General features: G+C 66.3%; 54 protein-coding genes and 4 tRNA genes (1 of these 58 running past the window's edge). 23 read left to right on the plus strand and 35 right to left on the minus strand.

Annotated features, from left to right (window positions below):
• The 4 genes from A5711_RS17110 to A5711_RS17125 all read left to right on the plus strand — a co-directional run.
• Nucleotides 1–1468: helix-turn-helix transcriptional regulator (locus A5711_RS17110; RefSeq protein WP_231987501.1), on the plus strand; the 1468-nt coding region annotated here is incomplete at its 5' end.
• An 86-nt stretch (nt 1469–1554) separates the two neighbouring features.
• Complete coding sequence (locus A5711_RS17115) at nt 1555–2322, plus strand: SDR family oxidoreductase (protein ID WP_067948533.1); 768 nt, start codon at nt 1555–1557, stop codon at nt 2320–2322.
• 206 nt (nt 2323–2528) lie between these two features.
• A complete protein-coding gene (locus tag A5711_RS17120; protein WP_067948661.1) occupies nt 2529–3251 on the plus strand; it encodes an SDR family NAD(P)-dependent oxidoreductase in 723 nt (240 codons plus the stop codon).
• A 109-nt stretch (nt 3252–3360) separates the two neighbouring features.
• Entirely contained in the window at nt 3361–4998 is a 1638-nt protein-coding gene (locus A5711_RS17125) for a multicopper oxidase family protein (protein ID WP_067948535.1), read from the plus strand.
• Between the two features lie 2 nt (nt 4999–5000).
• Here the strand turns inward: A5711_RS17125 and A5711_RS17130 are convergent, their stop codons facing one another.
• The 8 genes from A5711_RS17130 to A5711_RS17165 are packed head-to-tail and all read right to left on the minus strand — an operon-like array spanning nt 5001 to nt 14133.
• Nucleotides 5001–5819: an alpha/beta fold hydrolase gene (locus A5711_RS17130; RefSeq protein ID WP_067948662.1), complete on the minus strand. Its 819-nt coding sequence runs from the start codon at nt 5817–5819 to the stop codon at nt 5001–5003.
• Complete coding sequence (locus tag A5711_RS17135) at nt 5819–6808, minus strand: cyclase family protein (RefSeq protein WP_067948537.1); 990 nt, start codon at nt 6806–6808, stop codon at nt 5819–5821. The genes A5711_RS17130 and A5711_RS17135 overlap by 1 nt, the downstream gene beginning before the upstream one ends.
• Complete coding sequence (locus A5711_RS17140) at nt 6796–7623, minus strand: coniferyl-alcohol dehydrogenase (RefSeq protein ID WP_067948539.1); 828 nt, start codon at nt 7621–7623, stop codon at nt 6796–6798. Before A5711_RS17140 ends, A5711_RS17135 begins: the two co-directional genes overlap by 13 nt.
• Before the next feature lie 20 nt (nt 7624–7643).
• Nucleotides 7644–8948, minus strand: a complete 1305-nt coding sequence (locus tag A5711_RS17145) for an LLM class flavin-dependent oxidoreductase (RefSeq protein WP_067948540.1) — start codon at nt 8946–8948, stop codon at nt 7644–7646.
• A gap of 2 nt (nt 8949–8950) precedes the next feature.
• On the minus strand, nt 8951–10690 hold the full coding sequence (locus A5711_RS17150; RefSeq protein WP_067948542.1) for an FAD-binding protein: 1740 nt from the start codon (nt 10688–10690) through the stop codon (nt 8951–8953).
• Nucleotides 10687–11604, minus strand: coding sequence for a 3-carboxyethylcatechol 2,3-dioxygenase (locus tag A5711_RS17155; protein ID WP_067948544.1), 918 nt, complete (start codon nt 11602–11604; stop codon nt 10687–10689). Before A5711_RS17155 ends, A5711_RS17150 begins: the two co-directional genes overlap by 4 nt.
• Nucleotides 11552–13270 (minus strand): bifunctional 3-(3-hydroxy-phenyl)propionate/3-hydroxycinnamic acid hydroxylase, encoded by a 1719-nt coding sequence (locus A5711_RS17160; protein WP_067948546.1) that lies wholly within the window; start codon nt 13268–13270, stop codon nt 11552–11554. The genes A5711_RS17155 and A5711_RS17160 overlap by 53 nt, the downstream gene beginning before the upstream one ends.
• Nucleotides 13270–14133 (minus strand): alpha/beta fold hydrolase, encoded by an 864-nt coding sequence (locus A5711_RS17165; protein ID WP_067948548.1) that lies wholly within the window; start codon nt 14131–14133, stop codon nt 13270–13272. Before A5711_RS17165 ends, A5711_RS17160 begins: the two co-directional genes overlap by 1 nt.
• A 127-nt stretch (nt 14134–14260) precedes the next feature.
• Between A5711_RS17165 and A5711_RS17170 the strand changes: the two genes are divergently transcribed.
• Both A5711_RS17170 and A5711_RS17175 read left to right on the plus strand, forming a co-directional pair.
• Nucleotides 14261–14938, plus strand: coding sequence for an IclR family transcriptional regulator (locus A5711_RS17170; RefSeq protein ID WP_067948550.1), 678 nt, complete (start codon nt 14261–14263; stop codon nt 14936–14938).
• Between the two features lie 14 nt (nt 14939–14952).
• Nucleotides 14953–16569: an FAD-dependent oxidoreductase gene (locus tag A5711_RS17175; RefSeq protein WP_067948552.1), complete on the plus strand. Its 1617-nt coding sequence runs from the start codon at nt 14953–14955 to the stop codon at nt 16567–16569.
• Between the two features lie 7 nt (nt 16570–16576).
• On the opposite strand, the gene A5711_RS17180 is transcribed toward A5711_RS17175, so the two are convergent.
• On the minus strand, nt 16577–17797 hold the full coding sequence (locus tag A5711_RS17180) for a sensor histidine kinase (RefSeq protein ID WP_067948664.1): 1221 nt from the start codon (nt 17795–17797) through the stop codon (nt 16577–16579).
• A 113-nt stretch (nt 17798–17910) separates the two neighbouring features.
• On the opposite strand from A5711_RS17180, the gene A5711_RS17185 reads away from it, so the two are divergent.
• On the plus strand, nt 17911–18564 hold the full coding sequence (locus tag A5711_RS17185; protein WP_067948553.1) for a response regulator transcription factor: 654 nt from the start codon (nt 17911–17913) through the stop codon (nt 18562–18564).
• Here the strand turns inward: A5711_RS17185 and A5711_RS17190 are convergent.
• The 3 genes from A5711_RS17190 to A5711_RS17200 all read right to left on the minus strand — a co-directional run bounded on the left by A5711_RS17190 (nt 18557) and on the right by A5711_RS17200 (nt 21647).
• The gene (locus tag A5711_RS17190; protein ID WP_067948555.1) at nt 18557–19471 is read right to left on the minus strand and encodes a thiamine pyrophosphate-dependent enzyme; all 915 of its coding nucleotides are present in this window, start codon (nt 19469–19471) and stop codon (nt 18557–18559) included. The two genes, A5711_RS17185 and A5711_RS17190, sit on opposite strands and share 8 nt — an antisense overlap.
• A 157-nt stretch (nt 19472–19628) precedes the next feature.
• On the minus strand, nt 19629–20507 hold the full coding sequence (meaB, locus tag A5711_RS17195; RefSeq protein ID WP_067948557.1) for a methylmalonyl Co-A mutase-associated GTPase MeaB: 879 nt from the start codon (nt 20505–20507) through the stop codon (nt 19629–19631).
• Nucleotides 20508–21647 (minus strand): thiolase family protein, encoded by a 1140-nt coding sequence (locus A5711_RS17200; protein ID WP_067948666.1) that lies wholly within the window; start codon nt 21645–21647, stop codon nt 20508–20510.
• 197 nt (nt 21648–21844) lie between these two features.
• Here A5711_RS17200 and A5711_RS17205 point away from each other — a divergent pair, with 197 nt between their 5' ends.
• Nucleotides 21845–22714, plus strand: coding sequence for a proline iminopeptidase-family hydrolase (locus A5711_RS17205; protein ID WP_067948558.1), 870 nt, complete (start codon nt 21845–21847; stop codon nt 22712–22714).
• A 6-nt stretch (nt 22715–22720) separates the two neighbouring features.
• Here the strand turns inward: A5711_RS17205 and A5711_RS17210 are convergent, their stop codons facing one another.
• The 4 genes from A5711_RS17210 to A5711_RS17225 form a co-directional block, all read right to left on the minus strand.
• Entirely contained in the window at nt 22721–23488 is a 768-nt protein-coding gene (locus tag A5711_RS17210) for an enoyl-CoA hydratase/isomerase family protein (RefSeq protein WP_067948560.1), read from the minus strand.
• Between the two features lie 111 nt (nt 23489–23599).
• Nucleotides 23600–24688, minus strand: coding sequence for an acyl-CoA dehydrogenase family protein (locus tag A5711_RS17215; RefSeq protein WP_067948562.1), 1089 nt, complete (start codon nt 24686–24688; stop codon nt 23600–23602).
• Nucleotides 24675–25580 (minus strand): acyl-CoA dehydrogenase family protein, encoded by a 906-nt coding sequence (locus tag A5711_RS17220; protein WP_067948565.1) that lies wholly within the window; start codon nt 25578–25580, stop codon nt 24675–24677. The genes A5711_RS17215 and A5711_RS17220 overlap by 14 nt, the downstream gene beginning before the upstream one ends.
• Nucleotides 25558–26961, minus strand: coding sequence for a class I adenylate-forming enzyme family protein (locus tag A5711_RS17225; protein ID WP_067948567.1), 1404 nt, complete (start codon nt 26959–26961; stop codon nt 25558–25560). The genes A5711_RS17220 and A5711_RS17225 overlap by 23 nt, the downstream gene beginning before the upstream one ends.
• Nucleotides 26962–27084: 123 nt before the next feature.
• Here A5711_RS17225 and A5711_RS17230 point away from each other — a divergent pair, with 123 nt between their 5' ends.
• From A5711_RS17230 to A5711_RS17240, 3 genes are read left to right on the plus strand one after another with little or no spacing between them, the layout of a single operon-like run.
• The gene (locus tag A5711_RS17230; RefSeq protein ID WP_067948669.1) at nt 27085–27420 is read left to right on the plus strand and encodes a 2Fe-2S iron-sulfur cluster-binding protein; all 336 of its coding nucleotides are present in this window, start codon (nt 27085–27087) and stop codon (nt 27418–27420) included.
• Nucleotides 27421–27441: 21 nt separating this feature from the next.
• Nucleotides 27442–27756, plus strand: a complete 315-nt coding sequence (locus A5711_RS17235) for a DUF4286 family protein (RefSeq protein ID WP_067948570.1) — start codon at nt 27442–27444, stop codon at nt 27754–27756.
• A 5-nt stretch (nt 27757–27761) separates the two neighbouring features.
• Entirely contained in the window at nt 27762–29027 is a 1266-nt protein-coding gene (locus tag A5711_RS17240; RefSeq protein WP_067948572.1) for an amidohydrolase family protein, read from the plus strand.
• A gap of 90 nt (nt 29028–29117) precedes the next feature.
• Here the strand turns inward: A5711_RS17240 and A5711_RS17245 are convergent, their stop codons facing one another.
• A complete protein-coding gene (locus A5711_RS17245; protein ID WP_067948574.1) occupies nt 29118–30011 on the minus strand; it encodes an SDR family oxidoreductase in 894 nt (297 codons plus the stop codon).
• A gap of 165 nt (nt 30012–30176) precedes the next feature.
• Between A5711_RS17245 and A5711_RS17250 the strand changes: the two genes are divergently transcribed.
• On the plus strand, nt 30177–31082 hold the full coding sequence (locus A5711_RS17250) for a LysR family transcriptional regulator (RefSeq protein WP_067948576.1): 906 nt from the start codon (nt 30177–30179) through the stop codon (nt 31080–31082).
• Between the two features lie 70 nt (nt 31083–31152).
• Here the strand turns inward: A5711_RS17250 and A5711_RS17255 are convergent, their stop codons facing one another.
• The 7 genes from A5711_RS17255 to A5711_RS17285 form a co-directional block, all read right to left on the minus strand.
• Nucleotides 31153–32187: a CaiB/BaiF CoA-transferase family protein gene (locus A5711_RS17255; RefSeq protein ID WP_082975761.1), complete on the minus strand. Its 1035-nt coding sequence runs from the start codon at nt 32185–32187 to the stop codon at nt 31153–31155.
• Nucleotides 32184–33140, minus strand: a complete 957-nt coding sequence (locus A5711_RS17260; RefSeq protein ID WP_067948579.1) for an LLM class F420-dependent oxidoreductase — start codon at nt 33138–33140, stop codon at nt 32184–32186. The genes A5711_RS17255 and A5711_RS17260 overlap by 4 nt, the downstream gene beginning before the upstream one ends.
• Nucleotides 33125–33550 carry a cobalamin-dependent protein gene (locus tag A5711_RS17265; protein WP_067948580.1) on the minus strand — a complete coding sequence of 142 codons (426 nt, stop codon included), beginning with the start codon at nt 33548–33550 and terminating at the stop codon, nt 33125–33127. Before A5711_RS17265 ends, A5711_RS17260 begins: the two co-directional genes overlap by 16 nt.
• A complete protein-coding gene (locus A5711_RS17270; RefSeq protein ID WP_067948582.1) occupies nt 33550–35127 on the minus strand; it encodes a methylmalonyl-CoA mutase family protein in 1578 nt (525 codons plus the stop codon). The genes A5711_RS17265 and A5711_RS17270 overlap by 1 nt, the downstream gene beginning before the upstream one ends.
• Before the next feature lie 85 nt (nt 35128–35212).
• A complete protein-coding gene (locus tag A5711_RS17275) occupies nt 35213–36025 on the minus strand; it encodes a methyltransferase domain-containing protein (protein ID WP_067948584.1) in 813 nt (270 codons plus the stop codon).
• Nucleotides 36026–36080: 55 nt separating this feature from the next.
• The gene (locus A5711_RS17280) at nt 36081–36767 is read right to left on the minus strand and encodes a M15 family metallopeptidase (RefSeq protein ID WP_067948586.1); all 687 of its coding nucleotides are present in this window, start codon (nt 36765–36767) and stop codon (nt 36081–36083) included.
• Nucleotides 36768–36809: 42 nt separating this feature from the next.
• Nucleotides 36810–37394 (minus strand): TetR family transcriptional regulator, encoded by a 585-nt coding sequence (locus A5711_RS17285; RefSeq protein ID WP_369806099.1) that lies wholly within the window; start codon nt 37392–37394, stop codon nt 36810–36812.
• A 76-nt stretch (nt 37395–37470) separates the two neighbouring features.
• On the opposite strand from A5711_RS17285, the gene A5711_RS17290 reads away from it, so the two are divergent.
• Nucleotides 37471–39177 carry a CocE/NonD family hydrolase gene (locus A5711_RS17290; RefSeq protein ID WP_067948590.1) on the plus strand — a complete coding sequence of 569 codons (1707 nt, stop codon included), beginning with the start codon at nt 37471–37473 and terminating at the stop codon, nt 39175–39177.
• 185 nt (nt 39178–39362) lie between these two features.
• On the opposite strand, the gene A5711_RS17295 is transcribed toward A5711_RS17290, so the two are convergent.
• Both A5711_RS17295 and A5711_RS17300 read right to left on the minus strand, forming a co-directional pair.
• A complete protein-coding gene (locus A5711_RS17295; RefSeq protein ID WP_067948592.1) occupies nt 39363–41909 on the minus strand; it encodes an excinuclease ABC subunit UvrA in 2547 nt (848 codons plus the stop codon).
• Between the two features lie 498 nt (nt 41910–42407).
• Nucleotides 42408–43091, minus strand: a complete 684-nt coding sequence (locus tag A5711_RS17300; RefSeq protein WP_067948594.1) for a TetR/AcrR family transcriptional regulator — start codon at nt 43089–43091, stop codon at nt 42408–42410.
• Nucleotides 43092–43390: 299 nt separating this feature from the next.
• Here A5711_RS17300 and A5711_RS17305 point away from each other — a divergent pair, with 299 nt between their 5' ends.
• Nucleotides 43391–44590 (plus strand): cytochrome P450, encoded by a 1200-nt coding sequence (locus A5711_RS17305; protein ID WP_067948596.1) that lies wholly within the window; start codon nt 43391–43393, stop codon nt 44588–44590.
• A gap of 66 nt (nt 44591–44656) precedes the next feature.
• On the opposite strand, the gene A5711_RS17310 is transcribed toward A5711_RS17305, so the two are convergent.
• From A5711_RS17310 to A5711_RS17320, 3 genes are all read right to left on the minus strand, one after another.
• Nucleotides 44657–44733 (minus strand) — tRNA-Phe (locus A5711_RS17310).
• Between the two features lie 26 nt (nt 44734–44759).
• Nucleotides 44760–44836, minus strand: a tRNA-Asp gene (locus A5711_RS17315).
• Between the two features lie 29 nt (nt 44837–44865).
• A tRNA-Glu gene (locus A5711_RS17320) sits at nt 44866–44938 on the minus strand.
• A gap of 124 nt (nt 44939–45062) precedes the next feature.
• Between A5711_RS17320 and A5711_RS17325 the strand changes: the two genes are divergently transcribed.
• A tRNA-Lys gene (locus A5711_RS17325) sits at nt 45063–45135 on the plus strand.
• A 32-nt stretch (nt 45136–45167) separates the two neighbouring features.
• Here A5711_RS17325 and A5711_RS17330 read toward each other — a convergent pair.
• On the minus strand, nt 45168–46067 hold the full coding sequence (locus A5711_RS17330; RefSeq protein WP_067948598.1) for a class I SAM-dependent methyltransferase: 900 nt from the start codon (nt 46065–46067) through the stop codon (nt 45168–45170).
• Nucleotides 46068–46156: 89 nt separating this feature from the next.
• Between A5711_RS17330 and A5711_RS17335 the strand changes: the two genes are divergently transcribed.
• The 3 genes from A5711_RS17335 to A5711_RS17345 are packed head-to-tail and all read left to right on the plus strand — an operon-like array spanning nt 46157 to nt 47363.
• Nucleotides 46157–46657: a nucleoside deaminase gene (locus tag A5711_RS17335; RefSeq protein ID WP_067948600.1), complete on the plus strand. Its 501-nt coding sequence runs from the start codon at nt 46157–46159 to the stop codon at nt 46655–46657.
• Nucleotides 46658–46712: 55 nt separating this feature from the next.
• Nucleotides 46713–47120 (plus strand): metalloregulator ArsR/SmtB family transcription factor, encoded by a 408-nt coding sequence (locus A5711_RS17340; protein WP_082953309.1) that lies wholly within the window; start codon nt 46713–46715, stop codon nt 47118–47120.
• Nucleotides 47121–47162: 42 nt separating this feature from the next.
• Nucleotides 47163–47363 (plus strand): zinc transporter Slc39a7, encoded by a 201-nt coding sequence (locus tag A5711_RS17345; RefSeq protein WP_067948601.1) that lies wholly within the window; start codon nt 47163–47165, stop codon nt 47361–47363.
• A gap of 6 nt (nt 47364–47369) precedes the next feature.
• Here A5711_RS17345 and A5711_RS17350 read toward each other — a convergent pair whose 3' ends face one another.
• Nucleotides 47370–48404, minus strand: a complete 1035-nt coding sequence (locus A5711_RS17350) for an oxygenase MpaB family protein (protein ID WP_067948603.1) — start codon at nt 48402–48404, stop codon at nt 47370–47372.
• A 67-nt stretch (nt 48405–48471) separates the two neighbouring features.
• Here A5711_RS17350 and A5711_RS17355 point away from each other — a divergent pair, with 67 nt between their 5' ends.
• The 5 genes from A5711_RS17355 to phoU all read left to right on the plus strand — a co-directional run bounded on the left by A5711_RS17355 (nt 48472) and on the right by phoU (nt 54410).
• Complete coding sequence (locus A5711_RS17355) at nt 48472–49077, plus strand: TetR/AcrR family transcriptional regulator (RefSeq protein ID WP_067948605.1); 606 nt, start codon at nt 48472–48474, stop codon at nt 49075–49077.
• 183 nt (nt 49078–49260) lie between these two features.
• The gene (locus A5711_RS17360) at nt 49261–50283 is read left to right on the plus strand and encodes an acyl-ACP desaturase (protein WP_067948607.1); all 1023 of its coding nucleotides are present in this window, start codon (nt 49261–49263) and stop codon (nt 50281–50283) included.
• A gap of 7 nt (nt 50284–50290) precedes the next feature.
• Nucleotides 50291–51424 (plus strand): tRNA dihydrouridine synthase DusB, encoded by a 1134-nt coding sequence (dusB, locus tag A5711_RS17365; protein WP_067948609.1) that lies wholly within the window; start codon nt 50291–50293, stop codon nt 51422–51424.
• 222 nt (nt 51425–51646) lie between these two features.
• A complete protein-coding gene (locus A5711_RS17370) occupies nt 51647–53683 on the plus strand; it encodes an LCP family protein (protein WP_067948611.1) in 2037 nt (678 codons plus the stop codon).
• A 58-nt stretch (nt 53684–53741) separates the two neighbouring features.
• Nucleotides 53742–54410, plus strand: coding sequence for a phosphate signaling complex protein PhoU (phoU, locus tag A5711_RS17375; protein ID WP_067948613.1), 669 nt, complete (start codon nt 53742–53744; stop codon nt 54408–54410).
• 10 nt (nt 54411–54420) lie between these two features.
• Here phoU and pstB read toward each other — a convergent pair whose 3' ends face one another.
• The 4 genes in view from pstB to pstS are tightly spaced (at most 48 nt apart) and all read right to left on the minus strand, a layout consistent with a single transcriptional unit that may run on beyond the window.
• Nucleotides 54421–55197 (minus strand): phosphate ABC transporter ATP-binding protein PstB, encoded by a 777-nt coding sequence (gene pstB, locus A5711_RS17380; protein WP_046186002.1) that lies wholly within the window; start codon nt 55195–55197, stop codon nt 54421–54423.
• Between the two features lie 13 nt (nt 55198–55210).
• Nucleotides 55211–56125 (minus strand): phosphate ABC transporter permease PstA, encoded by a 915-nt coding sequence (pstA, locus tag A5711_RS17385; RefSeq protein ID WP_067948674.1) that lies wholly within the window; start codon nt 56123–56125, stop codon nt 55211–55213.
• On the minus strand, nt 56122–57156 hold the full coding sequence (pstC, locus tag A5711_RS17390) for a phosphate ABC transporter permease subunit PstC (protein WP_369829945.1): 1035 nt from the start codon (nt 57154–57156) through the stop codon (nt 56122–56124). The genes pstA and pstC overlap by 4 nt, the downstream gene beginning before the upstream one ends.
• Before the next feature lie 48 nt (nt 57157–57204).
• A protein-coding gene (gene pstS / locus A5711_RS17395) for a phosphate ABC transporter substrate-binding protein PstS (protein WP_067948617.1) crosses the window boundary here: on the minus strand, nt 57205–57671 show its 3' portion. It continues 664 nt past the right edge of the window; only the last 467 of its 1131 coding nucleotides appear in the window; the start codon falls outside the window, past its right edge — the gene reads right to left on this strand; its stop codon occupies nt 57205–57207.

Below are 57671 nucleotides of genomic sequence, written 5' to 3' on the forward strand. Positions count from 1 at the left end.
GCATCACGTCAGAACCTCCGCCTTGCGCTTCCGCGCAAATCCGGTCAATTGCCTCGCGGAGCGCTGGAACGCCGGCGGAGTGGCCGTCGGTGGCCCTGATGGCAATGCCGTCGAGCAGGAGATCTACGGGCCGAGCGGGCTCCGGCCGCGGCGGCGCCGCGCGAGCCACCGCCGCCGTCATCCCAATGCCGCCGTGCGGGCACAGCCGTCCGCCGAACATCGCCGCCCCCACGGCTTCCAAGTACGTTTCGCGCGCCTGCGCGTCATCGAGCGCCTCCAGCCTCTTCGCGGCATCCAGAAGCCCGACGGCAGAGTCGGATACGGTCGGCGCGCCGGCGTTCCAGCGCTCCGCGAGGCAATTGACCGGATTTGCGCGGAAGCGCAAGGCGGAGGTTCTGACGTGATGCGGTGGTTCTGGCAGGCCTTTCCCATCGTCCAGGAATCCGCGGCCCACGAGCTTTGGGACGACGACGCGTGGCACCAGCTGGCGACCCAGGCTGTCCGACTGGCCCGGGACGCGGGTGCGCTGGCCGTGCTGCCGCTTGCCCTGGCCTACCGCGCCGGCGTACACGTGCAGGCGGGTGAGTTCACTACGGCCGCAGCGCTTATCGAAGAGGCCGAAGGTATTGCCACGGCAACAGGCTATGCCCCAATGAAGTATCACTCCCTGACATTGCCGGCCTGGCGTGGTGCCGAGGCCGACGCGTTGAAGCTCATGGAGGCTGCGCTTGCAGACGGGACGACCCGGGGCGAGGGGCGGTTGATCGGGTTGACCGGATATGCGACGGCTGTGCTGTACAACGGCCTCGGTCGCTACGGGGACGCATTTACGGCCGTGCGCCAGGCGTGCGAGCACGAGGATCTGGGCCTATTCGGCTGGTGCCTGGTCGAACTGATCGAGGCGGGCGTTCGCTGCGGTGAGCGCAACGCGGCGCAAGACGCCCTGCGAGAGCTCCACGACCGCACGCACAGCAGCGAAAGTGATTGGGCGGCAGGGATGTTGGCTCGGTCGCGAGCATTGCTGGACGATGACCGGGCGTCCGAAGCGGACTACCGCGAGGCGATCGAGAGGCTTGAGCGCACCAGGATTACCGTGCATCTCGCCCGAGCTCGCTTGGTCTACGGGGAGTGGCTGCGCCGTTGCAATCGTCGTGTCGACGCGCGCGCCGAGTTGCACGCCGCACACGAGATGTTCGCACGAATGGGAGCCGACGGGTTCGCCGAGCGCGCCCGCCGGGAGCTTATGGCGACGGGCGAGAAGGTGAGCAAACGGTCGGCCGCATCAGGAGGCGAGTTGACGGCTCAGGAAGCGCAGATCGCCCGGCTGGCCGGCGAGGGCATGACAAATCCCGAGATCGCCGCCCAACTCTTCATCAGCACTCACACCGTTGAGTGGCACCTGCGGAAGGTGTTCGCCAAGCTCGGAATCAGCTCGCGTCGGCAGCTCCGGGGAGCGACCACGCACTGACTACGGACTTCCAAGGGTTCGAGTGGCCCGCGTCGACGCAATGCTGAATTCGTCAGTTCATCGCACAAATCGGGAGGGCGCGGATTATGAAGGTCTTGGTTATCGGCGGCAGCGGGCTCATCGGTTCGCAGGTCGTCGCCAATCTGACGGAGCTCGGACATGAGGCGGTCTCGGCCTCGCCGCGCTCGGGTGTCGACAGTGTGACCGGCGAAGGCCTCGCCGAGGCAGTCGCGGGTGTTGACGCGGTAGTCGACGTGTCCAACTCGCCCTCCTTCGACGACGACCCCGTGATGCGCTTCTTCACCACATCGACGAAAAACCTTCTTGCCGCGGAGCGCGAGGCCGGCGTGCAGCACCACGTCGCGCTCTCGATCGTGGGCGCCGACCGCGCGCCGGACAGTGGCTACATGCGAGCCAAGGTCGCGCAGGAGAAGTTGATCGAGGAATCGGGACAGCCGTATTCGATTGTGCGGGCGACTCAGTTCTTCGAATTTGTCGAGGCCATCGCCGATTCGGCAACCGAAGGTGACACGGTCCGCCTGCCGGTCGCAGCGTTCCAGCCCATTGCCGCCAAGGACGTCGCCGCGGCCGTTACCCGGGCGACACTCGGCGATCCGACCAACGGCATCACCAATATCGCCGGCCCCGAGAAGCGCGGCATGGACGAATTCGTCAGGGCCGCCCTGGCCGCATCCAACGACCAGCGTCAGGTCGTGGGAGACCCCACGGCCAGCTACTTCGGCACCGGGCTCGACGAACACACCATCGTTCCGCTCGACAGCGAGGATCCGACGATCTACCCGACCCGTTTCAGCGACTGGATGGCCGCTCGGGCGCCCAGCGGTGCGCATTAGCCCACCGCGTGTTGGCCGACCGGGGCATCGGCGCGACGACGGCGATACATGCCGCGGGCACCCGGTTGCTTCGCGCGAATGGTGCTGCGCCCGTGCGGCGCCGACCCCGATCGGGACCAAGCAGGTTGATCTATCACCCAGATCGGTGCACGGCTCATCCCCAATCCGCAGGCCGACTGTCCCAACGGTTGTAGGAGATCTCAATGATGGAACTGTTGGACCACAGCGCCGTGATCACCGGGGGCACATCCGGCATCGGCTTTGAAGCCGCAAGGTTGCTTGCCAGTGAGGGCGCGAGGGTCATCATCTCCGGCCGAAACGACGCCAGGGGTGTGCAAGCGGTCGCAACGATTGGTGAGAATGCACGCTTTGTCCAGGCCGACATGGCCGATGCCGAGTCCGTAGATTCGCTTGTGCAGCAGTGCGGTGAGGTCGACATCATCGTCAACAACGCCGGCAGCTTCCCGTCGGCCTTGACCGTCGAGCAGGGCATGACGTCCTTCGAGACGATGTTCGACACCAACGTTCGCGGCGCTTACTTCCTGGTCGCTGGCCTGGTTCCGGGGATGTTGCAGCGCGGGCGCGGCAGCATCGTCAATGTCACCACCATGGCGGCGTTCAAGGGGATCCCTGGAGCCTCGGGTTACAGCGCCTCGAAGGCCGCGTTGGAATCACTCACCCGCACCTGGGCCGCTGAGTTCGGGGGGTCCGGCGTGCGGGTCAACAGCGTGGCGCCCGGCCCCACCCGCACGCCCGGCGTCGCTGCGGAATGGGGCGACCTCAATGAACAGCTGGGGCGAGCGTTGCCGCTCGGACGCACCGCGTTCGCCTCCGAGATCGCCGAGGCGGTGCTTTTTTTGAGCTCTCCGCGGTCGAGCTTTGTCACCGGTTCCACGTTGCACGTCGACGGCGGTGGTGCCGCCGTCTGAGCGGGGGCGCCATTCCTACACGGGTTCGGGGTTGGCGATTGCGCTCCGCCAACACCGCGGCACGGTATAAGACAATGGGGTGAGTCGAGGACAAAACGAGGAGCGATCAATGCCCGCGTTACCCACGCCCGGCGCCCCCGTCGACAAATCGCGCCTCACCAGACGCGGATTCATGGCCGCCGGCATCGCGGGCGGATTCGCGTTGGCGGCGTGCAGTCAGTCCAAGCCCGCGCTATCGGGCAACGCCCAGATGTCGGCTGCCATCGCCGCGGCCGAGGCAGCCCGCCCGCATAGTGGCCGCACCGTCACCGCCACCCTGACCGCCCAGCAGGTCCAGGTCGACCTGGGTGGACCGGTCGTGCGTACCCTGGCCTACGGCAACACCATCCCGGGCTCACCGATCCGCGCCAGGATCGGCGACGAGCTAGTGGTGACTGTGAGTAACCGGCTCGACCGTCCGACGTCGGTGCACTGGCACGGCATCGCGCTGCGCAACGACATGGACGGCGCCGCCCCCGCCACCCCGAACATCCCTGCCGGCCAAGACTTCACCTACCGGTTCTCGGTCCCGAATTCGGGCACCTACTGGGCCCATCCGCACACCGGCCTGGACGCCGACATGGGCCTATACCTGCCGGTCATCGTCGATGATCCAACCGAGGGCAACTATGACGCGGAATGGATTGTGGTGCTTGATGATTGGACCGATGGCGTCGGAAAGTCGCCGCAGCAGCTCTACACCGAGCTGACCAGCCCGAACAAGCCCGCCCCGTCAAGCGCCCCCGAGACCACAACAACCCCGCCGACAACCACGACAACCACGACAACCAGTGAAACCTCGACGACCTCGTCGACCAGTGAAACGTCGACGACGTCGACCAGCCCCAGCACGTCGAGCAGTCCGCCCGCCCCGACACCCGGGAGCGTTGGCAAAAGTGATCTGCTCGGCGGAGACGCCGGGGACATCGCTTACCCCTACTATCTGGTCAACGGCCGAATTCCCGCCGCTCCCATGACCTTCAGCGCGAAGCCCGGGCAGCGTATCCGGATCCGTTTCATCAATACCGGTTCCGACACCACGTTCCGGGTGGCGCTGGGCGGCCATTCGATGACGGTCACCCATACGGACGGCTACCCGGTGGTACCGGCCCAGGTCGACGCCCTGCTCATCGGCATGGCGGAGCGCTACGACGTCATCGTGACGGCGGCCGACGGCGTTTTCCCGCTGGTCGCGCTCGCGGAAGGAAAGAATGCCGTGGCGCGGGCGCTGTTGTCGACCGGGGCGGGCAGCGCGCCCGATCCGGGGTTTCAGCCGCCCGAACTCAACCGACGGGTGGGCACGGTGGAAATGTTCACGGCGACAACGCCCGTCAACCTGGGCCGGCCCCAGTCCGGCCTCAACCTACCGGTCGTATTGGGCGGCAACATGACCCAATACAGCTGGACGATCAATGGAAAGCCCTACAGCGCGACGGAGCCGTTGCACATCCGGGAGGGGGAACGGCCCACCATCACGTTCGACAACGCCACGATGATGTATCACCCGATGCACCTGCACGGCCACACCTTCCAACTGATCAAGCCCGACGGCAGCCCCGGCGCGCGCAAGGACACCCTGATGGTGCTGCCCAAGCAGAAGTTGCTCGCCGTGCTGGTGGCCGACAATCCCGGTGTGTGGCAGTTGCACTGCCACAACACCTATCACCAGGAGGCCGGCATGGAGACTCGCCTCGAATACGTCTTCTAACCTCAGGCGGCGAGGAAGTCGAGCAGCAGCCGGTTCACCGCGGTCGACTGCTCGATCTGCGGGCAGTGGCCGGCCTTGTCGACCACGACCGAACGGGCGCCGTCGATCTCCTTGGCGATCTGCGCGGCCCAGCCGGCCGGAAGGAGCTTGTCGTCCCCGCCCTCGACGATCAGCGTCGGCGCGGTGATGCGCTCGTAGGGCCGGGCGTTCGAGGGCGTGGCGGACGGCGCTGCCCCCGGGCGACGGAACCGGGCCGCGGCGACGGCCTCCCACGCTCCGGGCGCGGTGCTGGACTCATAGCGGCGCCGCACGTAGTCGTCGTCGGCGGGATAACTCGGGTCGTGGAACAGAGCCTCGACGATCCGCCGCATGGCCGGCAACGTTGCGTCGTATTGCTGTAGCGCCTCGAAGTGCTGATTCTGTTGAATTTCGCCGCCCCCGCAGATGATCGTCAGGGTGCGGACGGGCAGCAGCGGTGTGTCCGAGGTTGCGTCGGTCAGCAGGTTGATGGCGCCCATCGAGTTGCCCACGAAGTGCGCCGAGTCGATGCCGAGCAGCTCGCAGAACCGCGCCACGTGCCGGATCCGCATCCCGCGTCCGTCAACGAAGTCAATGACCTTCGCCGACTGTCCGAAGCCCAGCTGGTCCGGCGCCAGTACTCGGTATCGCGCGGCGAGTGCGGCGATGTTGCGTTCCCAGCTGAGTTCGGCGCTGGCACCGAACTCACCGCCGTGCAGCAACACCACCGGTTCGCCCTCGCCCGCCTCCAGATAGCTGGTGACCAGCCCGTCGACCGTCGTGGTCCTGCGCTGGATCCGCATCATTTGATCGCTATTGGATTCAGTGGCGAACCCACGGCCCCAACGAATCTCAGGGGCGGTGCGACGAGCTGGAATTCGTACACCCCGTCCTCGGCGCAGTCGGCAGCCAGCGCGCCAAGGTCCCAGTACTCGCCGAGCATCATTCCCATGTCGCGCAGAGTCAGCAGGTGGAAGGGCAGAAACACTCCGTCGACACCGGACACCGGGTCTTCGACCTGCAGGTTGTCGGAGGCCACGGCCGCGACCTCGTGATCGTGCAGCCACGAGGCGCACCGCCAGTCCAATCCCGAGTACGGCTCGGTCTTGTTGCCGGTCATGAGAAACCTTGTCCACCAACCGGTTCGGATGAGCACAATGTCGCCGCGTTCGATCGTTACGCGTTGCGCGCGCACGACGTCGTCCAATTCCTCGGGGCTGATCGGGTTTCCGTGTTCCAGGAATACCTCGGCGCCCCGGTGGCGGACCAGGTCCAGCAGCACGCCGCGCGAGGTGATGCCTTTGCCGTCGACCTTCTCGATTCCCAGATGAAAGGCCCCCAGGCTGGTGACCGAGCTCGCCGAGAAACCGTTGTAGAGCTTGTCCTCGTAGTACACGTGCGACAGCGCGTCCCACTGGGTGGCGGCCTGTAACGGCATGATGATCATGTCGTCGTTGAAGCGGAACAGGTTGTCAACGAAGTACGGACCCATCTGCGCCGCCGTCGGATTGCGTCCCCAGCCCGGTCCGTACTGCGGGAGCGAGTTGGCGTCCCCGCCGTCCACCGTCATCACGTGTATCGGATTGTGCCGGAACCCGAAGGCGCCCTGCGGGCCTGAGGAGCCGAAATCCACTCCCAGCGGAAACACCTTGCCGCGTCGGACCAGGCCGGCGGCCTGGGCAACCTTTTCCGCGGTGATGAAGTTCAACGTACCCAGCTCGTCGTCAGCGCCCCACCGCCCCCAGTTGGAGACTTCGCGGGCGGCGCGGCGGAAGTCGGTCACGCTGGCCACGGCGCTCCCTCCTCGAGTTCCCGGGCGATGGCGGCGCCGACGTTCCCGCCGTCAACCCACAACACCTGGCCCGAAATATAGCTGGCGGCATTGCTATTCAGGAAGACCAGGGCCGAGGCTTGCTCGGCGGGGCCGGACACCCGCCCCAGGGGTTTGGGTATGTCGTCGAGGAAGGCCTGCCCGTACGCGGTCCGAAGCTGGTCGAGGATCGGGGTTTCGGTGACCCCGGGACCGGTGCAGTTGATCCGGATTCCCCGTCCGCCAAGGGCGGTGGCGCTCCGCATCGTGTAAAGGATGATCGCTTCCTTGGACAGCTGATATCCACCGCCCGCGAGCGCGTCGGGGTGGGCGTGGCACCAGTCGATACCTTCCCGCATGGTCGCGGTGTTCAGTAGCGGCGCCACCGACCGGAGATGGTCGCGGTATGCCGCCGCGGCGAGTGAAGAGACGCTCACGATGGACGACCCCGCCGGCATCTTCGGAATCAGCGCCTCGGTGATGTGCCGCAGCCCAAGGAAATTGATGGTGACGACCAGTGGCGGGTTGCCGATACCCGACGAGACACCGGCGACGTTGAAGAGCGCATCGACGTGCCCGTCGACGGCGGCGACCGCAGCGTCGATGGATCCTTGATGGGCGAGGTCGACCTGGTGGAAGTCGTTGATTCCGAACGCGGGCGGACGTTTGTCCAGCCCGACGACTTCGGCCCCCAACTCCGTGAGCTGGCGCACCACGTGTTCGCCGATGCCCGAGGCGCAGCCGGTCACCACCGCCCTACGGCCGTCATAACGCCACAGCTCGTCGATTCGTCCCAAGACTCAACCGGCTTTCGGTGTCACTTGCCTTGCTGTTCTTTCAACCGCTGGGCCGCCTGGACGCGGCCCTCGTTGATCTCCGCCATGGCTTCGGGGATCTCGCTGGCGGTGAACTTACCGCCCCGACCGGTCGGCAGGCCACCAAACGAATAGTGCTCGTCGAATTGCGGTGCGGTCGATGCCGGCCGCCGCGCCTCCACCTTCTCGATGACGGGCTCCAACCGCTTGGCCTTTTCGGCCACCGCTTTAGCGTCGCGCTCGATGAACTCGGGCAGCACTTCGGAGCCCATCAGCTCGATGGATTCCATGGTGCCCTCGTGGCTGCGCGGGTTGAGCAGCAGAATGATCTCGTCCACGCCGCTTTCTTCGTAACCGCGCAGGAACTCCCGCACCGTGGCCGGTGAACCGATCGCGCCCCGCCCGGGCCCGTACGCCAGCGTCGGGTCCTTCTCGACTTCCTCGAGGTACCGCTGCCAGACCCCGGTCCGGCCGGGGGTGTGCACCCCCGTCATATAGTAGTGCATGATCCCGAACGAGAAGAAGCCACCGCCCTGCCCCAGCCGTTGCAGCGCCTGCTCGTCGGACTTGGCGACCATCATCGACAGGTCGCCGCCGATGGCCAGGATGTTCGGATTGATCCGCGGGGTAACGGGCACACCGTTCTCTTCGAACTCCTTGTAGTACCCGTTCACCCGCTCGGTCAGCGGTCCGGGTCCGGTGTAGGCGAAACTCAGTGCGCCAATGGCTTTTTGGGCGGCCATCTGCACGCTCGCCGGTCGCGTGCAGGCGACCCATACCGGTGGATGCGGCTTTTGGAGCGGCTTGGGGACGACGTTGCGTGCCGGCATCTGGACGTGCTCGCCGTTGAAGCCGGCGAACGGCTCCTCGATCATGCAGCGGATCGAGACCTCGAGGGCCTCCTCCCACTGGGCTCGTTTGTCAGCCGGATCGATGTTGAATCCGCCGAGTTCACCGACGGAGGACGACTCCCCGGTGCCGAACTCCACCCGGCCGTTGGAGAGCAGGTCGAGCGTGGCGATGCGTTCGGCGACCCGGGCGGGGTGATTGACCACGGGTGGCAGGTGCATGATGCCAAAGCCGAGCCGGATGTTCTTGGTGCGCTGACTGGCCGCGGCAAGGAAGATTTCCGGTGCCGTCGAGTGGCAGTACTCCTCGAGGAAGTGGTGCTCGGTCAGCCACACGGTGGAGAAGCCCGCCTTGTCGGCGGCCTCGACCTCGTCGAGGCACTCTTGCATCATGACGTGCTCGTCGTCGGGCGCCCACGGCCGCGGTAGGGCGAACTCGTAGAACAGCGATATCTTCATTGCTACCTCCTATGAGAATTAAGGGTTCGGTTGGCGGCCTGTGCGGCAAGGTGATTCGCCGCGACGAAGCCGAAGGTCATCGCGGGGCCGATCGTCGCCCCAGCACCGGCATAGCTGCGTCCCATCACCGGTGCGGACGTATTGCCCACCGCATACAGCCCCGGGACCACGGTGTCGTCGTCCCGCAGCACCCGGGCGAATTCGTCGGTACGCAGGCCGCCGGACGTCCCGAGGTCGCCCAGGACGATCCGGAACGCGTAGTACGGTGGATCGCCCAGCGGGTACAGGTTCGGGTTGGGCAGTGTCGGATCGCCGTAGTAGTTGTCGTAGACGCTGTCGCCGCGGTTGAAATCGTCGTCGTGGCCCTTGCGGGCGAGTTCGTTGAAACGCCGTGCGGTTTCGGACAAGTTGTGCGCCGGCACGCCGATCCTGCCCGCCATCTCCTCCCACGTCATCGCCGCCTTGACCACTCCCGATTCCAGCCACGCCGAGGGGACCTTGCGGCCGGTGGGCACCGGCGCTCCGGGGATCTTGGGTATCGGCAGATGGCCGCCGATGACATAGCGGTTCCACGACCTGTGGTCGGTGAGCAGCCAACAGGGGATGTGCGTGACTCCGGATTTGTGGCCGTCGATCATGGCGTGACCGAAGTCCATGTAGGGCGCCGCCTCGTTGATGAAGCGCTTGCCGTTGCCGTTGACGATGAACTGTGCGGGCATCATGCGTTCGTTCAGCATGAATTGCATGCGGCCGTCCGGCCATTGGATGGCGGGGAACCACCACGCCTCGTCGAGCAACTCGGTTGCCGCACCGACCTTCTGCGCTGCCCTGATGCCGTCGCCCATGGCGGCGGGGTTGCCGAAACTCCAGTCCTGGTCTACCACGGGCAGCAGTTCCTTGCGCCAGGCCAGGTCATGGTCGAAGCCGCCGGACGCCAGGATGACCCCGAGACGTGCCCCGATCCGTTGCGTTTCACCACCCCGTTCCAAAGACACGCCGGTCACCGTTCCGTCGGCGTCGGTGAGCAACTCGGTCATCGGCGAGTCCAGCCACAGCGGGATGCCGCGTTCCCGCATGGCCAGCCGCAGGCGCGCGGCCAGCGACTGCCCGATCGCAGCCATCCGTTCGCCGAACACCCGCGCCCGGACCATCCGCGAAATCAGCTTGAGGAGAACGCCTTTGCCGGCCCACGATTGCCGGACGCGGTAGAAGGTGCGTAGTTCCTTGGGCCCGAGCCAGATTCCCCTCGGGGCCAACGCCAAAGGTTGGAGAAGCTTGTGCTCGTCGGGGCCCAGCCTCCGCAGGTCGATGGGCGGCACGTTGATCGTGCTGCCCAGTTCGGATCCACCGGGCAGTTCCGGGTAGTAGTCGGCGTAACCGGGTTTCCAGACGAATTCAAACCAACCGGAAAGCCGTTCGAGAAATTCGAGCATCTTCGGCGCGGACTCGACGTACTGCCGTATTCGCGCGTCGCTGACCAATCCGTCGGTGATCCGTTGCAGGTACTCGACGACGCTCTCGGGTGAGGGCACGTAGCCCTCCCTGCGCTGTGCGGGCGCCCCCGGCACCCAGATGCCGCCCCCGGACAGCGCGGTGGAGCCGCCGAAGAACGACGACTTCTCCACGACCAGCGCGTCCAGCCCGGCGGATTGGGCGGTCAGGGCGGCGGTCATGCCTCCGCCGCCCGACCCGACGACGAGTACGTCGACGACGCGGTCAAAGCCGTCCTGCCCGCCCGTCATTTCGGCACCGCCGTCCTGATGGCGAACCCTGTGATGAGTTCAGGGGCCGGTTTGTAGTAGCGCCCAACGGTTTCGTACGGCCCGGCGCTCGCCAGCGCGGAGAATGCGGCGAGCCAGGTTCTGATTTCCTGGGCGGAGCTACCGCCCTCGTGCGCGACGAACGAGTTCGACCACCGGTCGAGTTCGGGGAGCCAGCCGCCGTCGATGATCTCGAGAAATCGCCGGTCCCACACCGGATTCAGTGCCTGCAGCTCGCTGTCGCCGGCGGCGAAGCTCTTGGCCGCATCGATCACGGCCGCCTGCCGGGCCTGCCGCTGCTCGGGCGTCATCGGCCGGCCGTGCACGATACGTTCCAGGACCGGCGGCGGTGCGGTCGCCAGTGTCGGCACCGGCGGGCTGTGCGAAAGCCCACCGGATCCCAGCACCAGAATCCGCTTGTTCAGCGTGGCCAGATAGGTGCCGACGGCGGCACCGAGCGCCCGGCAACGATGCAATGGCCCCAGCGGGACGCCGATCGCGTTGATGAAGATCGGTATCACCGGTAGTGCGGTGGCTGCGCCGAGCAGCTTTTCGAGCGGCTGAACGGTCCCGTGATCCACGTCCATGCAGGCCGAAACCGCGATGTCGACCCCCGCGTCGAGCACGGCTTTCGCGCACTCGGTGGCCAGCTTCTCCGGAACATCGAGCGGGCCCGAATGGGTGCCATAATCACCAACTCCGTTGGCGCTCGTGCCGATACAGAAGGGCGGCATGACCTTGTAGAAGAAGCCGTTGTAGTGGTCCGGGGAGAAGATGGCGACGAGTTCGGGGTCGTAGTCGGCGACGAATTGTCGCGCGCCGGCGATCGCGCCTTCGATGTCGTCAAGCAGGTCCTGCGACGGCCCCGGAAGATTCAGGAGCGGGCTGTGCGACATACAGCACAGAGCCAGTGCCACTTTGCGGATCACCCCCTCGCGGCGTGAGCGTGAGTGCCTCAATGAGCGCGGCGCTCAGGTCGGGGGCGCGCTGAGCGATGCACGCACCGGCGATGCACCGGTCGGGACGAAGGAACAACACCGATTCCTGGTGGGTGTCGAACCAGGATTTGACCGCACCGTCGCGGTCCCCCACGACCACGACGTCGGGATCGTCGTGTCCGGTCCAATGCAGCTGGGTCAGCGGCCGCAGCGCAATAAACCGGGCGCCCAGGGCTTTCCAGTTCGCGAAGGCGACGTCGCCCAGTATCTTGCGGGGGTTGTTGTTCCAGCAGAGCACGGCGAACCAGTCACCGAGCACGTCGTCCAGCAGCACATTCTGCGTCTCCCGGGTGTCGACCCGTGGCTGGATGAACAGGGTGCCCACCGGCGAATCCGGCCGGCGGGGAGCACTGTGCACGACGGCGCCCTGCTCGTAGCGGGGCATCGGTTTGAACCGCATCTCCAGGACAAAGCGCTTGAGCGACGGCACAATTGACGCCGACCGCACGAGGAGGTCGCGCGCGCCGGCCACCCGTCGGTTGGTGGGCGAAATCACCCGACCCACCATGGTGGAGAGGTCGATCATGGCCCGCGCGTGCTTGCGCCGCTCGATGTCGTAGGTGTCCAGCAGCCTGTCGTCGGCGCGTCCGCCCACGACCGCGGCGAGCTTCCAACCGAGATTGGCCGCATCGCGGATGCCGCTGTTGTAACCCTGGCCCTGCCAGACCGGCATCAGATGCGCGGCGTCCCCAGCCAGCAACAGCCGGCCCTTGCGGAACGCGCCGGCGATCCGCGAGTGATGGGTGTAGACCCGGCGCCGGATCACGTCGACGCGGTCCGGGTGCGGCACCATCCGGGCCAGCATCCGTGTCAGGAACGCCGGATCCTCAGCCTGCTCGTCGGTCTCGTCGGCGTGAATCATGAACTCGAACCTGCGAATTCCGTGCGCAATCGAGATCGAGGCGTACGGGCGTTCGGGGTCGGCGCCGACTTCGCTGTTTGGGTGACCGAGCGGGTCGTTGGCGATGTCGACCACCAGCCAGCGTGTCGACGAAGTAGTCCCGTCGAAAGATACGCCCATCATGCGGCGGGTCATGCTGCGACCGCCGTCGCAACCCACCACGTAACGTGCTCGTAGGCTTGATGTTTCATGGTCGCGCGCGCCCCCGAGTTCGACGGTCACCCCGTCGGCGTCGCCCTGACACGCCACCATCGGACGCCCCCACCGCACCTCGACGTGCTCGAATCGTTCCAGCCCGGCCAGCAATTCGGCGTCGACGAGCGGTTGCACGAAACCGTTGCGTTTCGGCCAGCCGAACCGCGCGTCGGGCGGCGCCATTTCGGCAAGCACCCGCCGCTTGGCATCGACGAATCGCAGGATCTGGTTGGGCACCGTGTGCGGCACGATGCGATCGGCCAGCCCGATCGACTGGAAGGTCCGCAGCGCCTCGTCGTCGAGTCCCACCCCACGCGGATAGTCGATCAGCGTGTCGCGCTCGTCGACCACCACCGTGCGGATGCCCTGCAGCCCAAGGATGTTGGCCAACGTCAGGCCGACCGGCCCCGCCCCGACCACGACGACATCGGTCTCGATTCCCGCCGGCTCGCGCCCCGCCTCGACCATCACCGCCCCAGCAGGAAGTCGAGGTGCAAACGGTTGAAGGTCTTGGCGTCTTCGTACTGCGGCCAGTGACCACAGCCGGGCATCACCTCGAAGCGGGCATTGGGGATCATCGAGGCGATGCGGCGGCCCTCGGTCACGTCCGCGGTGGGGTCGTCGCTGGTCCACAGCACCAGCGTCGGCGCCGTGATGGCAGCGTATTCGTCGGGGCCGATGATGTTGCGCGCCCGGATCTCTGGATCCTGCAACGCCATGATGTCGCGCATGGCGTCCACGAATCCCGGCTGACGATAGACGCGTTGGCGGCTGGCGACCAAGTCGTCGTAGCCCTTGGACTTGTCGACCATCAACCACTTGATTCGCGCTTGCACCGTCTCCCAGGTCGGGTCCTCGGCGGCCGCCATGGATAGCGTGATGATCCGCTTCATCACCACCGGGTCGGCCTGGGAGCCGCCGGCGGTGTTGAGGACGAGCCGGTCGACCACGTCGGGATGGTCGATGGCGGCGCGGGCGGCCACCCAACCGCCCAGCGATTCACCGCTGATGCTGGCGCGATTGACGCCGATGGTGCGCAGGACGGCCATCAGGTGCTCGACATAGTGGCGGACTTCCAGCGGGTGACCCGGCTTGCTGGTGTAGCCGTGGCCCAGCATGTCGATCGACCAGGTCCAGAAGTGCTCGGCGTGCGCCCCGAGGTTGCGAACGTACGCCTCGGCGTGGCCACCCGATCCGTGCAACAGCACCAGCACCGGCTTGCCCGGGTCGCCGGCCCGCAGGTAGCGGGTCCGCACACCCCCGGCGTCGAGGTAGCCCTGCTCAAATGCGACGCCCTGGAGATCGCTCCAGATGCTCTCGAACTCCGCCACGGTTCCTCTCTGGCCTTCAGTTCGTGGAAATCGTATTCTCGTTCTTGACGAACTTGGTGTGCTAATATCGCACATGGACGTGCGTTATTAATAGAGCTTCGCTCTCGCGAGGAGGTCTGTCAAGGCTGTGGCAGGTTCGGTGACAGGTTCACAGACGCTGGCCCGGGGGCTGACCGCGCTGCAGATGGTGGCGGACTCCCCCAGTGGGCTCACCGTGCAACAGCTCGCCGAACAGGTCGGGGTGCATCGCACCATCGCCTATCGGCTGCTTTCCACGCTGGCCGAATTCCGTTTGGTGGCAAAGGCAGAGGACGGGCGCTACCGGCCGGCTTCCGGGCTCGCCGTTCTCGGCGCATCGTTCGACCGCAATGTGCGCCAGGTCAGCCTGCCGATCCTGCGCGCGCTGGCCGACGAGCTCGGCACCACGGTGTCGTTGCTCATCGCCGAGGGCGACCAGCAGGTTGCGATCGCGGTCATCGTGCCGAGCCATGTCGCCTACCAACTGTCCTTCCACGAAGGAAGTCGGTACCCGCTCGAACGGGGTGCGGCCGGAATCGCCTTGCTCGCGAGCATGCCGCCGCGCCCCGGGGAACGAGACCTGGTCACCCGCGCTCGCGAGAGCGGCTGGGTGAGCACGTACGGGGAGATCGAGCCGAACACCTATGGCCTGGCCGTGGCGGTGCGCCGCCACCCGCCCTCCCCACCCACGTGCATCAACCTCATCTCCCACCGGGAAGACGTCGTGATGCGTGGAAAAGATGCGGTCGTCAAAGCCGCGAAGCAGTTGTCCGAGCTGCTGGGCTGAAGGGATAACGATCAATGTCGTGGGACACGCAAGTCGACGTCGTCGTGCTCGGCAGTGGCGGCGCCGGGCTCACCGCCGCCCTCGCCGCCGCCGCATCCGGGGCCTCGGTGGAGGTCTTCGAGAAGGCGCCGACCGTCGGGGGGACCACCGCGGTGTCGGGTGGCGTCGTGTGGATCCCGGCCCATAACCGTTCGCCCGACGGCGAATTGACGCCCGCCGACGCGTTGCGATACCTGCGCGCGCAGTCCCTGGGCTCGATGGACGACGAACTGGTCGAGACATTCGTGCACACCGGCCCGGCGATGCTCGACTTCGTCGAGGCACACAGCGGTCTGCGCTTCGAGATCGCCACCGGCTTCCCCGACTATCGGCCCGAATTGCCGGGAGGCCAACCGGCCGGCGGCCGTTCGCTGACTGCCGCTCCCTTCGATCTGGCGCAGTTGGGCGAGTGGGCCACTCGGATCACGTCGTTTCCCGCCGACTGGTCCAACGTCGGGTTCGATGCCGAGACCAGGGCGCGTCTGCACGCGGCGATCGACGAACGAACCAGTCACCTGTGCGTCGCAGGCACGGCGCTGATCGCGGGGCTCCTCAAGGGACTGCTGGATGCCGGCGTCACCCCGCACACCCATGCGCGGGCAGAGCGACTCATCGCCGAGGACGGAGAAATCACCGGTGCGCGGATCGGACTCCAAGGACGCACGTTCGACGTTCGCGCCCGGCACGGCGTCATCCTGGGCACCGGCGGCTTCGAGTGGGATCCCGCTCTCGCGCAGGCCTTTCTGCGTGGCCCGATGCACGGCGCGGTCTCGCCGCCCAACAACACCGGGGACGGCTTGCGCATGGCGATGGCACAGGGCGCGGACCTGGCGAACATGGGCGAGGCCTGGTGGGTGCCGATCGTCCAAATCCCCGGCGACACCATCGAAGGCAAGCCACGCAGCCGCAGCGTACGGCTGGAACGGACGCGGCCCAGGAGCATCATCGTCAACTCGGCGGGCCGCCGCTTTGTCAACGAGGCCTGCGACTACAACTCCATGGCCGGCGCATTCCACTACCTCGATCCCCGCGGCGGGTACGTCAACGGCCGCGCGTGGATGGTGTTCGATTCAATTCACCTGCAGCGCTACGGATTCCTGGGCATCGAACCGGGACAGCCCGTTCCGGACTGGTTCTGCGAGTCGGCGAACCTCGCCGAGCTGGCCGCCAAGACCGGCATCGACGCCGACGGCTTGACGCGCACCGTCGAGGCCTGGAACCGCCACGTGGCCGCCGGCGCCGATCCCGACTTCGGGCGCGGCTCCAGCGCCTACGACGGTTACTGGGGCGACGACAGCGCGACCACCCTGGCCGGCAAAACCCTCGGCCCGATCGACACCGCGCCCTTCTACGCGGTGCCGGTGTGCATCGGCGCGATGGGCACCAAGGGCGGTCCGCGCACCGATCGCGACGGGCGCGTGCTGCATGTGAGCGGTGAGCCGATCCCGGGTCTTTACGCCGCGGGCAACGCGATGGGCGGCGTGACCGGACGTGCTTACGGCGGCGCCGGCGGGACATTGGGTCCCGCAATGGTTTTCGGTTATCGCGCGGGTTACGCGGCCGCCACGGGAAAGTCCGTCGACCTGAAGTAGCGTTGCGCTATTTCGTGATCGGCAGCTCGACGCAGATGTGAGTCCCGACCGGGACATCGAGGGACACGAACTCACCCCCGGCGGCGTCCACGCGCGCCCGGTGCGACGCCAACCCGATGTGTCCCTCGCCGAGGCGGCGGGCCACGGTCCCGACGTCGAACCCCACCCCATCATCGACCACGTGCAGGACGCATCGGTCGTCGGTGATCCCGAGCATGACCGAAGCACTGCGAGCCCGGGAATGCTGCACGACGTTGGACAGCAATTCGCGCACCACACCGAACACGATCGGGTCGATCGCATTGCGAATCGGGTAATCGATGTCGGTGGAGATCTCGATGCCCGAACGCTGGGCGCTAATTACGGCCAGCTGCTGGACGGCGGCCGCCAGGCCGACCTGCTCGAGGACGGCGGGATGCAGTTCGAAAGTCGCCTCCCGCAGGCGTTCCGACGCCATCTGAAGACCGGTGAGCGCCCGCCCGACACGCTCATCGCCGGGCAATTCCGCGCCCAACTCGACGAGTTCTTGGCGCACCGCCAAAATGTCCTGCAGCGGCCCGTCGTGAAGGGATTCCGAGATCCGCCGCTGCTCGACATCGGACGCGGTCATCGTTTGAGCGAGCAACTCCTCACGCAATGTGCTCAGGCCCGCGACCGATCGCACGTGTCGCTCCTCCATCCGGACGACGACGAATGCCGTGACGCACAGAAAGCCGTAGAGCCCGAGCAGAAATACCGTGCTCGGCCAGTGCCCCGGACTCATCAGCACTCGGTCATGAATGCCGGCGATGGCGAAGCCGACGAGCGTGAAGGTGAGCACCACCGCCGCACGGCGCGACGACACATCCACGCCCACCAACACCGGCAGCAGCACCATGATCAACAGCGGAAGGATCCCCAGGGCGGACAGCAATTGAAAGCCGGTCAACGCGACCACATCGAGGATGGTGAAAGTAAACGGCTCCAGCCGACCGACCCCGGCCGAGCCGCCCAACCCGACCCATCGGCGCACGGGGGTGAACGCCAGCACGAACGCACAGAGCGCAACGAATGCGTAGGCGGCGACGAGAGCGCTTTGCTGCGGCCATTCCGACCGCGGGGTGTCGACAACCATGGCGGCAACCATCAGGCCCACCACACAGATCCGGAGCACCGAAACGATTCGGTACGAGCGCAACTGGTGGACCCTGCGCACCCGATCCAGTTCTGTGTCGCTGCTATCCGCCATCCGATCACCGTAATAATCCACGTCGGAACCGCCGAAGCAAACCGGGATATTCGCCATCAGATTGTCCGGAATTTGAGAACGACGCACTTGAGCGGACCGCTACACTCGTCGCCATGGCCGGGCCGGCAACGCCAGAAAAGGTGCGGGTGGTTGTCGGTGACGACCATCCGCTGTTTCGCGAGGGCGTAGTGCGCGCGCTTTCGTCGAGCGGTTCGGTGCACGTCGTCGGCGAGGCAGAGGACGGCGCGGCGGCGCTGGAACTGATCAAGGAGCACCGGCCCGACATCGCCCTGCTCGACTACCGCATGCCCGGCATGGACGGTGGACAGGTGGCGGCGGCGGTGCGGAGCCAGGAATTGCCGACCCGCGTGCTGCTGATCTCGGCGCACGACGAGCCCGCCATCGTGTACCAGGCGCTGCAGCAGGGCGCAGCCGGGTTCGTGCTCAAGGACTCGACCCGCAGCGAAATCGTCAAGGCCGTGCTCGACTGCGCGCAGGGCCGCGACGTGGTGGCACCGGCTCTGGTGGGAGGCCTGACCGCGGAGATCCGGCACCGGGCGGAGCCGACGGGTCCCGTGCTCAGCGCGCGGGAACGCGAGGTGCTCAACCGGATTGCGCGTGGCCAAAGCATCCCGGTGATCGCGGGTGAGCTGTACGTGGCTCCGTCGACGGTCAAAACCCACGTGCAACGCCTGTACGAGAAGCTCGGCGTCAGCGATCGCGCAGCCGCCGTAGCCGAGGCGATGCGGCAAGGTCTGCTCAGCTAGCGGCCGACCTGGGGTCGGGCCCGCCGACCGACGCCGGCCCATTCGCCCGTCGCAGCGCGTTCGCGAAGGCCGCGGCCTCAGCCACCAGCCGGCGAGCCCGGTGTTCCACCTCGGTGAGGTGTACGGCGCTCACCCCGGCACGGGTCAGCTGCCGCTTGGCGCAAACCAACGGATCGACCGCGGCGGGGTGGTTGGTCCGGAAGGTCACGGCTTCCACCATCGCAGGACCGCCGCCGGCGCTCGCTCGTTCCAACGCTTCGGTGACCGAGTCATGCACGGCCCCAACGCTGTTGCCATCCACCGACAGCACGGGCAAGCCGTGGTGCTCGCGCGGGCCCCGTCGCACGCCGGACGCGTCACGGATGTTTTCGACAACGAACACCACGGGAAGCCGCCACGACAGCGCGATCCGCGCGGCCGACTTGAACTCGGCGGAGCTCACGGCGTCGTCCCCGATGACGCACAGGGTCACCCTGCCGTCACCGGCATGCCGCTGCGCATAGGCATCGCCCAACGCGAACAAGATCGACTGCCGCACCGGGTCCGTGGTGGCGAACAACTGCTTCCATTCCGTCACGAACGGGCTTTCCTTCGCGCCGCCGGCCGCGGCCCGGCTCGCGGCGATCATCTCGGCGATGGCGGGACCCAGCGGAAGGGCGAGGCCGACCCGTCGGGCGTGCTCGAAGTGGTGGACCGCGGTGCTCATGACGTCGCCGGGTCGAAGCGCCGCGACGGCACCGACCGCCACGGCCTCTTGGCCGAAGGCGGCCGCCGTCGTCCCGTTGAGCAAACCGTCGATGCGCCGCTCTTCCAGCGCCATGTCCAGCAGCCGCATAACCCACATCCGGCGGTACAGCTCCAGCTGTTCACCGACGTTTACGGCCGACAGTTCGGGGGTGCGAGCCATGTGCGGGTCTCCTAACTGGTCCTGGTTGGCGGCGTCGCGGTGACCGCCGTGTTGTACACAAGATCAACGTAGGGAGATCGACGCGGCCGGACCTCCGCCGATCGGCCCGCAAAGGGGATGAATCCCGGTTCCCCCAATCGGGGGACAAGAAGGATTGTCAGTCCTGCGAACCGTCGGTCGGTGACAGCAACTGCTCGGCCGCCGAGTAGGGGTCCTGGTCGCCGTCGACGACCGTTTCGGCCAGTCGGTCGAGATCCGGCCGGCTCCGCAACCGGGTTTGCGCCAGCGACAGGATCTGCGCGCGGGCGCGGGCCAGTCGGCGGGCACGACTGTCGGCGCGGTGGTGGGCCTCGATGGCCGCCATCAACTCCGCAATGCCCTCGCCGCGAGCGGCGATGAGGCTGACGATCGGGGCATCAGTCTCCTCCCGCAGATCCCGCACGGTCCGCTCGGCACCTTCGCGGTCGGCCTTGTTGACCACCACGATGTCGGCGACTTCGAGCACCCCCGCCTTCGCGGCCTGAATCGCGTCGCCCGCACCGGGATTGAGGATGACGACGGTGGGGTCGGCGACCGCGGCAATCTCGATCTCGGATTGCCCCACCCCCACGGTCTCCAGCAGGACGACCTGGTAACCGATCGCCCCCAGCAGCCGGATGGCCGCGGGGACCGCGGCGGCCAGCCCCCCGACATGACCGCGTGTCGCGACCGACCTGATCAACACGTCGGAGTCGTTGATGTGCGCGGCCATTCGTATCCGGTCGCCCAACAGAGCACCACCGCTGAACGGCGACGACGGGTCCACCGCCAACACCGCCACCCGGTCCCCCCGCTCGCGGTATGCGCCGACCAGCGCGGCGATCGTCGTGGACTTGCCCGCACCCGGCGGCCCGGTGATGCCGATAACGCTCACCGATGCGGGTCCGATGCCGGCCAGCACCTCGTCGCGGCGCTCGCCCTCGACGAGAGAAAGTAGCCGACCCACCGCGCGCGGAGATCCGTTGCGCGCGCCGGCGATCAAGTCGGCGATCTCCATTTAGGGAGCGGGGACCTCGATGACGGTGGCAGACCCCATGCCGCCGCCCGCGCACATGGCCGCGACCGCGATTCCGCCACCACGGCTACGCAATTCGTGGATCAGCGTGACGATCATCCTGGCTCCCGTCGCCGCCACCGGATGGCCCAGCGAGCATCCGCTGCCGCTGACATTGACCTTGTCCGGGTCCAGATCGAGCAGCTTGACAGTGGCCACGCACATTGCGGCAAAGGCCTCGTTGATCTCGAACAGGTCCACATCCGAGACCGAAAGGCCAGCGCGGGCAAGAGCTTTCGGGATAGCCTCCACCGGCGCCAAACCTGTGATCGCCGGGTCCACCCCGACCGACGCCCAGGACCGCACCATGGCGAGCGCCGGTAACCCGAGCTCGTCGCTCGCGATCGTCAACACCGCCGCGCCGTCGTTGGCGCCGCAGGCATTCCCGGCGGTGATGGAAAAGCCCTCGATTTCGGGATGCAGCGGCTTGAGCGCGGCCAGCTTTTCCATGGTGGTGTCCCGGCGCGGGTGTTCGTCGACGGCGAACAGGCCGTGCGGCGTTTCGATCGGGACGATCTCTTCTTTGAAGCGCCCCTCGTCGATCGCGGCGATGGCATTGCGGTGCGACCGCAGCGCCCACGCATCCATCTCTTCGCGGCTCACGCCGGCTTTGACCGCGGCGTTCCAGCCGACCGTGATCGACATGTCGAGGTTCGGCGCCTCGGGACTGTCCGGATGGGTCGGGGGAAACCAGTCGGCCCATTCACCGTCCACCTGCATCCGGGCTCGTGGGGACGTGGAGGCGGAGTTCACACCGCCGGCGATGACGAGCCGATCCATCCCGGCACGCACGCTTGCCGCCGCGCTCTGCACCGCCGCCTGCCCGGCCGCGCAGTGGCGATTGTTCGCGAGACCCGGCACCTGGGTCAGGCCGGCCGTGATGGCCGCATGCCGTGCGATCACGCCGCCGCCGTAGAGCCCCTCCCCCAGGATCACGTCGTCAACCTGCGCCGGGTCCAGGTCCTGCACCGCTTCGGAGACCACGTGGTGCGCGAGGTCAAAGGCGCTGGTGTCGCGCAACGTGCCCTTGCGGGCGGTGCCAATGGGAGTGCGACGGGCGGACACGATGACGGCTTCGGGCACGGTCTTCTCCACTTCGGCGAGAGCGTGGCGAGTGCTCGAGAGCCCCCGCAGCTTATGAGAACACTATTCTCTCATTGCGAGAGTCAGCGTTGCAAGCAGCTCTGGACTCGCGATCAGAGACAAAATCGCATATACCGGCATCGCAGGATGCGGTTTTGCGTCTGCTCGCGAGCGGAACCCGGGAGGCATCGTCGGCAATGGAGGGAACGATCGCGGTCCCGGGCGGCAGCGCGTGGTTCAAGCGTGTCGGTGGTGGAGCGGGGCTTCCCCTGCTAGTGGTGCACGGCGGTCCCGGCCTGCCCCACACCTATCTGCGTTCGCTGGAGCGGTTGGCCGACGAGCGCGAAGTCATCTACTGGGATCAGCTTGGGTGCGGCAAGTCCGAGCGCCCGTCGAACCCCGAACTGTGGACCATGCAACGGTCGGTGGCCGAAATGGATGCCGTCGTAGCGGGCCTCGGCCTCAACCGTTTCCACATCTTCGGCAACTCGTGGGGCGGGATGATGGCGCAGCAGTACGCGCTCGACGTGCCGTCGGGGGCGGCCACTCTCACCATTTCGAACAGCATCGCGTCCATACCGCAGTTCTCGGAGATGGTGGCCCGGTTGAAGGCCGAGCTCGATCCGGCGGTCCAGTCCGCGATCGACCGCCACGAAGCCGCCGGAACGACGTACACGGCCGAATATCAGAATGCCATCCGCACCTGGAACGAAACCTATCTCTGCCGTGTACGTCCCTGGCCCCCAGAGCTTTTGGAAGCCTTCGCCAACATGGGAACCGACATCTTCAAGACGATGTTCGGGCCGAGTGACTTTCACATCGTCGGGACGATCCGCGACTGGGACGTGTTCGACCGATTGCCGGAGATCACTCTGCCCACCCTCGTTCTTGCCGGCAGGTTCGACGAATGCGTGCCCGAACACATGTGGGACATGCACCGGCGCATCGCCGGCTCACGGTTCGAGTTCTTTGAGGAGAGCGCTCACATGCCCTTCATCGAGGAGCCGGCCAAGTTCGACTCCGTCATGCGTGACTTTCTGCGGCAACATGACTCGCCGCAAGCGTGACCGCGATCAGTTCTTGCCCGCCGCCAGCTTGGTGACGATCGACCGGAAGTCTTCGGTGAGGAACGACTGGCTCTCGGCGGAGAGCGCGTAGTCGAGGCTGGCCAACACCGCCCGCTCCAGATGGATATTGAGCACCCGCTTGGTGCTTTCGACCGCCTGCTGGGGCAGCTCCAAAATCTTTTTGGCGCAGGCGATCGCGTCCGCAACGGGGTCGGCCGCCACGTGGTTGGCCAGGCCGAGCTCCACTGCGCGCTGCGCGCTGATGCGGGTGCCCGTCAACGCGAACTCCTTGGCCAGCAGCAGGCTGATGTGCAACGGCCAGGTTAGCGGGCCGCCGTCAGCGGCCACCAGCCCCACCTGAACGTGTGGATCCGCGAGGTAGGCCTCTTCGGCGATGTAGACGATGTCGCTCAGTGCCACCAGGCTGCAGCCCAGCCCGACGGCCGGGCCGTTGACCGCGGCCACCACGGGAATTCGGCACCGTGCCATGCCCAAGACGATCTCGCGCCCGTCCCGAATTGTCTTGGCGCGCAGCTCGGCATCGGTCGACAGCTCCTTGAGATACGAGAAATCACCACCGGCCGAGAACGCCCTGCCGGCCCCGGTGATCACCGCCGCGCGAGCCGCGGGGTCGTCGGTCAATCGCTGCCACAGTCTGGCGAGCCCGACGTGCAGATCGTCGTTCACCGAATTGAGCGACTCCGGCCGGTTCAAGGTGATGATCCGCAGCGGGCCGTCGGCTTGGACGTCGATTTCGGCAGGCATGTCGTACATGTCAGGCTCCTTCTCTGGTCGTGACCCGCTTCACCCGGGCTTCGCCCGCGCTCGCGATCACTCCTTCTCTGGTCGTGACCCGCTTCACCCGGGCTTCGCCCGCGCCCGCGATCACTCCGACAATCCCAAGATGCGTGAAGCGATGATGTTTTTTTGTATCTGCGATGTCCCGCCCATCACGCTCTGCGCGCGGCTGTACAGATAGGCGCTGAGCAGGTCCGCATCGCGGGTGCCGGTGACCGCCAGCGCGGCATGGCCGACGGATTGCTCGACCCAGGTCATCAGCAGCTTGTCGAGCGACCCTTCGGGCCCGTGCGAGAGCCCGTCGAGCTGCTCCGACAACCGCCGCCGGACATGATGGGTCAGCATCTCCGACTGCACCGCAGCCCAGGCGAGCTCCTCGGGAGCCGGGCCATCGGTGCGGGCGTACAGGCTTCGCACCAGCTTGCCGTACCGGGCGGCGTAACCGAGCGTGGACGGCTCGCGCTCGTGCCCGACCACGGTCATGGCGACCGCCCACCCGTCACCGGGCGCGCCGACCATCCTGTCGGCCGGCACCTGGGCGCCGTCGAAGAACACCTGACCGAATTCGTTGGTCACCCCGTTGATCATGCGCAGTGGGCGCTGTTGCACGCCAGGTTGTTTCATCTCCAGTACGAACGCCGACAGGCCGCGGTGGCGTTTGGCCTCTGGGTCGGTGCGGGCCAGCAGAAGGCACCAGTCCGCGACGTCGGAGTAGCTGGTCCAGATCTTGTGCCCGTTCACCACATAGGTGTCTCCTTCGAGCCGAGCGGTGGTGGTGAGCGAGGCCAGGTCGGAGCCGGCGCCCGGTTCACTGAAACCCTGACACCAGCGCTCGGTGCCGTTGATGATGCCGGGCAGGAACCGTTGTCGCACTTCGTCGTTGGCATGACGGCCGATCCCGTAAATCAGGTAGCCGACGCTTGGCCGTGGCGGGGCGCCGGCCCGAGCGAGTTCCTCGTCAACGATGACGTCATATACGGGCGGCAACTCCTGTCCGCCGTATTCGCGCGGGAACGACAACCCGAAGAAGCCCTCCCGGTACAGGGCCTGGTGCCATTCCGCCTGCCGGGCCCAATACTCGTCGCCGGATCCGGAGAACTCCTTGGCGTGCACGGAAAGCCAGGACCTGAGCCGCTCCCGGAAGGCGGCTTCGTCTGGCGAGTCACGAAAGTCCAAGATCGATCTCCTTCAAGGCGACGGGCCACAGCTCGGTCGACGTCAGGGCACGGCGCAGGTAGACGTGCACCAGGCAGTCCCAGGTGTTGCCGATGCCACCGTGCACCTGAATCGCTGTCTCGCAAACGGTTCTCGCGGCGCGCGCACAGTAGACCTTGGCGACCTGCGCCGCGCGGACGGCTTCGGCGGGCGGCAGCTCGTCGACGGCCCACGCGGCGTGCCGCGACACGCTGATCGAACCTTCAATCAGCGCAAGGCTTTCGGCGAGCAGGTGGGCGACCGCCTGATAGGAGCCGATCTGCTTGCCGTATTGCTCTCGGATTTTGGCGTAGTCGCACGCGACCGCATGGGCGCCCCGCGCGACGCCCACCAGGTCCGCCGTTGTGGTAACCAGCGCGAGCGCCCGCCATTGCTCCGCCACGCCGGCGGAGACGTCGCCCAGTGTCGCCGCCGTTTCCGCGATTGTGGCATCGGCCCGCGTCAAATCCGCGCCGCCGGTCAAGTCCCGCACATCGGCGGCGAGGACCCGCCCGCCCGAAAGGCTCAGGGCCCGCCGGGCGCCGCGCGCGTCGACGGCGCGATCGTCGACCGCGATCGTCGCGCCGGCCCTGTCGGCGTCGACGCGGCGGGCGAGATCATCGGCGAGCACCGGGCCGAGAAAAGGTGTGTCGACCAGCCGGCGTCCGAATTCCTCAGCGACGATGGCGACTTCGACACCCGACGCCCCGTCCGACCGCAGCGACCGCCAGCCGGTCCCGACGAGTTGCTTGTCCAGGCGCGCAATGCGGCTCTGGTCGTCGAGGTCCTGGACCGCCGAGGGCCCAAGGTCGTCGGCCAGCTTGGCGGCGGCGTCGCGCAATTGCTGTTGTTCAGCTGTCAGACGTACATCCATAGCGCTCCTTTAGGACTCGGCGCAATACCTTGCCCGACGGCAGGCGCGGAATATCGGGCACGAACACCACCCGGCTCAGGTGTTTGTAGGAAGCCAGCCGTTGGTCGACCCGGGCCGTGAGTTCGGCGGCGTCGACTGGCGCGCATGTCGCGACCGCCGCCACGATCGCTTCCCCGTTGATTCCGTCGGGTACGCCGAACACCGCGCAGTCTTTGACGGCAGGATGGCCGTGCAGCACCGTCTCGATTTCGGCGGGCGCAACCTGAAAGCCGCGCACCTTGATCATTTCTTTGAGGCGGTCGGTGATTCGCAGCCAGCCTGCGGTGTCGATCCACCCGACGTCGCCGGTCCGGTACCAGCCATCGCGAATAACCTCGGCGGTCGCTTCGGCCGGTAGGTAGCCGGACATCAGCGACGAAGACCGGGCCTGAATCTCGCCGATCTCACCGGCGGAGACCGGTTCGCCCGTCTCGGGCGAGACCACCCGCAGGTCGACGCCCGGCACTGGCCGCCCGACAGCGTCCAACCGGGCGCCCTCGATCGGATTGCACGCGATGACAGGCAATTCCGTGGTCCCATAAGCCGGCACCCAGCCGACGCCGGTGCGGCGGGTCACGGCCTCCGCGACGTCGGCACTGACCGGGGTCGCCCCCCACATGATGTAGCGCAGTGAGGACAGGTCGTAGGACTCGAGCCTGGGATGTGAGGCGATGGCCAGCGCGATGGGCGCGACCGCCATTTCGATTGTGATGCGGTCGCTTTCGATGTGATGCAGCATCCGGTCGATGTCGAACCGGGGATGTAGCCGCACGCGGGCGCCGGTGCGCAGCGCCGTGAGAACGTTCAGCAGTCCCAGGATGTGCGACAGCGGCGTGGCGATTTGGATCCGGTCGCGTGGCGTCAGCCGCAACGCTTCGCGCCAGTGCCGCACGGCCTCTCCCAGCGCCGCGTGGGTGTGCCGGACCGCCTTGGGCAGGCCGGTGGTGCCGGAGCTGAAGACCAGCACGGCGTCCGACGGTGGCGGTGGCTGCCCGGCCAATGGCTCCCCCGCTGCGACCGGCTCGTCGAGGTGCAGCATCGGCATCATGCCGGCCAACACCGGATGATCCCCGACGGCATGGGCTGGTTCCGTCAGTCCCAGTGCGTGATCGACCTCGTCACGCTTCCATGCCGGGCTGATGAGTACCGCCGTCGCCCCCAGCCGCCAAATCCCAAGCACAGCGGCGACGAATTCCGGCCGGTTGGACGCCATCAGCGCGACCCGCTGACCGGCTGTGACACCACTCTTGGCCAGGTTCGCGGCCCAGCCGTCGGCCAGCGCGTCGAGCTGGGGCAGGCTCAGTCGCCGGTCTTCGAACACGACCGCGGCCGGCTCGGGCACGTCCCGTCCTTCCCTGACAGGCCGGGCTGACCTGACATCCGCGCACACTTGAGAAGATCCTATCGCTCTGTGAGAATAGTATTCTCTATAGTGAAGAATGCAAGTACGGGAGGGGCGGTGACGATGACAGTCACCCGAAGCATCGAGGAGACCCCACGGGTGACAGATCCGTCAAACGGCTCCGGGGCGGGAACGGTGACCATCCACATGGACCGCAAGAAGGTCTCGGTGCCGCTGGTCCCCGGCGAGACGCTCCTGCAGAGCGCGCGGCGGGCCGGACTGGAGCCGCCGTTCAGTTGCGAGGCGGGCAACTGCGGCACGTGCATGGCCAAGCTCGAAGAGGGCCACGCGACCATGCGGGTCAACGACGCTCTCGACGATGACGAGGTCGCCGAGGGCTACATTCTGACGTGCCAGGGCGTGCCTGACACGGATTCGGTCACGGTGCGCTACGAGTAGCGCCCGAAGAAAGGTGGCGACATGGCCAAGGGAATCATGTACGTCGAGAGCCGGCCCAGTTCGCCTGAGCGCGAACAGGAATACAACACCTGGTACGACGAAGTACACATACCCGAACTGCTCGCGCTCGACGGAATCGTCGCGGCTCGCCGGCTGCGCCCGATCGACGGGCAGGGCCCCTATGTCGCCATCTACGAACTCGAAGGCGATGATTTGCGAACGATCTTGGACAACATGGTTGCCAACGCCGGGCAACTGAACATGTCCGACGCCCTGCAGCTGGATCCCGCGCCCATCCCGAAACTGTTCGAGACGACGAGCGAGCGGAGCCGCTAAGCCTCATGCACGTCGATGACCTGATCCTGGTGAGTATCGACGACCATGTGGTCGAGCCGCCGGACATGTTCCTGCGCCACGTCCCCGCCAAGTACAAGGCGGAGGCCCCCATCGTCGTGACCGACGACAAGGGCGTCGATCAGTGGATGTACCAGGGCAGGCCGCAGGGCGTGAGCGGGCTCAACGCCGTGGTGTCGTGGCCGCCCGACGAATGGGGCCGCGACCCGGCCGGTTTCGCCGAAATGCGCCCGGGCGTCTACGACGTCCACGAACGCGTCCGGGATATGAACCGCAACGGCATCCTGGCCTCGATGTGCTTCCCCACCTTCACCGGCTTCTCCGCGCGTCACCTCAACATGCACCGCGAGGAGGCGACCCTGGTGATGGTCTCGGCATACAACGACTGGCACATCGACGAGTGGGCCGGCTCTTACCCGGATCGATTCATTCCGATCGCCATCCTGCCGACATGGAACCCCGAGGCGATGTGCGCCGAAATCCGCCGGGTGGCGGCCAAGGGCTGCCGGGCGGTGACCATGCCGGAACTGCCGCACCTGGAAGGACTTCCGAGCTATCACGACGACGAGTACTGGGGACCGGTGTTCCGCACGCTGTCCGAGCAGAACGTGGTGATGTGCCTGCACATCGGCACCGGATTCGGGGCGATCAGCATGGCCCCCGACGCGCCGATCGACAACCTGATCATCCTGGCCACCCAGGTCTCGGCGATGTGCGCGCAGGACCTGCTGTGGGGACCCGCCATGCACAATTACCCCGACCTGAAGTTCGCATTCTCCGAGGGTGGCATCGGCTGGATCCCTTTCTATCTGGACCGCAGCGATCGCCACTACACGAATCAGAAATGGCTGCGCCGCGACTTCGGGAACAAGCTGCCCAGCGAGGTCTTCCGCGAACACTCGCTGGCCTGTTATGTCACCGACAAGACTTCGCTGAGGCTGCGGCACGAGATCGGCATCGACATCATCGCCTGGGAATGCGACTACCCGCACTCGGACTGCTTCTGGCCGGACGCACCCGAAAAGGTACTGGCCGAGCTGAATGCCGCCGGTGCCGACGACTCCGACATCAACAAGATCACCTGGGGCAACGCCTGCCGGTTCTTCAGTTGGGACCCGTTCGCGCGAACACCCCGCAACGGGGCCACCGTGAAAGCGTTGCGCGCCAATGCGGTTGACGTCGACGTGTCCATCCGGTCGCGCGCCGAATGGGCGCGGCGCTATAAGGAGAGGCAACTCGCGGGGCTGCGGTAGCGTTTGCTGGTCCGCGAACTGCTGCCGCCGAGTGTGCGGCTGGCTTCACATTCGGCAACGAGTGTGCGGCTAGCTTCACACTCGCGCGGATCACTCACCGAAGTAATGGCCGGCATCGAGATCCTCGAGCAGTCCGGCGTGCTCGGGCTGCCAGTCGAGCACCTTCCGCGTCAGGGCACTTGACGTCGGGTTGTCCAAGGCCGCGAACAGCGCGAGAAAGCCAAAGTGACCGGCGTCTTCGGCGGGAATACTCACCGCAGGCACATCGAGATGGCGGCCGATCACGGCGGCGATGTCGCGGAACGGCACGCCTTCGTCGGCCACCCCGTGCAAACGCGTTCCCGCGGGCGCCTTTTCGAGCGCCAACCGGTAAAGGTGCGCGGCATCGAGCGTATGGACCGCGGGCCAGCGGTTCGCCCCGTCACCGATGTAGGCGGACATGCCCGTGCCGCGGGCGGTGTTGATCAGGTGCGAGGCGAAGCCGTGACGGTCCAGCTCGCTGTGCACCAACGGGGAGAGCCGGACGACAGAGGATCGCACCCCGCTTTCGGCCAGCGCGATCACCGCGTTCTCCGAGTCGATTCGCGGCCCGCCGGGCAGCGTGTCCTGTTCGGTGCCAAAACCGTCGTGCGCCGACAGTGAGAGCAGCAGGGTCCCCGACGTACTGACGAAGGGCCGGTCGGATCCGGTGAGCGCCTCTCCGATGGCCTGCACCGCGCGCAGGTCGGTCTCCGCGGCGCCAAGGAAGTCGTCGAAATCGTGTTTGAACGCGAGGTGGATGACGCCGTCGGATGCTGCGGCCGCGGAACGCAAACCGTCGAGGTCGTCGAGGTCGCCCCGGTGCACTCTCGCGCCTTTCGCAGCGATTGACGCAGCCGCTTCGTCCGAGCGGGCCAGTCCGGTGACGTCATGCCCGGCCTTCAGCAGTTCGTCGAGGACGGCCGAGCCGATGTGTCCGCTCGCACCGGTCACAAAGACATGCATGATGATCCCTTCACTTGCTGAGATTTAGCGATTCCAAGTCAACGGCCGCCGCGCACCCACTGTCCAAGACCTGTTTCACATCACGCGATGCCAGATCGGCATCACCGCATTTCAGCGGCGGATTTGGGGAGGCAGGGCGGTCGACGGTGTAGTTACACTGAGCACATGACCGAATCGGCATCGCCGGTGATCGATCTCGATCTGCGCCTGGTCGGATACTTCGTCGTGGTCGCCGAACACCGACACTTCGGCCGAGCCGCCAGCGCGCTGCGGGTCGCGCAACCATCGTTGAGCCGGCAGATCCGCCGCCTCGAGCAGCAACTCGGGGTTCGTCTGTTGGACCGCACGCCCCAAGGCACCCGCCTCACGGAGGCGGGCGAGGTGTTCCTGCCGCGGGCCAAGGCCCTGCTGCGTTCGGCCACGCAAGCCGCTGCGCAGGCCCGGGCCGCCGCCCAGCCCACCCGCATCGCGGTCGGATACACGACCGGCATGATCGTCACCCCGGCGGTCCGCGAGATGCGTCGCGAACACCCCGACGCGGAAGTGCAAGTCTCGCACCTGAATTGGGGCGAGGCTCTGGAGGCATTGCTCAGGCATCGCGTGGACGCGGTGGTCACCCGGCTACCGTTTCCGACCGATGGGCTGCACGTGACGATCCTCTACGACGAGCCCCGCGTGCTGGCGTTGTCCGTCGACCACCGCCTTGCGGGCCGGGATTTCGTGACGCTCGAGGACATCGCCGACGAGCCCATGCCGCGCGTGCGGAACTCCGACCCGGCCTGGAGCGCTTATTGGCGGATCGATCCCCGGCCCGATGGTCGCCGCGCACCCGACGGACCGTTCATCGACGCACTCGAGGACAAGTTCGAAGTCATCGCATCCGGGCAAGCGGTGGCCATCACGGCCGGTTTCCACGGCACCGCCCTGCGGCCCGACATCACGACGGTGCCGCTGAAAGGCATCGAGCCGTGCCACGTCGTTTTGGCGACCCGAGCCGGGGACCGCAGCCGGTTGGTGGCGGCCTTCCGCAAGCTCGCCGAGGCGCATCTCAGGGGCCCGGTCCGGCCCTGACTGAGCCGCCAACGTGCGGCTAGCTTCACACTCGACCTCGAGCGTGCGGACAGCTTCACGCTCGGCGGATTCAGCCGTCGGTCAGCTCCGGCGGTGGCCGATATTCGGGCTGGTAACCCGAAACGTGGATCGGACTCCCGACCAGGCGGAAATCGCCTGCGGTCACCACGATTTCGGGCGTCGCTTCGAGCGCCTCGGGCAGCGTCCTGACCGCGGCCGCCGGTACCCCCAACGGACGCAGCCTACGTTCCCAATCGGCGGCGGTGTCCGTCGCCAGCATCGCGGTGACCACCGCGAGCACCTCGTCGCGGCGGGACACCCGTTCGGCCATCGTCTCGAAGCCGCCGATACCCGCCTCGGTCGCGAACGACTTCCAGAAGCCGTCGTGCGTGATGAACAGCGCCAGATAGCCGTCGGCGGTCGGAAATAGTTGCGCCGGAACGTAATACGAATGAGCGCCGTACGGCCGTCGCTGTGGTTCGACACCCTCGTTGAGGTACGCGGAGGCGTGGTAGTTGAGCTGCGACAGCATGACGTCGCGCAGCGAGACGTCGACCTGCCCACCGGTACCGGAGACGATCTTGGCCAACAGCCCCAGGGCCGCACACATTCCGGTGGAGTTGTCTGCCGACGAGTAACCGGGCAGCGTCGGCGGGCCATCCGGGTCGCCGGTCAGTGCGGCGATCCCGAAACCCGCCTGCACCACGTAGTCGAAGGCCGGATCGTCGCCGCCATGTAGGCCGAACCCGGTGATCGCCACACAGACGATCCGCTCGTTGTGGCCGCGCAGCTGCTCATAGGTCAGGCCCAGCCGGCGGATCGCCGACGGCTTCAAGTTCACCAGCAGCGCATGGGATTTCGCTACCAGTTCACGAAGCCGTTGCTGTCCCGCGTCGGTATTCAGGTCCAGACAGATGCTGGCCTTGTTGCGGTTGAGGCTGGCGAAGTAGGTGGGCCCCACCCCGCGCGAGATCTCGCCGCCGCGCGGCTCGATCTTGGTGACATCGGCGCCCAGGTCGGCGAGCAACATGGTTGCGTACGGGCCGGCCAGCATGGTGCCCACCTCGAGGATGCGTATCCCCTCGAGCGGCCCAACGGAGGTCACCGCAGTTCCGTTGCGAGCGAGGCGATCATCTCGCGCGTACGGCGCTTGGAGGCGATGAGCTCCTCGCGGTTGGCGCCGATCGGCAGCAGCCGCACCGACAGGTCGGTCACACCCGCGTCGGCGAAGCGGCGCATCCGGGCCAGGATGGCGCCCTCGTCGCCGGCCGCGCACAGATCGCCGACATCGCGGGCGTCGCCACGTTCGAGCAGGCGCTGATAGTTGGGCGACACCTCGGCCTCGCCCAAGATGCGGTTGGCCCGCTCCTTGGCCTCGTCGACTTGTCCAGGCGCACAAAGGCATACCGGGATGCCCGCGACGATCCGCGGCGCGGGGCGTCCGGCATCCGCGGCGGCCTTGGTGATCTTGGGTGCGATGTGGTCACCGATGGCCCGCTCGTCGGCCATCCACAACACGGTGCCGTCGGCGAGTTCACCGGCGATCTGCAGCATCACCGGCCCCAACGCGGCAATCAGAACCGGCATCGGGGTATCGGCCCCGATCGCCAGTGGATTGTGCACCGTGAACGAATCATTCTCGACGTCGACCGGTCCCGGCCCGGCGATCGCGGCGTTGAGCACCTGCAGGTAGTCGCGGGTGTAGGCGGCCGGCTTCTCATACGGCAGTCCGAGCATGTCCCGGATGATCCAGTGGTGCGATGGTCCGACGCCCAGCGCCAGCCGTCCACCGGCCACGGCGTGCGTCGAGAGCGCTTGGCGGGCAAGGGCGATCGGATGCTGGGCCTGCAACGGCACCACCGCGGTGCCCAGCTCGATGCGCGAGCTGTGCGCGGCCATCAGCGACACCATGGTCAGGCAGTCGAAGTCGTCGGGCACCTGCGGCATCCACGCGGTGTCCAGTCCGGCGGATTCGGCCCATTCGATGTCCGAGGCCAGCTTGTCCACCTTGCGGGCCATGCCGCCGCGCTCGGCGCCGATCATCACTCCGACGCGCACTGGTCCTCCACAACGGGTTCGGGGGTGCCGGTCAATGCGCGGATCTCGCGCACCAGGACGTCTAGCGATGTCCCGGTGGGGAACACCGCGGCCGCCCCGGTGGACAGCAGCTTGGGCACGTCGGCGTGCGGGATCGTTCCCCCGACCACGACCGCGATGTCCGCGGCGTCGGCGGCACGCAGTGCCTCGATGGTGCGCGCGGTGAGCGCCAGGTGAGCACCGGACAGGATGCTCAGGCCCACAACGGCCACATCCTCCTGGACGGCGATCGAGGCGATGTCCTCGATGCGTTGCCGGATCCCGGTGTAAATCACCTCGAAACCGGCATCCCTCAGCGTGCGCGCGACGATCTTGGCGCCGCGGTCGTGTCCGTCCAGCCCGGGCTTGGCGACCAGGATCCGGGCGGCCACTAGAACACCACCGGTTGCTGGAATTCGCCCCACACCGCCTTGAGCGCGGAGACCATTTCACCGACCGTGCAGTATGCGTTGGCGCAGTCGACCAGCCTGTGCATCAGATTGTCGTCTCCTTCGGCGGCGCGTGAAAGTGCCGCGAGACTGGATTTGACAGCGGCCGAATCCCTTTCGGCCTTCACTTTGGAGAGTCGCTTGAGCTGAAGATCGCGGCCCTCCGCGTCCAGTTCGTACGTCACGACATCCGGTTCCGGCTCCTCGGTCACGAACCGGTTGACCCCGACGACGGGCCGGGCACCAGACTCGATGTCCTGATGGACCCGATAGGCCTCGTCGGCGATCAGGCCCTGCAGGTAGCCGTCCTCGATGGCATGAACCATTCCGCCGTGCCGCTCCAGGTCATCCATGATCTCGATGATGCGGGCCTCGGTGGCATCGGTCAGCGCCTCGACGAAGTAGGAGCCGCCGAGCGGGTCCGCGACGCTGGCCACGCCGGTCTCGTGCGCCAGGATCTGCTGGGTGCGCAGCGCCAGCGTCGTGGTTTCCTCGGTGGGCAGGGCGAACGGCTCGTCCCAGGCCGCGGTGAACATCGACTGGACCCCGCCCAGCACCGCGGCCATCGCCTCGTAGGCCACCCGAACGATGTTGTTGCGGGCCTGCGGCGCGTACAGCGATGCGCCCCCACAGACGCAGCCGAAGCGGAACATGGCCGCCTTGTCCGTCGTCGCCCCGTAGCGCTCCTTCACTATGGTGGCCCAACGGCGCCGCCCCGCACGATATTTGGCGATCTCCTCGAAGAAATCGCCGTGGGTGTAGAAGAAGAATGAAATCTGCGGCGCGAACTGGTCGATCGTCATGCGGCCGCGCTCGACCACGGTGTCGCAGTAGGTCACCCCGTCGGCCAGGGTGAACGCCATCTCTTGCACCGCGTTGGCCCCCGCGTCGCGGAAGTGCGCCCCCGCCACCGAAATCGCGTTAAACCTCGGCACCTCGGCGGCGCAGAACTCGATGGTGTCGGCGATCAGGCGCAGGGACGGCTCCGGCGGCCAGATCCAGGTCCCGCGCGAGGCGTACTCCTTGAGGATGTCGTTCTGAATGGTCCCGGTGAGCTTGGCCCGCGGTATTCCTTTTTTCTCGGCGGCGGCGACGTAGAACGCCAGCAGGATCGCTGCCGTTCCGTTGATGGTCATGCTGGTGCTGAGCTTGTCCAGCGGGATGTTGTCGAACAGGATCTCGAAGTCGGCCAGGGTGTCGACCGCGACGCCGACTCGGCCCACCTCCTCGCCGAACTCGGGATCGTCGGAGTCATACCCGCACTGGGTGGGCAGGTCGAGCGCCACCGACAGCCCGGTCCCGCCCTGCTCCAACAGGTAGCGGTAACGGCGATTGGATTCCTCGGCGGTGCCGAACCCCGAGTATTGGCGGAAGGTCCAAAGCTTGCCCCGGTAGCCGGACGCGAAGTTACCCCGGGTGAAGGGAAACTCCCCCGGCTGCGGAGGCTCCGCGCTGACGTCCGCCGGCTCATAGACCGGCTGCAACGGAATACCTGACGGAGTGTGGGCCGTATTATCCATCGGTGAATAACGTACTTGCAAAAAAAGAGAATGCCAATACCGCATAGTTGACCTGGCCAAACATGCGTACTTGGTCCTCGATCGGCTACACCCGGCAGAGGATTTCGCCGTGCGGGATGGCGATCCAGCCGTCCGGCGCCGCGGCCCATTCCCGCCACGCCGCGGAGATCTCTTCGAGTTGCGCGGTCGTCGCCAGGCCCAGATCGAGCAGGTCTCGCGCGACCCGCGAGTGCAGTATCCGGTCGGCCCACATGCCGCCCCACCATTCGCGCGTCGCCGGCGTCGCGTAGCACCACAGGCTGCCCGTCGGCGTCACGTCGGCGAAACCCGCCTGCTGGGCCCAGGACAGCAACCGCCGCCCCGCATCGGGTTCGCCGCCGTTCGCGCGAGCGGCCCGCTCGTAGAGCTCGCGCCACAGCTCCAGCGCAGGCAACTGCGGGAACCAGACGAAGCCCGCGTAGTCGGCATCCCGGGCCGCCACGACGCCCCCGGGTGCGCACACCCGTTTCATCTCCCGCAGTGCCCCCGCCGGGTCAGCGACGTGTTGCAGCACCTGGTGCGCGTGCACGATGTCGAATGCGCCGTCCGGAAAGTTCAGCCGGTGCACGTCGGCGGTCGCGAACGACACGTTCACCAGGCCACGCTGCTCGGCCTCCGCTCGGGCGACGCCGAGCACGTCGGCCGACTGGTCGACGGCCGTCACCAGTCCCGGTGCGACACGGGCGGCCAGGTCAGCGGTGATCGTCCCGGGCCCGCATCCGATATCCAGTACCGACGAGCCGGACTTCAGGTGGGGCAGCAGGTAGGCCGCCGAATCTTCCGCGGTCCGCCGCTGGTGACTGCGGAGCACCGATTCGTGGTGCCCGTGCGTGTAGGTGGTCCCGCGTTCGTCCGTCATGCCTGAAGCGTATCCGTGAATCCATACTTTGAAATGGATATCTCAATATATGAGATCAGTCCACCGGCACGTTGAGGATCGGACGGTCGACCGCGGCACCGGGGCCATCGAAGTGCCACCACTCCCCGGAGTAGGGGGCGAGCCCGCCGTACTTCATGGCGTCCCGCAGCGCGGCCCGGTTCGCCTGGGCGTCGGCGCTGATCCCTTGGGTTGCGAAAGCGTTTGCGCGCGAGGAGAAATCGTCGAAGTCGGTGCCCATGTCCGCCAAGCAGAGCCCCCCGGCGTGCAGCCCGGACGCGCACGGCTGCTGCGTCGTCGTCAACGTCACGTCCACTGAGCGCCCCGACTCGTGACTGTGCGCATACTGCCCGGGCCGGGCGACCCACGCCGGGTTGGGCACGACGTTGAACATCTTGACCTGGACGTCGTGGGGCCGGTAGCAGTCCCAGAACACGAGCAGGTGCCCCTGCGGGCGCAGTGCCGTCGCGGCCGTCGCCAGTCCGGACGCCATCGACTGGTGCACCAGGCATCGGGCGTCGGAGGGGTACAGCTGCGTGTGGGTGAAGTTGTTAGTGGTCGCGTAGCGCAGGTCGATGATGGCGTCGGGGACCGCGGTGCGGACGTCGACGAACCCGGCGGCGCGAGCCGCATCACTTACCGCCGGGACATCTGGACTCGCCTGGGCGGTTCCGATCCCGGAGACCGCGACCGCTAACGCAAGGGCGGGGCGCAAGTGACGCATCCGATCATTGTCGCGGCTGGCCGCGCCGGGTCGCGTTAACTGCTAGGAGATGTCGCCCTCGACATAGCGTTGCAGGTTCGGCGCCATCGCCGCCACCACCTCATCCTCGGGCATCGACGCGATCGGCTCCATCTTCCAGACGTAGCGCAACAGTGCGAAGCCGATCAGCTGGGTGGCGATCAAACCACTGCGCCGCAGTCGTTCGTCCTCGTCGGCGCCCAGGGTGGAACCGCCGATCAGTCCGCGTTCGACGATCAGCCGCAGTTTGTCTCGGGTCTTGTCCTCGTGGGCGGCGGTCAACACCACCGCCCGCAGGATCGGCCCGACCTCCTCGTCGGTCCACGTGTCCAACACGGTGCGGATCAGTTGCCGACCCAGGTCGGCCTTGGGCGTCGCCCACGTCGCTGCCACCGCATCCAGCCATTTCTGTGGCGGCGTGGTGGCCGCATCGAGCAGGCCCTCCTTGGAGCCGAAATAGTGATAGATCAGCGCCGGGTCGACGTCCGCGCTACGGGCGACGGCACGAATGGCCGTGCCGGCCCAGCCATGTTCGGCGAATTCGTCGCGGGCCGCGGCCAGAATGCGCGCCGCCAGCACGCCGCGCTCGTCGCGCGGGCCGGGGGTGATCGATCGCTGCGCCACCGTCCCACCATACCCGAAGTTTCACCTTGCGTTGAGACTAGTTTCAACGTAGCGTGAAACTATGACCACCCTCAATGGCCCGCAGACCACCGGCCGGGAATACCGGAACCTCAGCGAGCCGCGGTACGCGTCGCGCACCGACATCAACACCGCGATCAGAATGCGAGACGGCGCAACGCTTTTGGCCGACGTTCACCGGCCCGACGCCGACGGCCGCTTCCCGGCGCTGTTGGCCGCCTCGCCGTATCCGCGCCAGATGCAGGACCTCGGCGCCCCGGCGGGTTTCATCGAGGCCGGCAAAACGGACTTCTGGGTGCCGCGCGGCTACATCCACGTCATCGCCAACCTACGCGGCACCTGCGGCTCCGAGGGCACGTTCAATTTCTTCGATGCACAGGAACGCCGGGACGTGCACGACCTGGTGGAGTGGACCGCCGCTCAGCCGTGGTGCGACGGAAACGTTGGCATGATCGGCATCAGTTATTTCGCGATGACCCAACTGGAGGCCGCCGTCGAGCGGCCGCCGCATCTCAAAGCGATCTTTCCCCTCGCCGTGACGAGCGACCTGTACGAGGGCGCCAACCACCACGGGCTGTTGAGTTCATCGTTCATTACCCCGTTTCTCGCCATGATGGGCCTGACCTCCGACCGCAGCGACAAGCTGTGGCGCAGCAAGCCAGTCGGGTTGGCACGGCGCGTCCTCAACACTCCGGGCGTCCACAAGAAATTCGAGACCATGAACGGCGAGGCAGCGGTAACCATGCTGCGCCAATTGCTCAGGCTGCCACACAATCCGCACCCATGGGACGAACTATGGCAGGAGGCGGTGGTCAAGCACCCGACGCGGGACGAGTGGTGGGAGGAACGAAACCTGTTGCCACTGCTCAAGAAAATCGATATCCCGGTCTACTTGGGGTGTGATTGGCAGAACGTGCCACTACACCTGCCATCGACCTTCGCCGCTTGGAACGCGTTGTCGGACACCACGTGTGTGCGGATGGTGATGCTCGGCGAGTACGGGCTGACCTGGCCGTGGGAAAGCATGCACACCGAGGCGTTGGCCTGGTATGACCACTGGTTGAAGGGGCGCGACACCGGGATCACCGACGGGCCGCCGGTCCGCTACTTCCTGCCGGGCGCCGACGAGTGGCATACCGCCGACTCCTGGCCGCCGAAGGCATTGCATCGGGAGTTGGCCCTGCGCGCCGACGGTGGTTTGGACGCCGACGAGGGCGAGCCGGGCGTTCGCGAATTCATGGTGCTGGGGTCGGGCCTTGGCCGCGTCAAGCCCAGCGAGATCGATCCGCCGTCGCTGCTGGTGTGGACCAGCGCGCCGCTGAGCATGGACGTCGATGTAGTCGGCGATATCGAGCTGCGGCTGGTGGCCTCGGCGACGGCGATGGACACCGCGTGGATTGCGACCCTGCAGGATGTGGCACCCGACGGGGAAACGAGCGACGTGACCGCGGGCTGGTTGCGCGCCAGCCTGCGCGAGGTCGACGACGCGGCCAGCCGGCCCGGCGCGCCGGTCCTACCCTGCCGCAACCCGCAAGCGGTGCCCCCGGGAGAGGATGTCGAGTATCGAATCCCGTTGGTTCCCAACGCCCGCCGGTTCAAGGCGGGCCACCGCATTCGGCTGACGCTGACCAGCGACGACCAAGACCCCTCGACGCCGGCAATCATGAACTTCCGGCATGCCAGCGTCGGCACGTCCAGCCTGAACACCGTGCGCTCGTCGTCGCGGCTGTTGCTTCCCGTGCTCGGGTAGCTTCAGGTCTAGATTTCACCGGGACATAACTGGTGAGTCCGCCATCTACGACGAACTGCGCCCCGGTGGCGTATGCCGACTCGTCGCTGACCAAGAGCACAGCCAGGCGACCGTAACGTCTACTTCGAGCGAATGGCGCGACGAGGCTTTGTCACGAGTGGTTTTGCCAAGACCGACGAGATTTCTCATCGAATTACAGGAAGCGCCAACCGTTTAGCCAAATATGGCGCGGTTCGGCTGTGTTTCGCACGTGCAACCGCTTCGGGCGTACCCGCCGCGACAACTCGACCGCCGTCGCTGCCGGCTCCGGGCCCTAGGTCGATTACCCAGTCGGCACCCGCGACCATCCGCATGTCGTGTTCGGCCACCACCACGGTATTGCCCGCGTCGACCAGGCGGTGCAGTTGGCGATCGAGCAGATCCACATCTGCGGGGTGCAGCCCGGTGGTCGGCTCGTCGAGGACGTAGAGGGAATGCCCTCGGCGCGGCCGCTGGAGTTCGGAGGCAAGCTTGATGCGCTGCGCCTCACCACCTGACAGCTCAGTCGCGGGCTGTCCGAGACGGAGATAGCCAAGTCCGACCTCTCGCAACGTGGACAGGCTCCGCGCCGCCTTCGTCACGTCGGCAAGAAAGTCCGAGGCCTCATCGACGGTCATCGCGAGCACGTCGGCGATCGTGCGGCCGCGGTACCGTACCTCGAGTGTCTCGTCGGAGTAACGCGCTCCCTGACACGCCGGGCATGTGGCGTATGTGCCCGGCAGAAACAACAATTCGACCGAGACGAACCCCTCGCCCTGGCAGGTTGGGCAGCGACCTTCGGACACGTTGAACGAAAACCGGCCCGCTGTCCAACCGCGGCGACGGGCCTTCGGAGTCGCGGCGAATTCTTGGCGCACGGCGTCGAACAAGCCGGTATAGGTCGCCAATGTCGAGCGCGGCGTGCGCCCGATTGGGCGCTGGTCGACGGATACCAACCGATTGATCTTCTCGACGCCTTCGACCGTCACGCCGACGCTCGCGTCGCGATCGAGATCGACTACCTCGGAGTCGGTTTCGTCGTCATCGGCATGGGCCGGCTCGGCTGCGCGCCCCGTGCCGAGGTGGCTGTTCACAACGTCGCCGAGGACCTTGACGACGAGCGTCGACTTGCCTGAGCCGGACACCCCGGTGACCGCGGTGTACACACCCAGTGGCAGGTCCACATCAAGGTCGCGCAAATTGTGGAAGCAGATCCCGCGCAGCCGCAACTGCCCGGACTGGGTCCGGGGTTGACGAGGCGGTGGGCTGGCCCCGTCGAAAAGGTACCGGCGAGTGACCGATTTCTCGATGTCGGCGAGGCCCGGCACCGGGCCGCTGTAGAGCACACTGCCGCCAAGCTCCCCGGCCCCGGGTCCGACGTCGACGATCCAATCGGCACGGCGTACCACGTCCATGTCGTGCTCGACTACGAATAAGGAATTGCCCGCGCGCCGTAGGCGATCGAGTACGTCGAGTAGCGGTTCGGCGTCGGCCGGGTGCAGTCCCGCCGACGGCTCGTCGAGCACATAAAGCACGCCGAACAAGCCGGCGCGCAGCTGGGTGGCCAGCCGCAACCTCTGCAATTCGCCGGGTGACACTGTCGGGGTGCGGCGACTAAGCGTGAGATAGCCAAGGCCGAGATCGAGGAGTACCTGCACGCGGGCGACGAGGTCGGCGGCGATCATCGTCGCCACTTCCGTCAGTTCACCGGATTCCGTTGACTCGTACGCGGCGGCGGCATCCTTCCGAGAAGCCGTCGGGCGCAGGGCGTCAGCAAGCTCGGCCAACGGCATCCCCGCGTAGTCGGCGATGGTGCGCCCGGCGAATGTCACCCTCAGCGCCTCCGGCCGCAGCCCAGATCCGTCGCACAGTGGGCATTCGACGCTGTCGACGAATTGCAGCACGCGGCGACGCATCATCGCGCTATGGGAGTTGGCCAACGTGTGGCGGACGTGGCGTTCGGCGCTGGAGAACGTCCCGTTGTAGTAGTAGTCGGCCTGCACGGGATGCTGGCGCGGGTCGATTTCGACGGTGGGCTGCTCATCGGTGAACAGGATCCAATTGCGCTGACGCTTGGGAAGTTTTCGCCACGGTTTGTCGATGTCGTACCCCAGCGTGACCAGAATGTCGCGTAGGTTTTGGCCCTGCCACGCGCCCGGCCACGCGGCGACGGCGCCTTCGCGGATGGTCAGCGAAGGGTCCGGTACCAGTGTCTCTTCGGTCACCCGATGGATTCGCCCCAACCCGTGGCATTCGGGGCACGCCCCCACCGCCGTGTTCGGGGAGAACGCATCGGAGTCCAGTCGTTCCGTGGTCCCCGGCGGGTACGTTCCCGCGCGGGAGAACAACATCCTCAGCAGGTTCGACAGGGTGGTGACGGTGCCGACCGTCGACCTCGACGTCGCCGAACCGCGGCGCTGCTGCAATGCGACGGCGGGCGGTAGGCCGGTGATGTCATCTACCTTCGGCGCGCCGGCTGGCAGCAGCAGGCGACGGGCGTAAGGGGCGACCGATTCGAAATAGCGGCGCTGGGCCTCGGCATAGATGGTCCCGAAGGCCAACGACGATTTTCCGGATCCGGAGATCCCGGTGAACGCGACCAGCGCGTCGCGGGGCGCTACGACGTCGACACCACGCAGATTGTGGACTCGCGTCCCGTAGACGCGCACACATGAGTCGATTTCTTCCGTGCGCAGGTCGGGCTTCGCTGTCATCGTGTTCACAGGAATACCCGTGCTGGCGCCGCGCAAGCATGATGTTTGCTGCTCGCCCTCGCAGCGCCCCTATATTGCTACGGCGGCCGCGTAGACCGAGACTGTGGCGCTTGCCTAGTTCTTCAAGGAGACCCGTCTCCGCAGAGGGGACGCCAGTGCCGCCGCGGCCACGCTGGTCAGCGCCGCCACCGAAGGCTTGGGTGACCAGCGCAGAGCAGACATCGCCCACCGGATCGGCTTGTCGAGCTGCGGATCCGAGCCGTTGTGGTTCGTGACCCGTGTGAGTAACCCGAGAACTCGGGGTCAATCCGAAAATCCGCCACCCGTCGTGACCGTGCGGATGTCAGACGCTTGTGGGGGTCCCACCGCAATCCGTTGAACCTCTTGAACCAGAACGTGATTCGAAAGCCCGGCGAAGGCGATCGCGGGGTCGCGGGGCCACGAGAGACCGTTCTGATAGCTCCTCTCGAGGTTGAGGGAGCGGCCGACAATTATCTGTCACGCCAATCTGACTGATCCGCGAGCGCTGGAAGCCAGTTGGCTGGCGTGCGTGAGAGCGGTTAGTGCATCGATGTCGCGGGTCAGCTGGCGGTAGAGGACGGCCGGTCCAAGCCATCTGCCCACAAGACTGCGGAGTGCCAGTGGGTTGAGTGGCCGCTCGGGAGGATCGAGCAGAATCGACTGGAGTGTGCGTACAGCGAGTTCGATGAGGTCGTCCATCGCAGCGTGGTCGAAGCCATGGGCGGCCCAGTCGACGTCATATCGTCGGAACATTTCTCGTCCGAGACCAAATGCCGCACCGGCGGTGAAGGAGGCCGACGTGCCACCCGGTAGCCGTGAATGTAGGACGCGCGCCATCAGCGGGTCGTCGGCGAACTCCTCGGCCGCGAATGCTACGCCCTCGACGACGGCAGCCGCCGGATTTGTCCACCCACGCAGGTGATCGGCTAAACGATCGAGAAAGCCGTTAGCCGAACGCATTTGGCTGCCGACCACAAGCGCTTCAGCCCCGGGAAAGTAACGGTAGATGGTCTGGCGGCTTACTCCCAGAACGCGGGCCAAGTCGCTGACGCGGATAGCCGATCCACCTTCGGCGACCAAGGAGTCAACCGCGTCCAGAATCCTGTTGACGGCTTCCTCATCGGAGGCCGGCGTGTGGCCCGACCATCCATGGCTACGCAAGGTTAAGGCCCATCATCGTGCTCCAGTTCGGTGTGACGTGACAACCTATCGCTAAAAGTATTGCGAGCTGGGGCCAGGGTCAACGATATCTTGTCGCTTCGCACGTGCCAGTCCATGCGAAATCTCAGCAATACGCGCTCACCTGCCGCGCTGAAGTTCTTGTTCACCACACCGCGGGGATCCGCGACTGTCGACGACTGACGCGACATTCTGCTCTGATTTGTCTTGTCAGTTGGCGCTAGGTCTGCTGTGATACAGCCAAGGAATCGGCAGGTTTCACTGCACCAGGAGAACGGACCATGACCGTGACTGAGGTCAACGACATTCGGTACGACCCCTACGATGTGGGACTTCTGGCCGATCCCTACCCGACGTTCCGGCGGCTGCGCGAGGAGTCGCCGCTGTACTACAACGAGCAATACGATTTCTATGCGCTCAGTCGTTTCCAGGACGTGAGTCGTGCGCTTGTCGACACCGCCACGTTCAGTTCAGCCCGCGGAATGATCCTCGAAGTGATCAAAGCGAACATCGAAATACCGCCCGGGATCATCGTTTTCGAAGACCCACCGGTTCATGACATCCATCGCAAATTGCTCGCGCGGATGTTCACCCCCCGCAAGATCGCCGAACTCGAGGACAAGATTCGCGCATTTTGCGCACAATGTCTCGACCCTCTCGTCGGGACTGGACGTTTCGATTTCATCGCCGATCTCGGCGCTCAGATGCCGATGAGAGTCATCGGAATGCTGGTCGGCATTCCCGAAGACGCCCAAGAACATGTCCGGGAACGCTCGAATGCCTCGTTGCTCACCGAGGCCGGCCAACCCATGACACTGGCCTCGGAAGGCGTCCACTACGACGAGGTGTTCGCCGCCTATCTCGACTGGCGCGCCGAACACCCCTCCGACGACATCACGACCGAACTCCTCAACGTCGAATTCGACGACGAGACAGGAGTCCGCCGAACCCTGACTCGCGACGAAATCCTGCTTTACATCAGCCTCGTCGCCTCCGCAGGCAACGAGACCACCACCCGACTCCTCGGCTGGGCCGGAAAAGTCCTCGCCGACCACTCCGACCAGCGGCGCGAAATCGCAGCCGACCATCGGTTGATTCCGCAGACGATCGAGGAGCTGCTGCGCTACGAACCCCCCGTACCGCACCTCGCCCGCTACGTCACCCGTGATACCGAGTGGTACGGCCACACAGTGCCCGAAGGCAGCGTCATGATGCCGCTGATCGCATCAGCGTGCCGCGACCATCGCCAATTCCCGCCTGACGGAGACCGGTTCGACATTCATCGCCAGCCGCGTCAGCACCTGGCATTCAGCGTGGGAGCTCACTTCTGCCTAGGAGCGGCACTCGCCAGGCTGGAGGCACGAATCGCGCTCGAGGAAATTTTCAAGCGCTTCCCCGAATGGGACATCGACACCCAGAACGCACACTTGTCATCAGCGTCGGCTGTCCGAGGCTGGGAATCGATGCCCGCGTTCATCTAGCTCAGACGCATCGGCACGGATTCCAGGCCCGCGGATGCTCAGAGGACCACTCCGTGTCATCAAGACTGGTGGCCAGGGGCGGGATCGAACCGCCGACCTTCCGCTTTTCAGGCGGACGCTCGTACCGACTGAGCTACCTGGCCGGAAGGCATGTAGTGCCTCGCCGAGTTGGCGACCCTGACGGGACTCGAACCCGCGACCTCCGCCGTGACAGGGCGGCGCGCTAACCAACTGCGCCACAGGGCCTTGCTGCTGCTCCGCGTCGCCGCGTCGCGTACCCCCAACGGGATTCGAACCCGTGCTACCGCCGTGAAAGGGCGGCGTCCTAGGCCACTAGACGATGGGGGCCAGAACCGAATCACTCCGGGGTACTCGCAACGTGGTTTCGTTAGGAGCCACGTCAGCTTAGGTCACTGTGTGCCCAATCCTCAAACGAGCCGGGTTTGTGGCCCAAGTATCCTGAATCTCCGCGGCCCCTATAGCTCAGTTGGTAGAGCTACGGACTTTTAATCCGCAGGTCCTAGGTTCGAGTCCTAGTGGGGGCACCGAAGCGTTTTTGGCCTCGGTCGATCGGCACTCAGCGCCCGAGCACCGCGCTGCTGTAGGTGACATCGGCGAAGGCTTGGGCGACCTCGTCGTCGGCGTAGACGAAGCCGTTGGCCGCGTGCAGTTCCGCGACCGTGCGCGACGACGTCCGCCAACCACGCTCGTCGAGGTGGTCGACGATGTGGCTGCGCTCCCCGTGATAGACGAGGTCGTTGAAGTCGACCTCGAACCCGAGCTCGCTCATCCGGTCGTGGTGGGCGCGCCAGCGGGGGTCGGCGAAAACGGCGGTGTCCGGCACGAAGTCGAAGGCCAGCCGGCTGCCGGGAGCGCTCAACGCGGTGATGTTGTCGAACAGCGCGTCCTGGGCCGCCTCGGGCAAATACACCAGTAGACCCTCGGCGCTCCACGCCGACGGAGCCTGCGGATCGAATCCGGCGGCGCGCAGCGCCGTGGCCCAGTCGTCACGCAGGTCGATGGCGACGGTGCGCCGCTCGGCAGTCGGCTCGGCGCCCAGATCGTCCAGGGTCAGCGTCTTGAATTCGATGACCTGCGGCATGTCGACCTCATAGACGACGGTGCCCGCCGGCCACGGCAGGCGGTAGGCGCGCGCGTCAAGCCCCGACGCCAGGATCACCGCCTGGCTGATCCCGCTCCGCGTTGCGTCCAAGAAGAAGTCGTCATAAAACCTTGTGCGGCAAGCCATCCCCCGCGCCATCCGGTGCGGATCGAACTCGGAAGCCCCACCGGCCGGGATCTCGCCGTTCACCAGCCGGACGTAGACGTCGATCCCGACGGCGCGCACCAGCGGCGCCGCATAGGGGTCGTCGATCAGCTTCGCGTCGGAGGACAGGGCGCGCTGGGCGGCGACCATCGTCGCCGTCGCACCCACGCTCGTCGCCAGGTCCCAACGGTCTCGATCGGTGCGCGCCATGGTGCTCCCTCATCCCGACCAATTAAATAGATGATCTAGTCAGTATCACAGGACTCAGTCCCGAAGCCCGCGGGACTACCCTCCGGCCTATGACCGACTTCGCCCAGCGGACGATCGACCTGGCCCGGCGCAACGTCGCGGAGGGCGGTCGGCCGTTCGCGACGGTGATCGTCAAAGACGGGGAGGTCCTCGCCGAGAGCGCCAACAAAGTGGCCCAGACGCACGACCCGACGGCCCACGCGGAAATCCTGGCCATCCGGGAGGCGTGCATGAAGCTGGGCACCGAGCACCTGGTCGACTGCACGATCTACGTGATGGCCCATCCGTGTCCGATGTGCCTCGGCTCGCTGTACTACTGCTCGCCCAAGGAAGTCGTCTTCCTGATCACCCGCGAGGCCTACGAGCGGTACTACCTCGATGACCGCAAGTACTTCGAGGTCTCCACCTTCTACGACGAATTCGCCAAGAGCTGGGACCGGCGACGTCTGCCAATGCGCTACCAGCCCCAAGAAGGCGCGCTGGAGGTGTACCGGCTCTGGAACGAGGGCAACGGTGGTCAGCGCCGGTCCACGGTCGTCCCGTCATCCTAGGAAGCCCGAGCAAGCAGCCGTTGGCAGCGCCGCGCAGCTTGAATACTATTTGCGTATGCATGCAGGTAGTAGCGAAGGCCGGTTGCCGGACGATCAGGCGAGTCTGGTGGTTGAGGTCTTCCGGATGCTGGCCGACGCCACCCGCGTGCAGGTGCTGTGGTCGCTGACCGACCGCGAGATGTCGGTCAACGAACTCGCCGAACACGTCCGCAAGCCGGCGCCGTCGGTCTCCCAGCACCTGGCGAAGCTGCGGATGGCGCGCTTGGTCCGCACCCGCCGGGAGGGAACCACCATCTTCTACAGCCTCGAAAACGACCACGTCCGTCAGCTCGTCATGGACGCGGTCTTCAACGCCGAGCACGCGGGTCCGGGCGTGCCCGGCCATCACCGCAGGGATGGCGGCCTGAAGGCGGTCGCCGAATCAGCGCCCACACAGAGCCGGCGGGGCAGCGGCACCAAGTGAATGAGAAGTTGGCACAACGCCTTTGACCCAGGGAGACGCATCATGACCGAGCAGCACACACATGACGCGCCGCACGCGCACGAACACGAGCACGGCGACGTCACCCACGCGCACGCACACATCGCGCATGAACACGACCACGTCCAGCATGAACACGCCCACGGCCACGCCGACGGCACCGAGCACAGCCATCCGCACGTGCACCAGGCGGGCCTGGAGGACGTGCACGGTCACGTCCACTAGAGGGCGCTAAACCTGGGGGCAGTAGTGGCTTGGGTCGCCGCGCCGGTCCAGCGGCGGCAGGTTGCGTGCCGGCGTCTGGGGCAGCGGCGCGTCGGGCGGGATGCGCCCGGAGGCGCGGTCTAGGCCGGCACGGGCCCGCGGGTGCTTGCGGTACCTGGGCGGTACAAACGCGAAGATCAGCCGCACCAGCTTGCCGAAGCGCCGGTGCAACCACTCGTCGCGGTCGGTCCACTGAAAGCCCAACCGTTCGCGAACGGCTGGGTGGTACAAGCCGACTGTGAGCCAAACGAAGAACGGCCGCGACAGCTTGGTCAGGCCACCCCACAGCCAATCCGGCAGCCACGGAGCGATCGGCAGCTTGTCATATATGGTCAGGTCGAGCACTGCCCGCGTCGCGTAATTGTCCTCTAACACGTTGCGGCACATGTGGTCCCAGTAGGCCTGAAACTCTTCCCAGGTCTTTGGCACCGGACGCATGCTCATGCCGTACATCCGGTACCACTGAATGTGTTCGTCGAAGAGTTGCCGCTTTTCGGCTTCGGTCAGACCGCCGCCGAACCGTTCGGCCACCAGGATTGTTCCCATGAAGAAAGTGGAGTGTGCCCAATAAAAGACGTCGGGGTTCAGTGCGTGATACCGACGCCCTTGGTCATCCACACCCTTGATGTCGGTGTGGTAGTCGCGGACCTCGGCACCCGTCGTCGGAGCGCGGTCTCCGTCGAAGACCACCCCGCCGATCGGGTACAGCGACCGCATCACCCGCGGCAACGGTTCCCGGAAGAACGTCGAGTGTTGCTCGACGGCGGCGCCCAACTGGGGATGCATGTTCTGCATGGATCCCGCGAACGGCCCCTGCAGCATGCCGCGCCAGTCGCCGAAGTACCGCCAGGTCAGCGATTCGGGGCCGAGCGGGAGTGGTGGCGCGTCGTAACCGAGGGGCGACACCGGGCAGCCGCCGGCCACACCGGGCACCTCGTCCTCGGGTGTAGCCGAAGCGACGTCGCTGGTCAGCGGACAGGGTCCGGACGTATGTTGAGGCACTATTGGGTTCCTGTAGGTATCTGCAAATCTGACTACACGCGTTGTCAATTTAAAGCTTAGGAGCGATGTGCAGTCCGGTCAACGACGGGGCCGTTGGACCGGCGTCCCCTTGGGGGATCGCCTTGCCCTCCGCCGCGACGACCTCATCGCCGCCGGTGTCCAATTGCTCGGCAGCGACAGTCGACCGGCGTTGACCGTGCGTGCCGTGTGCCGCAAAGCCGCGCTGACCGAACGCTACTTCTACGAAAGCTTTTCGGACCGCGACGAATTCGTGCGCGCGGTCTACGACGACGTATGTACGCGCGCAATGAATACCCTCACCTCCGCGAACACCCCACGCGAGGCCGTCGAAAAGTTCGTCGAGCTCATGGTCGACGACCCGATCCGTGGGCGCGTGTTGTTGCTGGCCCCGGCGGTCGAGCCGGTATTGACGCGCTCGGGTGCGGAGTGGATGCCCAGCTTCATCGAACTGCTCCAGCGCAAGTTGTCGCGGATCGGCGATCCCGTGCTGCAGAAGATGATCGCCACCAGCCTGGTCGGCGGCCTGTCCAGCCTGTTCACCGCATACCTGAACGGCCAGCTCGGCGCGACGCGCAAACAATTCATCGACTACTGCGTCGACATCCTGTACATCACGGCGGCCCCGTACGTGCCCGCCCCAGACCTGGGTTAAGCGCGGCTGTCTGTTTACCGACCGTGGCGCGCCGGCAACTCGTAAAACGTGCACTTGTGGACCGCGCGGCGCGCAGAATATGGCATCTAACCGTTACCGCGGCGCGCGGCCGGGCAGCTTGATGCTACTGATGTACACAGATATATTGACTGCTACCCGTCGACACAGATAACTGGAGGCCCCATGTCAGCGGAGCTGACAAACCTACAGCTGCTACACGAGCTCGAACCGGTGGTCGAGAAGTGCCTCAACCGGCACGAGAGCATGCACAAGAACTGGAACCCGCACGACTACATCCCGTGGTCGGACGGCAAGAACTTCTACGCGCTGGGCGGGCAGGACTGGCACCCCGAGGAGAGCAAGCTCTCCGATCTCGCCCAGGTGGCGATGGTGCAGAACCTGATGACGGAAGACAACCTGCCGTCATATCACCGCGAGATCGCGATGAACTTCGGCCTGGACGGCCCGTGGGGCCAGTGGGTTAACCGGTGGACCGCCGAGGAGAACCGGCACGGTATCGCGCTGCGTGACTACCTGGTGGTGACCCGTGCGGTCGACCCGGTCGAACTGGAGAAACTGCGCATCGAGGTGGTGAACCGCGGCTTCAGCCCCGGCCAGAACCAGCAGGTTCGGGCCGACCTGTTCGCCGAGAGCCTGTTCGACTCCGTCATCTACGTGACCTTCCAGGAGCTGGCGACCCGCATTTCGCACCGCAACACCGGCAAGGCCTGCAACGAGACCATCGCCGACCAATTGCTGGCGAAGATCTCCGCCGACGAGAACCTGCACATGATCTTCTACCGGGACGTCAGCGAGGCCGGGTTTGAGATCGCGCCCAACCAGGCAATGAAAGAGCTGCACAAGGTGCTGCGCAACTTCCAGATGCCGGGCTACCAGGTTCCCGAGTTCCGGCGCAAAGCCGTCTTCATCGCCGTCGGGGGGGTCTACGATCCCCGCATCCACCTCGACGACGTCGTCATGCCCGTCCTGAAGAAATGGCGCATCTTCGAGCGCGAGGACTTCACCGGTGAGGCGGCGGCGATGCGCGACGACCTCGCCCTGCTGATCAAGGAACTCGAGCAGGCCTGCGACAAGTTCGAGATCTCGAAGCAGCGCCAGCTCGAGCGGGAAGCCCGAACCGGCAAGAAGACCACCGCGTTCGAGCTGCATCAAACCGCCGGCAAGCTGGCTATGAGCCGCCGGTAACTCAGCGTTGCGCATCGGTCCCATCACGCTCGCCAGCCCGGTGGTGCTGGCCCCAATGGCGGGCGTGACCAACGTTGCCTTTCGAACCCTGTGTCGTGAACTAGAGCAGTCGAAGGTCGGCACGGTCAGCGGGCTCTATGTCTGCGAGATGGTGACGGCGCGGGCGCTCGTCGAACGCCACCCGGTCACCATGCACATGACCACCTTCGCGCCGGACGAGTCGCCGCGCTCGTTGCAGCTCTACACGGTCGATCCGGCGACCACGTACGCCGCGGCCAAGATGATCGCCGACGAGGGCCTGGCCGATCACATCGACATGAATTTCGGCTGTCCGGTGCCCAAGGTCACCAAACGCGGCGGCGGGGCCGCACTGCCGTACAAGCGTCGGCTGTTCGGGCAGATCGTCGCCGCGGCGGTGCGCGCAACCGAAGGCACCGACATCCCGGTGACCGTCAAATTCCGCGTCGGCATCGACGACGAGCACCACACCCACCTCGATGCCGGCCGCATCGCCGAATCGGAGGGCGCCGCCGCGGTCGCGCTGCACGCCCGCACGGCGGCGCAACGCTACTCGGGCACCGCAGATTGGGAGCAGATCGCCCTGCTCAAACAACACGTGACCACGATCCCGGTGTTGGGTAACGGCGACATCTACGACGCGAGTGACGCGCTGGCGATGATGGCCAGCACCGGATGCGACGGCGTCGTCATCGGCCGCGGCTGCCTCGGCCGGCCCTGGCTTTTCGCCGAACTCTCGGCCGCGTTCACCGGCAGCCCGGCTCCCGTCCCGCCCACGCTGGGCGAGGTAGCCGACATCGTTCGCCGGCATGGGCGGTTGCTGGCCGCGCACTTCGGCGAGGACAAGGGCATGCGCGACATTCGCAAGCACATCGGCTGGTACCTGCACGGCTTCCCGGCCGGCTCGGAGCTGCGGCGCGCGCTGGCGATGGTCAAGACGCTCGACGAACTCGATTCGCTGCTAAGCCAATTGGACGGGCGTGTGCCCTTCCCGGACGCGGCGAGCGGCCCCCGGGGCCGGCAGGGCTCGCCCGCCAGGGTGGCACTGCCCGAGGGCTGGCTGGCCGACCCGGATGACTGCACCGTGCCGGCCGGCGCCGACGTGATGCACTCCGGAGGCTGATCGACCGCGCGAAATCGCGTCCGGACAGATAACTCAGTACGATGTGGACCTTGCTGCATTGCGCGTTGCTGCGGCGGATCGGTAACGCGCCGCTGCCCGGGCGCGACAAAGGAGTGCGACCCACGGGTGGCATGGGCCGCAGCGCTGATATGCCAAGCGTTGGGCCGACATTGCGCACGGATACGCTGACAGCCGCATCAGAGCTTCGGAGGCCGGTAAGACATGCGTGACGCCGAGGACGACGCCACTCGCGGCGCCCGGCGCGCTGCGCTTGGCGCGGCCCCCTGGGAGCGGTTCTCGGAGCCCCCGGCTGACTACAGTCGCCATCTCTGGCAGACCGAGACCGCGGTCGAGCCGGTCCCGTCCCGAGCCGCCGACGACGAAGAATCCGGATCCCACACCGCGGGCGGAGTCAGCGTCGCCGACCTGATCGCGAAACTCGGCGCCCCGTCGACCGGCCGGTCCACCCACCGTCGCGCCGAGCCGGACGTCGAACCGGTCATTGAACCGACGCCAGCCGAATCGGACGTGCCGGTGGAGCTGCAGAAAACCCAGGTGATCGAGGACCTGGCCTATTCGCTCGACGCGGTCTCGGAGCTCCCCGACCTCGACGCCGCCGAGCATCCGAGCGGCCAGGAATCCTCATCCGACGAGCCTCGCGACGCTCAGCGGCGGACATCCCGGCGCCGCAGGCCGATGCTGCTGGCCGCGCGCTCGGTGGCGGCGCTGCTCGCGGCGCTTACCCTGGCCATGACCGGCGGGGCGTGGCAATGGAGCACATCGAAGAACGCCCGGCTCAACACCATCAACGCTCTCGACCAGGACTCCAGCGACATCCGCGACCGCAACGGCCAATACGGGGACGAAGACTTCTTGATCGTCGGCCTTGACTCGCGCGCCGGTGACAACGCGAACATGGGCGCCGGCAGCACCGACGACGCGGATGGCGCCCGTTCGGACACCGTGATGCTGGTCAACATCCCGGCCAACCGCAAACGCGTGGTGGCGGTGTCATTCCCGCGCGACCTGGCGATCACCCCGATGCAGTGCGAGGCGTGGAACCCGGACACGGGTAAATACGGGCCCCTCTACGACGCGAAGACCAAATCCTGGGGCCCGAAAATGGTCTACACCGAGACCAAACTGAACTCGGCATTCGCCTTCGGCGGCCCGAAGTGTCTGGTCAAGGAGATCCAGAAGCTATCCGGTTTGAACATCAACCGCTTCATCGCCGTCGACTTCGCGGGGTTCGCCAAGATGGTCGACGCCCTGGGCGGTGTGGAGGTGTGCTCGAAAACCGCGCTGCATGACTACGAGCTCGGCACGGTGCTCGATCACGGTGGCCGCCAAGTCTTGGACGGCTCGACCGCCCTGAATTACGTGCGAGCCCGCCAGGTCACCACCGAAACCAACGGGGACTACGGGCGGATCAAACGCCAGCAGCTGTTCCTGTCCTCGCTGCTGCGCTCGCTGATCTCCGAGGACACGCTGCTCGACCTCAACAAGCTCAACAATGTCGTCAACATGTTCATCAGCGACACCGTCGTCGACAACGTGCAGTCGAAAGACTTGATCCAACTCGGTCAGTCGTTGCAGGGCATGGCGGCCGGGCACGTCACGTTCGTCACCGTGCCGACCGGCGTCACCGACCAGAACGGCGACGAGCCGCCGCGCATGGCCGACATGCGGGCACTGTTCGACGCCATCATCAACGACGATCCGCTGCCCGAGGAAAACGACCAGAACGCAAAGAGTCTCGGAACTTCCGATGACAAGTCCGAGCAGATGAAGGCGCCCGCCACCAAGAATGCGCCGGCCCCCACCCCGGCGCCCGAGGCCCGACACGAGCAGGTCACCACCACCACGCCGAGCGATGTCACGGTGCGCGTCTCCAACGCGACGACGCAGAGCGGCCTGGCGGCCACCGCGACCAGCCAGCTCAAGCGGGACGGCTTCAACGTGATGACCCCGGACGACTACCCGAGCTCGGTGAACACGACGACGGTGTTGTTCTCGCCCGGCAACGAGCAGGCGGCCGCGACCGTGGCGTCTTCCTTCGCCAATGCGAAGGTGCAGCGAGTGTCCGGCTACGGGCAGGTCGTTCAGGTGGTGCTCGGACCCGACTTCAAGTCGGTCGCCACTCCCCAACCGAGCGGCTCGTCGATCAGCTTGCAGATCGAACGCGGCTCGGGCAGCGCCCCGGCCAAGCTGCCCGAGGACCTGACCGTCACCAACGCCGCCGACACCACCTGCGAGTAAGCACGTTTGGCGGCGCTCCACCGCCCGTTTTCTCCGCCGAGAACGTAGGCTTGGCGACATGCGGACCGCCTACCATGAGCAGCTCTCGGAGTTATCCGAGCGGCTCGGCGAGATGTGCGGGCTGGCGGGCATCGCCATGGAGCGGGCCACCCAAGCCCTGCTGCAGGCCGACCTGGTGCTGGCCGAACAGGTGATTTCGGATCACGAGAAGATCGCCACACTCAGCGCCCGCGCCGAGGAAAGCGCCTTCGTGCTGCTGGCCCTACAGGCGCCGGTCGCCGGTGATCTGCGGTCCATCGTGAGCGCCATTCAAATGGTGGCCGACATCGACCGGATGGGCGCGCTGGCCCTGCACGTCGCGAAGATCGCCCGACGCCGGCATCCCCAACACGCGCTGCCCGAAGAGGTCAATGGCTACTTCGCCGAAATGGGCAGGGTCGCAGTCGAATTGGGGAACAGCGCGCAAGAAGTGGTGATGTCTCGCGATCCGGAGAAGGCCGCCCGGATCCGCGAAGAGGACGACGCGATGGACGATCTGCACCGCCATCTGTTCTCGGTGCTGATGGACCGCGAATGGAAGTACGGTGTGGCTGCCGCCGTCGACGTGACACTCCTGGGCCGGTTCTACGAGCGCTTCGCCGACCACGCGGTCGAAGTGGCCAGGCGCGTCATCTTCCAGGCGACCGGCAAGCTGCCCGAAGAGGAAACGAACCCGGCCTCGCAATAACGGATCAGCTCTAGCCGAAGCGGCCGGAGATGTAGTCCTCCGTCGCCTTCTGGCTCGGGTTGGAGAAGATCTTCTCGGTGTCATCGACCTCGATCAACCGCCCCGGCTTTCCGACGGCTTCCAGGTTGAAGAACGCGGTGTAGTCGCTGACCCGCGCCGCCTGCTGCATGTTGTGCGTGACGATGACGATCGTGTAGTCCTGCTTCAGCTCGCTGATCAACTCCTCGATGGCCATCGTCGAGATCGGGTCCAGCGCGGAGCACGGCTCGTCCATGAGCAGCACGTCGGGCTGCACGGCGATCGCCCGCGCGATGCACAAGCGCTGCTGCTGACCACCCGACAATCCGCCGCCCGGCCTGTCCAACCGGTCCTTGACCTCATCCCACAGGTTCGCGCCCCGCAGCGAGTATTCGGCGGTCTCGTCGAGCACCTTGCGATTGCGCACGCCCTGCAGCTTCAAACCCGCCACCACGTTGTCGCGAATCGACATGGCGGGGAACGGGTTCGGTCGCTGGAACACCATTCCGATCGCCCGCCGCACACCGACGGGATCAACCCCGGCGCCGTAGATGTCCTCGTCGTCGAGGAGCACGCTGCCCTCAACCCGGCCGCCGGGGACCACCTCATGCATCCGGTTGAGCGTGCGCAGCACCGTCGTCTTGCCACACCCTGACGGACCGATGAACGCGGTCACACTGCGGGGCAGGATCGACAGCGTCACATCCCCTACCGCGTGGAACGAACCGTAGTAGATGTTGACGGCTTTGAGGTCCAACCGCTTTGCCACTTAGTGCTCCTGCCTATGACTTTCTGGCGCCAAGAAACTTCGCTATCACTCGGGCCCCGATGTTGATGGTGGCGATCACCAGGATGAGGGTTAGGGCGGCACCCCACAACCGATCCGTGGGGACCGGATTCACGCCGGCACCGGCGCTGGTCTGGTTGTACATCATGCCGGGTAGCGTCCCCATGAATCCACTGAAGATGTCGAAGCTCATAGATTGCGAGTAACCGACGAGAATCAGCAACGGGGCCGTCTCGCCCATGACCCTGGCCACCGCCAGCATGATGCCCGTGATGATGCCGGAGACCCCGGTGGGAAGCACCACCCTGACGATCGTCTTCCACTTCGGGATGCCCAGCGCATAACTGGCCTCGCGAAGGTCCACCGGGACGATCCGCAGCATCTCCTCGGTGGCTCGCACGATCACCGGCAGCATCAACAGAACCAGCGCGAGCGACACCGCGAACTCGGAGCGAGGAAGGCCCAACGTCGCCACGAACAGCGCGTAAATGAACAACGCCGCCACGATCGAGGGCACTCCGCTCAGGACGTCCACCATGAACGTGGCCAGCCTGCCCAGCGGCGTGCCGCCCCCATATTCGGCCAGATAGATGGCGAGCATGAGGCCGATCGGGATGGAGATCAGCGCGCATACCACTCCCTGCAAGACGGTGCCGACGATCGCGTGATAGGCGCCGCCGCCGGCCACGAAGGCCGTCATGCCCGCTTGCGAGTGGGTCCACCAAACGGTCGACGCGATCGCCTTGAAGCCCTTGGCGATCACCGAGTAGAGCACCAACAGCAGGGGCGTCACCGCAGTCACCATCGACAGCGAAACCAGCACCACGGCAACATGATCCGTGACCCGGCGGCGCCGGCTCGGCCGGGAGAACGTGCGCGGCTTCAGCGGGCGGTCCAACATCGAGGTCATCGCCCGGCGCCCCATCTGGTTTTGGAGGCGGCGCCGCGCGCCAACGCGTCGACCAGGAAGGTGAGCACGAAGAGCGCCAGCCCCGCGGCGATGTATGCGCCGGCCTTGTATTGGTCATTGAACTGCGCCACGGTGCCCGCGATCTTGGTCGCGACGGTGGAGCCGCCGTCGAACAGCGACCAGCCGAACGCCGCCTGCGTCCCGCGCAAGATGATCAGCAGGGCGACCGTCTCGCCCATCGCGCGGCCCAGTCCCAGCACCGCTGCGCTGATGTATCCCGACCGCCCGAACGGCAGCACGATCGTCTGCACAACCTCCCAACGGGTGGCGCCCAGGGCCAGCGCGGCCTCGACCTGCTCCTGTGGTGCCTGGACGAACACCTCGCGGGTGACGGCGGTGATGATCGGCAGGATCATCACCGCCAGGACGATGCCGCCGGTGAAGATGGTGCCGCCGCCGGCCACCGACGCGTTGCCGTCGGCGAACAGGAAGCACCAGCCCAGGGAGTGGTTCAGCCAGGTGGCCAGCGGTCGCAGCTGCGGCGCCAGCACATGCAGGCCCCACACGCCGTAAATGATGGAGGGGACCCCCGCCAGGAGATCTACGGCGTAGGCCAGCGAGGCGGCGGCGCGCCTCGGCGAGTACTGCGTGATGAAGATGGCGACCCCCAGCGCGACGGGCATGGCCAGGATCAACGCGAACGCCGACACGAACACGGTGACCTTCAGCAGATCGGAGATGCCGAAGTGCATGGCCGACGTGTCGGTGGTGATCCAGTTGCCGCCGTGGACGAAAAAGTTCTCCCGGTTGCGCCTCAAGGCCGGGATGGCCCGCAGTAACAGGAATCCACCGATTGCCCCGATGACGACGACGATCAGCAAGCCTGAGCCCTTGGCCAGCCAACGAAACGCACGATCCCCGACGTGTGGGCGCGCAGCTCCCCACGGGTTGATCGGTATCACCGGCGCCTCCGGGAAGGGCGCGGCGACGGTCGCGCCCGAGCCGGCGTCGATCGGGTTTGGCGTGGTCACTGTGATCCCAGCACAGTTCTCTCGCTCCTTAAGCGCGGGGCCACTTGGTCACTGCAGAGCGTTGATCGCAGCAACCAGTCGCTCTTTGACCTTATCGGGCAGCGGGATATAGCCGGCCGAGGCAAGCTCGGTCTGCCCGCTGCCGGCGGCAACCGTGAGAAAAGACTTGATCGCACCGGAGGTGTCCGGGTCGGAGCCCTTGGAGCACACGATCTCGTAGGTCGCCAGGACGAGCGGGTAGACATTGGGTTCCTGGGAGCGGTACATCGAGTTGAGGTCCAGCACCATGTCGTTGCCGTCGGCCACAAAGTTGGCCGCCTTCACCGCATTGCCGGCCGTCTCGTTGGTGAGCGGAACGGCGACGCCCTTGTTGGTGGCGATCTGGGCGTACGGCATGCCGCCCTGGTCGGCGAAGCCCTTCTCGACGTATCCGATCGCGCCCGGCGTCGCCCGCACGGCTTGGACGACGCCGGCGGACTTCATGGCGCCCTCACCCACCCCGCCCTGAAATTCGG

Origin of the sequence: Mycobacterium sp. E2238, from assembly GCF_001672665.1 — a bacterium.
Classification (GTDB): Bacteria; Actinomycetota; Actinomycetes; order Mycobacteriales; family Mycobacteriaceae; genus Mycobacterium.

Coding starts and splice junctions, on each gene's coding strand:
- A5711_RS17175 (WP_067948552.1), top strand. CDS start 14,953: ATGTCGTGGGACACGCAAGTCGACGTCGTCGTGCTCGGCAGTGGCGGC.
- A5711_RS17360 (WP_067948607.1), top strand. CDS start 49,261: ATGTCAGCGGAGCTGACAAACCTACAGCTGCTACACGAGCTCGAACCG.
- A5711_RS17130 (WP_067948662.1), bottom strand. CDS start 5,819: ATGCGGATCCAGCGCAGGACCACGACGGTCGACGGGCTGGTCACCAGC.
- A5711_RS17230 (WP_067948669.1), top strand. CDS start 27,085: ATGACAGTCACCCGAAGCATCGAGGAGACCCCACGGGTGACAGATCCG.
- A5711_RS17145 (WP_067948540.1), bottom strand. CDS start 8,948: ATGAAGATATCGCTGTTCTACGAGTTCGCCCTACCGCGGCCGTGGGCG.
- A5711_RS17205 (WP_067948558.1), top strand. CDS start 21,845: ATGGAGGGAACGATCGCGGTCCCGGGCGGCAGCGCGTGGTTCAAGCGT.
- A5711_RS17305 (WP_067948596.1), top strand. CDS start 43,391: ATGACCGTGACTGAGGTCAACGACATTCGGTACGACCCCTACGATGTG.
- pstA (WP_067948674.1), bottom strand. CDS start 56,125: ATGACCTCGATGTTGGACCGCCCGCTGAAGCCGCGCACGTTCTCCCGG.
- A5711_RS17235 (WP_067948570.1), top strand. CDS start 27,442: ATGGCCAAGGGAATCATGTACGTCGAGAGCCGGCCCAGTTCGCCTGAG.
- A5711_RS17240 (WP_067948572.1), top strand. CDS start 27,762: ATGCACGTCGATGACCTGATCCTGGTGAGTATCGACGACCATGTGGTC.
- meaB (WP_067948557.1), bottom strand. CDS start 20,507: ATGGAGATCGCCGACTTGATCGCCGGCGCGCGCAACGGATCTCCGCGC.
- A5711_RS17120 (WP_067948661.1), top strand. CDS start 2,529: ATGGAACTGTTGGACCACAGCGCCGTGATCACCGGGGGCACATCCGGC.
- A5711_RS17245 (WP_067948574.1), bottom strand. CDS start 30,011: ATGCATGTCTTTGTGACCGGTGCGAGCGGACACATCGGCTCGGCCGTC.
- A5711_RS17270 (WP_067948582.1), bottom strand. CDS start 35,127: ATGGATAATACGGCCCACACTCCGTCAGGTATTCCGTTGCAGCCGGTC.
- A5711_RS17370 (WP_067948611.1), top strand. CDS start 51,647: ATGCGTGACGCCGAGGACGACGCCACTCGCGGCGCCCGGCGCGCTGCG.
- A5711_RS17160 (WP_067948546.1), bottom strand. CDS start 13,270: ATGGTCGAGGCGGGGCGCGAGCCGGCGGGAATCGAGACCGATGTCGTC.
- A5711_RS17340 (WP_082953309.1), top strand. CDS start 46,713: ATGCATGCAGGTAGTAGCGAAGGCCGGTTGCCGGACGATCAGGCGAGT.
- A5711_RS17295 (WP_067948592.1), bottom strand. CDS start 41,909: ATGACAGCGAAGCCCGACCTGCGCACGGAAGAAATCGACTCATGTGTG.
- A5711_RS17220 (WP_067948565.1), bottom strand. CDS start 25,580: ATGGATGTACGTCTGACAGCTGAACAACAGCAATTGCGCGACGCCGCC.
- A5711_RS17330 (WP_067948598.1), bottom strand. CDS start 46,067: ATGGCGCGCACCGATCGAGACCGTTGGGACCTGGCGACGAGCGTGGGT.
- phoU (WP_067948613.1), top strand. CDS start 53,742: ATGCGGACCGCCTACCATGAGCAGCTCTCGGAGTTATCCGAGCGGCTC.
- A5711_RS17150 (WP_067948542.1), bottom strand. CDS start 10,690: ATGACGGGCGGGCAGGACGGCTTTGACCGCGTCGTCGACGTACTCGTC.
- A5711_RS17345 (WP_067948601.1), top strand. CDS start 47,163: ATGACCGAGCAGCACACACATGACGCGCCGCACGCGCACGAACACGAG.
- A5711_RS17155 (WP_067948544.1), bottom strand. CDS start 11,604: ATGTCGCACAGCCCGCTCCTGAATCTTCCGGGGCCGTCGCAGGACCTG.
- A5711_RS17185 (WP_067948553.1), top strand. CDS start 17,911: ATGGCCGGGCCGGCAACGCCAGAAAAGGTGCGGGTGGTTGTCGGTGAC.
- A5711_RS17180 (WP_067948664.1), bottom strand. CDS start 17,797: ATGGCGGATAGCAGCGACACAGAACTGGATCGGGTGCGCAGGGTCCAC.
- A5711_RS17280 (WP_067948586.1), bottom strand. CDS start 36,767: ATGCGTCACTTGCGCCCCGCCCTTGCGTTAGCGGTCGCGGTCTCCGGG.
- A5711_RS17250 (WP_067948576.1), top strand. CDS start 30,177: ATGACCGAATCGGCATCGCCGGTGATCGATCTCGATCTGCGCCTGGTC.
- A5711_RS17275 (WP_067948584.1), bottom strand. CDS start 36,025: ATGACGGACGAACGCGGGACCACCTACACGCACGGGCACCACGAATCG.
- A5711_RS17190 (WP_067948555.1), bottom strand. CDS start 19,471: ATGGCTCGCACCCCCGAACTGTCGGCCGTAAACGTCGGTGAACAGCTG.
- A5711_RS17125 (WP_067948535.1), top strand. CDS start 3,361: ATGCCCGCGTTACCCACGCCCGGCGCCCCCGTCGACAAATCGCGCCTC.
- A5711_RS17335 (WP_067948600.1), top strand. CDS start 46,157: ATGACCGACTTCGCCCAGCGGACGATCGACCTGGCCCGGCGCAACGTC.
- A5711_RS17210 (WP_067948560.1), bottom strand. CDS start 23,488: ATGTACGACATGCCTGCCGAAATCGACGTCCAAGCCGACGGCCCGCTG.
- A5711_RS17290 (WP_067948590.1), top strand. CDS start 37,471: ATGACCACCCTCAATGGCCCGCAGACCACCGGCCGGGAATACCGGAAC.
- A5711_RS17115 (WP_067948533.1), top strand. CDS start 1,555: ATGAAGGTCTTGGTTATCGGCGGCAGCGGGCTCATCGGTTCGCAGGTC.